This is a genomic window from Oliverpabstia intestinalis, from assembly GCF_009696065.1.
GTDB lineage: Bacteria > Bacillota > Clostridia > Lachnospirales > Lachnospiraceae > Oliverpabstia > Oliverpabstia intestinalis.
In genome coordinates this window covers 1-57,368 of record NZ_VUMS01000008.1, presented here as the reverse complement: position 1 = coordinate 57,368, position 57,368 = coordinate 1, and the positions used below count along the sequence as shown (strand labels likewise).

General features: G+C 45.1%; 63 protein-coding genes and 1 riboswitch (1 of these 64 running past the window's edge). Of the genes, 57 read left to right on the top strand and 6 right to left on the bottom strand.

The features are described 5' to 3' along the window. The 7 genes from FYJ57_RS05605 to FYJ57_RS05575 form a co-directional block, all read left to right on the top strand. Positions 1-858 carry the 3' portion of a 6-phosphofructokinase gene (locus tag FYJ57_RS05605; protein WP_154431929.1) on the top strand. It extends 366 nt beyond the left edge of the window, so only the last 858 of its 1,224 coding nucleotides appear in the window; its start codon lies beyond the left edge, outside the window; the stop codon is at positions 856-858. Positions 859-976: 118 nt separating this feature from the next. Continuing rightward, positions 977-2,413 carry an acyl-CoA carboxylase subunit beta gene (locus tag FYJ57_RS05600; RefSeq protein ID WP_117523453.1) on the top strand — a complete coding sequence of 479 codons (1,437 nt, stop codon included), beginning with the start codon at positions 977-979 and terminating at the stop codon, positions 2,411-2,413. Between the two features lie 14 nt (positions 2,414-2,427). Next, entirely contained in the window at positions 2,428-3,189 is a 762-nt protein-coding gene (locus FYJ57_RS05595; protein WP_154431927.1) for an OadG family protein, read from the top strand. An 18-nt stretch (positions 3,190-3,207) separates the two neighbouring features. Next, positions 3,208-3,576, top strand: a complete 369-nt coding sequence (locus FYJ57_RS05590) for a biotin/lipoyl-containing protein (protein WP_106492287.1) — start codon at positions 3,208-3,210, stop codon at positions 3,574-3,576. A gap of 73 nt (positions 3,577-3,649) precedes the next feature. Next, positions 3,650-4,804 carry a sodium ion-translocating decarboxylase subunit beta gene (locus tag FYJ57_RS05585; protein WP_117523449.1) on the top strand — a complete coding sequence of 385 codons (1,155 nt, stop codon included), beginning with the start codon at positions 3,650-3,652 and terminating at the stop codon, positions 4,802-4,804. Between the two features lie 80 nt (positions 4,805-4,884). Continuing rightward, positions 4,885-6,297, top strand: coding sequence for an oxaloacetate decarboxylase subunit alpha (locus FYJ57_RS05580; protein ID WP_154431925.1), 1,413 nt, complete (start codon positions 4,885-4,887; stop codon positions 6,295-6,297). 395 nt (positions 6,298-6,692) lie between these two features. Continuing rightward, positions 6,693-8,507 (top strand): ABC-F family ATP-binding cassette domain-containing protein, encoded by a 1,815-nt coding sequence (locus tag FYJ57_RS05575; RefSeq protein ID WP_154431923.1) that lies wholly within the window; start codon positions 6,693-6,695, stop codon positions 8,505-8,507. 66 nt (positions 8,508-8,573) lie between these two features. Here FYJ57_RS05575 and FYJ57_RS05570 read toward each other — a convergent pair whose 3' ends face one another. Next, positions 8,574-9,566 (bottom strand): acyltransferase family protein, encoded by a 993-nt coding sequence (locus tag FYJ57_RS05570; RefSeq protein ID WP_118617778.1) that lies wholly within the window; start codon positions 9,564-9,566, stop codon positions 8,574-8,576. A gap of 215 nt (positions 9,567-9,781) precedes the next feature. Here FYJ57_RS05570 and FYJ57_RS05565 point away from each other — a divergent pair, with 215 nt between their 5' ends. The 29 genes from FYJ57_RS05565 to FYJ57_RS05425 all read left to right on the top strand — a co-directional run bounded on the left by FYJ57_RS05565 (position 9,782) and on the right by FYJ57_RS05425 (position 34,753). Next, on the top strand, positions 9,782-10,483 hold the full coding sequence (locus FYJ57_RS05565; RefSeq protein WP_154431922.1) for a GDSL-type esterase/lipase family protein: 702 nt from the start codon (positions 9,782-9,784) through the stop codon (positions 10,481-10,483). 76 nt (positions 10,484-10,559) lie between these two features. Beyond that, positions 10,560-10,871, top strand: a complete 312-nt coding sequence (locus FYJ57_RS05560) for a spore coat associated protein CotJA (protein WP_227750400.1) — start codon at positions 10,560-10,562, stop codon at positions 10,869-10,871. Continuing rightward, on the top strand, positions 10,868-11,170 hold the full coding sequence (locus FYJ57_RS05555) for a spore coat protein CotJB (RefSeq protein ID WP_022172169.1): 303 nt from the start codon (positions 10,868-10,870) through the stop codon (positions 11,168-11,170). Before FYJ57_RS05560 ends, FYJ57_RS05555 begins: the two co-directional genes overlap by 4 nt. Positions 11,171-11,173: 3 nt before the next feature. Then, the gene (locus FYJ57_RS05550; RefSeq protein ID WP_154431920.1) at positions 11,174-11,818 is read left to right on the top strand and encodes a manganese catalase family protein; all 645 of its coding nucleotides are present in this window, start codon (positions 11,174-11,176) and stop codon (positions 11,816-11,818) included. Between the two features lie 315 nt (positions 11,819-12,133). Beyond that, the gene (locus FYJ57_RS05545) at positions 12,134-13,882 is read left to right on the top strand and encodes an ammonium transporter (protein WP_154431918.1); all 1,749 of its coding nucleotides are present in this window, start codon (positions 12,134-12,136) and stop codon (positions 13,880-13,882) included. A 218-nt stretch (positions 13,883-14,100) separates the two neighbouring features. Next, positions 14,101-15,291: an FtsW/RodA/SpoVE family cell cycle protein gene (locus FYJ57_RS05540; protein ID WP_022173065.1), complete on the top strand. Its 1,191-nt coding sequence runs from the start codon at positions 14,101-14,103 to the stop codon at positions 15,289-15,291. Between the two features lie 167 nt (positions 15,292-15,458). After that, positions 15,459-15,692 (top strand): acyl carrier protein, encoded by a 234-nt coding sequence (acpP, locus tag FYJ57_RS05535; RefSeq protein WP_022173064.1) that lies wholly within the window; start codon positions 15,459-15,461, stop codon positions 15,690-15,692. 96 nt (positions 15,693-15,788) lie between these two features. After that, on the top strand, positions 15,789-17,237 hold the full coding sequence (gene gltX / locus FYJ57_RS05530) for a glutamate--tRNA ligase (protein WP_154431916.1): 1,449 nt from the start codon (positions 15,789-15,791) through the stop codon (positions 17,235-17,237). Positions 17,238-17,346: 109 nt separating this feature from the next. Beyond that, on the top strand, positions 17,347-19,209 hold the full coding sequence (locus FYJ57_RS05525) for an ATP-dependent helicase (RefSeq protein ID WP_154431914.1): 1,863 nt from the start codon (positions 17,347-17,349) through the stop codon (positions 19,207-19,209). After that, on the top strand, positions 19,199-19,771 hold the full coding sequence (locus tag FYJ57_RS05520) for a 4'-phosphopantetheinyl transferase family protein (protein ID WP_205839921.1): 573 nt from the start codon (positions 19,199-19,201) through the stop codon (positions 19,769-19,771). Before FYJ57_RS05525 ends, FYJ57_RS05520 begins: the two co-directional genes overlap by 11 nt. 48 nt (positions 19,772-19,819) lie before the next feature. Next, positions 19,820-20,788 carry a stage III sporulation protein AA gene (spoIIIAA, locus tag FYJ57_RS05515; RefSeq protein ID WP_154431910.1) on the top strand — a complete coding sequence of 323 codons (969 nt, stop codon included), beginning with the start codon at positions 19,820-19,822 and terminating at the stop codon, positions 20,786-20,788. Continuing rightward, complete coding sequence (locus FYJ57_RS05510; protein ID WP_154431908.1) at positions 20,782-21,300, top strand: stage III sporulation protein AB; 519 nt, start codon at positions 20,782-20,784, stop codon at positions 21,298-21,300. Before spoIIIAA ends, FYJ57_RS05510 begins: the two co-directional genes overlap by 7 nt. A 14-nt stretch (positions 21,301-21,314) precedes the next feature. Continuing rightward, positions 21,315-21,509, top strand: coding sequence for a stage III sporulation protein AC (spoIIIAC, locus tag FYJ57_RS05505; protein ID WP_022173058.1), 195 nt, complete (start codon positions 21,315-21,317; stop codon positions 21,507-21,509). Positions 21,510-21,530: 21 nt separating this feature from the next. Next, complete coding sequence (locus tag FYJ57_RS05500) at positions 21,531-21,917, top strand: SpoIIIAC/SpoIIIAD family protein (RefSeq protein ID WP_106492274.1); 387 nt, start codon at positions 21,531-21,533, stop codon at positions 21,915-21,917. A gap of 25 nt (positions 21,918-21,942) precedes the next feature. Further along, entirely contained in the window at positions 21,943-23,064 is a 1,122-nt protein-coding gene (locus tag FYJ57_RS05495) for a stage III sporulation protein AE (RefSeq protein ID WP_205839920.1), read from the top strand. A gap of 36 nt (positions 23,065-23,100) precedes the next feature. Beyond that, positions 23,101-23,622, top strand: a complete 522-nt coding sequence (locus tag FYJ57_RS05490) for a stage III sporulation protein AF (RefSeq protein WP_022173055.1) — start codon at positions 23,101-23,103, stop codon at positions 23,620-23,622. Between the two features lie 3 nt (positions 23,623-23,625). Next, positions 23,626-24,192, top strand: coding sequence for a SpoIIIAG-related protein (locus FYJ57_RS05485; protein WP_022173054.1), 567 nt, complete (start codon positions 23,626-23,628; stop codon positions 24,190-24,192). 33 nt (positions 24,193-24,225) lie between these two features. Further along, a complete protein-coding gene (locus tag FYJ57_RS05480; protein ID WP_118574242.1) occupies positions 24,226-24,933 on the top strand; it encodes a SpoIIIAH-like family protein in 708 nt (235 codons plus the stop codon). A gap of 73 nt (positions 24,934-25,006) precedes the next feature. Beyond that, positions 25,007-26,317: a vWA domain-containing protein gene (locus tag FYJ57_RS05475; protein ID WP_235904438.1), complete on the top strand. Its 1,311-nt coding sequence runs from the start codon at positions 25,007-25,009 to the stop codon at positions 26,315-26,317. Positions 26,318-26,338: 21 nt separating this feature from the next. Further along, complete coding sequence (locus FYJ57_RS05470; RefSeq protein WP_154431904.1) at positions 26,339-27,865, top strand: ATP-binding protein; 1,527 nt, start codon at positions 26,339-26,341, stop codon at positions 27,863-27,865. 167 nt (positions 27,866-28,032) lie between these two features. Further along, complete coding sequence (locus FYJ57_RS05465) at positions 28,033-28,851, top strand: alpha/beta hydrolase (RefSeq protein WP_154431902.1); 819 nt, start codon at positions 28,033-28,035, stop codon at positions 28,849-28,851. Between the two features lie 20 nt (positions 28,852-28,871). Further along, positions 28,872-29,243 carry a VOC family protein gene (locus FYJ57_RS05460; RefSeq protein ID WP_287891322.1) on the top strand — a complete coding sequence of 124 codons (372 nt, stop codon included), beginning with the start codon at positions 28,872-28,874 and terminating at the stop codon, positions 29,241-29,243. A 227-nt stretch (positions 29,244-29,470) separates the two neighbouring features. Further along, the gene (locus FYJ57_RS05455; RefSeq protein WP_235904433.1) at positions 29,471-29,686 is read left to right on the top strand and encodes a hypothetical protein; all 216 of its coding nucleotides are present in this window, start codon (positions 29,471-29,473) and stop codon (positions 29,684-29,686) included. Positions 29,687-29,900: 214 nt separating this feature from the next. Then, positions 29,901-30,584: a pyridoxamine 5'-phosphate oxidase family protein gene (locus tag FYJ57_RS05450; RefSeq protein WP_268878800.1), complete on the top strand. Its 684-nt coding sequence runs from the start codon at positions 29,901-29,903 to the stop codon at positions 30,582-30,584. A 45-nt stretch (positions 30,585-30,629) separates the two neighbouring features. Next, positions 30,630-31,100 (top strand): GNAT family N-acetyltransferase, encoded by a 471-nt coding sequence (locus FYJ57_RS05445; protein WP_154431900.1) that lies wholly within the window; start codon positions 30,630-30,632, stop codon positions 31,098-31,100. A 187-nt stretch (positions 31,101-31,287) separates the two neighbouring features. Then, on the top strand, positions 31,288-31,557 hold the full coding sequence (locus FYJ57_RS05440; RefSeq protein WP_154431898.1) for a hypothetical protein: 270 nt from the start codon (positions 31,288-31,290) through the stop codon (positions 31,555-31,557). A gap of 216 nt (positions 31,558-31,773) precedes the next feature. After that, the gene (locus tag FYJ57_RS05435) at positions 31,774-32,475 is read left to right on the top strand and encodes a YjjG family noncanonical pyrimidine nucleotidase (protein WP_154431897.1); all 702 of its coding nucleotides are present in this window, start codon (positions 31,774-31,776) and stop codon (positions 32,473-32,475) included. Between the two features lie 259 nt (positions 32,476-32,734). After that, a complete protein-coding gene (locus tag FYJ57_RS05430) occupies positions 32,735-33,373 on the top strand; it encodes a sugar O-acetyltransferase (RefSeq protein ID WP_154431895.1) in 639 nt (212 codons plus the stop codon). 141 nt (positions 33,374-33,514) lie between these two features. Next, a complete protein-coding gene (locus FYJ57_RS05425; protein WP_154431893.1) occupies positions 33,515-34,753 on the top strand; it encodes an MYG1 family protein in 1,239 nt (412 codons plus the stop codon). 10 nt (positions 34,754-34,763) lie between these two features. On the opposite strand, the gene FYJ57_RS05420 is transcribed toward FYJ57_RS05425, so the two are convergent. Next, positions 34,764-35,066: a hypothetical protein gene (locus FYJ57_RS05420; RefSeq protein ID WP_154431891.1), complete on the bottom strand. Its 303-nt coding sequence runs from the start codon at positions 35,064-35,066 to the stop codon at positions 34,764-34,766. Positions 35,067-35,167: 101 nt separating this feature from the next. Here FYJ57_RS05420 and FYJ57_RS05415 point away from each other — a divergent pair, with 101 nt between their 5' ends. Next, positions 35,168-35,467 carry an HI0074 family nucleotidyltransferase substrate-binding subunit gene (locus FYJ57_RS05415; protein WP_328597438.1) on the top strand — a complete coding sequence of 100 codons (300 nt, stop codon included), beginning with the start codon at positions 35,168-35,170 and terminating at the stop codon, positions 35,465-35,467. Positions 35,468-35,485: 18 nt separating this feature from the next. Here FYJ57_RS05415 and FYJ57_RS05410 read toward each other — a convergent pair whose 3' ends face one another. Further along, positions 35,486-36,034, bottom strand: a complete 549-nt coding sequence (locus FYJ57_RS05410) for an NUDIX hydrolase (RefSeq protein WP_154431887.1) — start codon at positions 36,032-36,034, stop codon at positions 35,486-35,488. Positions 36,035-36,337: 303 nt separating this feature from the next. Between FYJ57_RS05410 and FYJ57_RS05405 the strand changes: the two genes are divergently transcribed. Next, positions 36,338-37,570 (top strand): aminopeptidase, encoded by a 1,233-nt coding sequence (locus FYJ57_RS05405; protein WP_154431886.1) that lies wholly within the window; start codon positions 36,338-36,340, stop codon positions 37,568-37,570. 543 nt (positions 37,571-38,113) lie between these two features. Here FYJ57_RS05405 and FYJ57_RS05400 read toward each other — a convergent pair. Then, positions 38,114-39,259: a glycerate kinase family protein gene (locus tag FYJ57_RS05400; RefSeq protein ID WP_154431884.1), complete on the bottom strand. Its 1,146-nt coding sequence runs from the start codon at positions 39,257-39,259 to the stop codon at positions 38,114-38,116. Positions 39,260-39,275: 16 nt separating this feature from the next. Then, positions 39,276-39,359, bottom strand: coding sequence for an HAD hydrolase family protein (locus tag FYJ57_RS16515; protein WP_117523398.1), 84 nt, complete (start codon positions 39,357-39,359; stop codon positions 39,276-39,278). A 187-nt stretch (positions 39,360-39,546) separates the two neighbouring features. Between FYJ57_RS16515 and FYJ57_RS05390 the strand changes: the two genes are divergently transcribed. From FYJ57_RS05390 to FYJ57_RS15330, 6 genes are all read left to right on the top strand, one after another. Beyond that, positions 39,547-40,020 carry a GNAT family N-acetyltransferase gene (locus FYJ57_RS05390; protein WP_328597437.1) on the top strand — a complete coding sequence of 158 codons (474 nt, stop codon included), beginning with the start codon at positions 39,547-39,549 and terminating at the stop codon, positions 40,018-40,020. A gap of 238 nt (positions 40,021-40,258) precedes the next feature. Then, positions 40,259-41,383, top strand: coding sequence for a DUF362 domain-containing protein (locus tag FYJ57_RS05385; protein WP_118574220.1), 1,125 nt, complete (start codon positions 40,259-40,261; stop codon positions 41,381-41,383). 235 nt (positions 41,384-41,618) lie between these two features. Next, positions 41,619-41,694, top strand: a riboswitch (cyclic di-GMP riboswitch). Between the two features lie 225 nt (positions 41,695-41,919). Further along, positions 41,920-42,780: a substrate-binding periplasmic protein gene (locus tag FYJ57_RS15345; protein WP_235904444.1), complete on the top strand. Its 861-nt coding sequence runs from the start codon at positions 41,920-41,922 to the stop codon at positions 42,778-42,780. 32 nt (positions 42,781-42,812) lie between these two features. Continuing rightward, the gene (locus FYJ57_RS15340) at positions 42,813-43,037 is read left to right on the top strand and encodes a type 2 periplasmic-binding domain-containing protein (RefSeq protein WP_235904430.1); all 225 of its coding nucleotides are present in this window, start codon (positions 42,813-42,815) and stop codon (positions 43,035-43,037) included. Beyond that, a complete protein-coding gene (locus FYJ57_RS15335) occupies positions 43,037-43,342 on the top strand; it encodes a type 2 periplasmic-binding domain-containing protein (protein WP_235904429.1) in 306 nt (101 codons plus the stop codon). Before FYJ57_RS15340 ends, FYJ57_RS15335 begins: the two co-directional genes overlap by 1 nt. After that, positions 43,339-44,778 (top strand): ATP-binding response regulator, encoded by a 1,440-nt coding sequence (locus tag FYJ57_RS15330; RefSeq protein ID WP_235904427.1) that lies wholly within the window; start codon positions 43,339-43,341, stop codon positions 44,776-44,778. The genes FYJ57_RS15335 and FYJ57_RS15330 overlap by 4 nt, the downstream gene beginning before the upstream one ends. A gap of 307 nt (positions 44,779-45,085) precedes the next feature. On the opposite strand, the gene FYJ57_RS05375 is transcribed toward FYJ57_RS15330, so the two are convergent. Further along, complete coding sequence (locus tag FYJ57_RS05375) at positions 45,086-45,754, bottom strand: reverse transcriptase domain-containing protein (protein WP_331466633.1); 669 nt, start codon at positions 45,752-45,754, stop codon at positions 45,086-45,088. 92 nt (positions 45,755-45,846) lie between these two features. Between FYJ57_RS05375 and FYJ57_RS16035 the strand changes: the two genes are divergently transcribed. The 13 genes from FYJ57_RS16035 to recN all read left to right on the top strand — a co-directional run bounded on the left by FYJ57_RS16035 (position 45,847) and on the right by recN (position 57,231). Next, a complete protein-coding gene (locus tag FYJ57_RS16035) occupies positions 45,847-46,038 on the top strand; it encodes a hypothetical protein (protein WP_331466634.1) in 192 nt (63 codons plus the stop codon). Then, complete coding sequence (locus tag FYJ57_RS16030; RefSeq protein ID WP_331466632.1) at positions 46,035-46,166, top strand: response regulator; 132 nt, start codon at positions 46,035-46,037, stop codon at positions 46,164-46,166. The genes FYJ57_RS16035 and FYJ57_RS16030 overlap by 4 nt, the downstream gene beginning before the upstream one ends. A gap of 171 nt (positions 46,167-46,337) precedes the next feature. After that, the gene (locus tag FYJ57_RS05365) at positions 46,338-47,930 is read left to right on the top strand and encodes a peptide chain release factor 3 (RefSeq protein ID WP_022173039.1); all 1,593 of its coding nucleotides are present in this window, start codon (positions 46,338-46,340) and stop codon (positions 47,928-47,930) included. 115 nt (positions 47,931-48,045) lie between these two features. Then, the gene (locus tag FYJ57_RS05360; RefSeq protein WP_022173038.1) at positions 48,046-48,438 is read left to right on the top strand and encodes an Asp23/Gls24 family envelope stress response protein; all 393 of its coding nucleotides are present in this window, start codon (positions 48,046-48,048) and stop codon (positions 48,436-48,438) included. 79 nt (positions 48,439-48,517) lie between these two features. Next, positions 48,518-48,928 (top strand): transcription antitermination factor NusB, encoded by a 411-nt coding sequence (gene nusB, locus FYJ57_RS05355; protein ID WP_154431880.1) that lies wholly within the window; start codon positions 48,518-48,520, stop codon positions 48,926-48,928. Beyond that, positions 48,921-50,165 carry an exodeoxyribonuclease VII large subunit gene (gene xseA, locus FYJ57_RS05350; protein ID WP_118567682.1) on the top strand — a complete coding sequence of 415 codons (1,245 nt, stop codon included), beginning with the start codon at positions 48,921-48,923 and terminating at the stop codon, positions 50,163-50,165. Before nusB ends, xseA begins: the two co-directional genes overlap by 8 nt. A gap of 42 nt (positions 50,166-50,207) precedes the next feature. Next, positions 50,208-50,396: an exodeoxyribonuclease VII small subunit gene (gene xseB / locus FYJ57_RS05345; protein WP_022173035.1), complete on the top strand. Its 189-nt coding sequence runs from the start codon at positions 50,208-50,210 to the stop codon at positions 50,394-50,396. 29 nt (positions 50,397-50,425) lie between these two features. After that, positions 50,426-51,313, top strand: a complete 888-nt coding sequence (locus tag FYJ57_RS05340) for a polyprenyl synthetase family protein (RefSeq protein ID WP_321070328.1) — start codon at positions 50,426-50,428, stop codon at positions 51,311-51,313. A 15-nt stretch (positions 51,314-51,328) separates the two neighbouring features. Beyond that, the gene (gene dxs / locus FYJ57_RS05335) at positions 51,329-53,218 is read left to right on the top strand and encodes a 1-deoxy-D-xylulose-5-phosphate synthase (RefSeq protein WP_154431878.1); all 1,890 of its coding nucleotides are present in this window, start codon (positions 51,329-51,331) and stop codon (positions 53,216-53,218) included. Positions 53,219-53,251: 33 nt separating this feature from the next. Then, the gene (locus FYJ57_RS05330) at positions 53,252-54,088 is read left to right on the top strand and encodes a TlyA family RNA methyltransferase (RefSeq protein WP_154431876.1); all 837 of its coding nucleotides are present in this window, start codon (positions 53,252-53,254) and stop codon (positions 54,086-54,088) included. Positions 54,089-54,126: 38 nt separating this feature from the next. Continuing rightward, a complete protein-coding gene (locus tag FYJ57_RS05325) occupies positions 54,127-54,999 on the top strand; it encodes an NAD(+)/NADH kinase (protein ID WP_154431874.1) in 873 nt (290 codons plus the stop codon). A 12-nt stretch (positions 55,000-55,011) separates the two neighbouring features. Beyond that, positions 55,012-55,461, top strand: a complete 450-nt coding sequence (gene argR, locus FYJ57_RS05320; RefSeq protein WP_154431872.1) for an arginine repressor — start codon at positions 55,012-55,014, stop codon at positions 55,459-55,461. Positions 55,462-55,551: 90 nt separating this feature from the next. Continuing rightward, entirely contained in the window at positions 55,552-57,231 is a 1,680-nt protein-coding gene (gene recN / locus FYJ57_RS05315) for a DNA repair protein RecN (protein WP_154431871.1), read from the top strand. Positions 57,232-57,368: the final 137 nt, after the last annotated feature.

The window sequence follows — 57,368 nt, the reverse complement described above, 5'->3', positions numbered from 1 at the left end:
GCGGCATACTGTAAAGAATACAAAATTGAAGATATTCATGTTATGGGAGCACCGAAGACCATCGATAACGATCTGGTGGGAACGGATCACTGCCCGGGATTTGGTTCTGCAGCAAAATATATAGCAACTACATTTTCAGAACTTGAAAGAGACTGTCATGTATACGATACCAAGGCTGTTACCATCGTGGAAGTAATGGGAAGAAATGCAGGATGGCTGACAGCAGCATCTGCACTGGCAAGAAATAACGGTGCAGCGGGTCCGAGCCTGATTTATCTTTGTGAGCCGGCTTTTTCAGTGGAAAGTTTTCTTGACGATGTGAAGAAAAAACTGGAACAGCAGGACAGCGTACTGGTAGCGATCAGTGAAGGAATCAAGGATAAAAATGGTGTTTATATCTCCGAGCAGGTACAAAGCGGGGCCGTGGATAATTTTGGACACAGTTATATCGCAGGAAGTGCCCGGGTATTGGAAGACATTGTGAGAAGAGAGATTGGCTGCAAAGTAAGATCCATCGAACTGAATCTGATGCAGCGATGCGCCTCCCATATTGCGAGTAAAACAGATATCCAGGAGTCGAAGATGCTAGGTATGACAGCCTGCCGCTGTGCGTTGCAGGGAAAAAGCGGACTGATGGCTTCGGTGGAGAGACTCGGCAGTCATCCATATCAGGTACGCTATACTGCAGTTCCGGTCTGTGAAGTGTCTAACCAGGAGAAAAAAGTTCCGGACGATTATATTAATGAGGCAGGAAATGATGTGACAGAAAAGATGATGGAATATTTAAAACCGTTGATCCATGGTGAGACAGAAATAATCTACGAAAACGGAATTCCGAAACATTTGTACCTTTATTAAGTTTTTCTGAAAGCTTTTGTCAAAAAGTTATTGAAAAAAAAAACAAAAAATAGTAAAATTATAATCGGCTGAAATTTTGTTTTCACTTAAATTTTTTATAAAAATGGAGGGCTGAAGTATGAGCAATACAGCACAAAGCGCAGCAAGCACAAGGATAGCCTCTTTGCTTGATGCAAACAGTTTTGTTGAAATCGGTGGACAGATTACTGCAAGAAGTACAGATTTCAACTTATCTGCAAAAGAAACCCCGTCAGATGGTGTTATCACCGGATATGGTGTGATCGACGGCAGTCTGGTGTATGTATACAGCCAGGATGCTACCGTACTGAACGGAACTGTTGGTGAGATGCATGCAAAGAAAATTGCAAGACTGTATGATTTCGCAATGAAGACAGGTGCACCTGTGATCGGTCTGATCGATTGCGCAGGTATGCGTCTGCAGGAAGCAACCGATGCACTGAACGGTTTCGGTGAGATCTACATGCAGCAGACAAAAGCAAGCGGTGTGATTCCACAGATCACAGGTATCTTCGGAACCTGTGGAGGCGGAATGGCTATGATTCCGGCACTGACCGACTTTACTCTGATGGAAGAGAAAAAAGCAAAATTATTTGTCAATTCTCCAAACGCCATCGAAGGAAATGAAATCTCCAAATGTGACACTTCCACAGCTGCATATCAGGCAAAAGAAGCAGGTCTGGTAGATTTCAAAGGAAGCGAAGAAGATGTCCTGGCACAGATCCGTGCGCTGGTAACTATGCTTCCTGCAAACAACGAAGATGATATGTCTTATGAAGAATGCACAGATGATCTGAACAGAGTATGCAAAGATCTGGCAAATTGTGCAGGAGATACGTCTATCGCACTGTCCCAGATCAGCGATAACAACGTATTCTTTGAAGTAAAAGCAGACTATGCAAAAGATATGGTTTGTGGATTTATCAAGCTGAACGGTTCCACTGTAGGTGCTGTTGCAAACAGAACAGAGATCTATGATGAAGAAGGTAACCTGACAGAGTCCATGGATGCAGTATTATCTGCAAGAGGAGCGAGAAAAGCAGCAGATTTTGTAAAATTCTGTGATGCTTTCAACATTCCTGTTCTGACACTGACAAACGTTACCGGATTCAAAGCAACAAAATGCTCTGAGGCAAACATGGCAAAAGCAGTTGCAGAACTGACTTATACATTCGCAGATGCTACTGTACCGAAAGTAAACGTGATCGTAGGAAAAGCTTACGGAAGCGCTTACCTGGCTATGAACAGCAAATCTATCGGAGCAGATATGGTTTATGCATGGCCAAACGCTGAGATCGGAATGATGGATGCAAAACTGGCAGCAAAGATCATGTACGCAGATTCTGATGCAGCTACGATCAATGAGAAAGCTGCTGAATATGCAACCCTGCAGTCCAGCGTGGAATCCGCAGCAAGAAGAGGATATGTAGATACTATTATCGAAGCTGAGGATACAAGAAAATATGTGATCGGTGCTTTCGAGATGCTTTATACAAAGAGAGAGGATCGTCCAAGCAAAAAACACGGAACAGTATAATGAGGTGAGCATAAATGAAGCAGAGATGGAAAAAAATTGCCAGTCTGATGCTGGTTACAATCTGTGCATTTTCTCTGACTGCCTGCGGTAAAAAAGAAGAAACAGCTGCTTATCAGCAGATTACCGATGATATGGTAACAAACTGTGCAGAGGTATCTCAGAGTGCAGTAGAATCTCTTGCAGGTTTCGATGATGAAACTCTGAATCAGATGACTGCAAACAGAGACACATTTACCAGACTTGCAGTATCAGCATGGATGAACCAGGAAAACGAACTTGGTAAATATGAGGAAATGGGAACCCCGACAACAGATATTGACCGTGAAGAAGGACAGGTAACTGTTGATATTCCGGCAAAATTTGACAAAGGTGATGCAGAAATCAAAGTTGTATTCAACTACAGCAGTGATTATGACCAGATGGTTCCTGCTTATATGACTATTTCCGAAGTTGAAACTACCGGAATGAAATTAAGCGGTGCCGCTGTCAATACCATTATGGGTGTCGGCTGCGTATTCGTGGTTCTGATCTTCCTGATCTTTGTTATTTCCTTATTCAAATATATTGGAAAAATCGGACAGAAAGAAACAGCACCAAAAGCAGCACCTGCACCGGCAGCACCTGTTGCAGCACCTGTAGAGGAAGACCTGACAGATGATCTGGAACTGGTAGCAGTTATTTCCGCAGCAATCGCTGCATCTGAGAACACATCCACAGACAGCTTTGTGGTTCGTTCCATTAAAAAAGTAAACAGAAGTAAATGGCAGAGAGCCTGAGCATAGGAGGAATATCACATGAAAAACTATACTATTACTGTTAATGGCAATGTATACAATGTAACTGTTGAAGAAGGACAGACAAGCGGTGCACCTGCAGCAGCTCCTGTTGCAGCTCCGAAGGCAGCACCTGCAGCAGCTCCGAAGGCAGCAGCACCTGCAGCTTCCGCTGGTTCTGTAAAAGTCACAGCCGGAGCAGCCGGAAAAGTATTTAAAGTAGAAGCAAGCGTTGGACAGGCTGTAAAAGCCGGTGATCCAGTGATCATCCTGGAAGCAATGAAGATGGAAATCCCGGTTGTTGCTCCGCAGGACGGAACCGTTGCAAGCATTGACGTTGCTGTTGGTGATGCAGTTGAAGCTGGTGCTACTCTGGCATCCTTAAACTAAGACTGAATTTGCAGACAATGTAAATTCCCAAACAGCGACGACTTGCTGAATTCAACAACGGGAGGTTAAAAACATGAGTATAATGAATACATTGTCAAACTTATGGGAACAGACTGCGTTCATGAACCTGGATTGGGGCAACTATGTTATGATCCTGGTTGCGCTGGTATTCCTGTATCTGGCAATCAAACACGGATTTGAGCCACTGCTGCTGGTGCCGATCGCATTCGGTATGCTGCTGGTTAACATCTATCCGGATATTATGGCAGATCCTTACGTAGATGCTATGGGTATCGAACATGCTGGTGGTCTTCTGCATTACTTCTTCATCCTGGATGAGTGGAGTATCCTACCGTCCCTGATCTTCATGGGCGTTGGTGCGATGACAGACTTTGGTCCGCTGATCGCCAACCCGAAGAGTTTTATTCTTGGTGCTGCAGCACAGCTGGGTATCTACAGCGCGTACTTCCTGGCTATTTTCCTGGGATTCAACGGAAAAGCAGCAGCTGCAATCTCTATCATTGGTGGAGCTGATGGTCCGACCTCTATCTTCCTGGCAGGTAAACTGGGCCAGACAGAACTGATGGGACCGATCGCCGTGGCAGCATATTCTTATATGTCCCTGGTTCCGATCATTCAGCCGCCAATCATGAAACTTCTGACAACTGAAAAAGAAAGAAAGATCAAGATGGAACAGCTTCGTCCGGTATCCAAACTGGAGAAGATCTTATTCCCGATCGTTATCACAATCGTAGTTTGTATGATCCTTCCTACAACTGCTCCTCTGGTAGGTATGCTGATGCTTGGTAACCTGTTCAAAGAGAGTGGTGTTGTAAAACAGCTGACAGAGACAGCTTCCAACGCGCTGATGTACATCGTAGTTATCCTGCTGGGTACTTCCGTAGGTGCATCTACAAGCGCAGAAGCATTCCTGAACGTAGATACTCTGAAGATTGTTCTTCTGGGTCTGGTTGCATTCTGTGTTGGTACAGCCGGTGGTGTTCTCTTTGGTAAGATCATGTGCAAATTGTCCGGTGGAAAGATCAATCCTCTGATCGGATCTGCCGGTGTATCTGCCGTTCCTATGGCAGCCCGTGTATCCCAGAAAGTCGGTGCGGAAGCAGATCCGACCAATTTCCTTCTGATGCATGCTATGGGACCTAACGTAGCAGGTGTTATCGGTACCGCAGTAGCGGCCGGAACTTTCATGGCTGTATTCGGAGTATAATACGGTAATACAAAAGCCACAGATCCCGATGCGGGCTGCCATGTCCGCAGCCGGGTATAATAGAAAGAAAGGATAAGACTATGACAGATATTGCTAAAAAACCAATTAAAATTACTGAAACAATTCTGCGTGATGCACATCAGTCTCTGATTGCAACAAGAATGACAACAGAGCAGATGCTGCCGATCGTAGATACTATGGATAAAGTAGGTTATCATTCTGTAGAGTGCTGGGGCGGTGCAACATTTGATGCTTCCCTGCGTTTCCTGAAGGAAGATCCATGGGAAAGACTTCGTAAATTCCGTGACGGATTCAAAAACACAAAACTGCAGATGCTGTTCCGTGGACAGAACATCCTGGGATATCGTCCATATGCAGATGATGTAGTAGAATATTTTGTACAGAAATCTATCGCAAACGGTATTGATATCATCCGTATCTTTGACTGTCTGAATGATATGAGAAACCTGCAGACAGCAGTAAAAGCAGCAAACAAAGAAAAAGGTCATGCACAGGTTGCACTGTCTTACACACTGGGTGATGCTTATACTCTGGAATACTGGACAAGCATTGCAAAAGAGATCGAAGAGATGGGTGCGGATTCTATCTGTATCAAAGATATGGCTGGTCTGCTGCTTCCTTATAAAGCAACAGAACTGGTAAAAGCTTTGAAAGAGACTGTTAAGATCCCGATTCAGCTGCATACACATTATACTTCCGGTGTGGCTTCCATGACTTATATGAAAGCTGTTGAGGCTGGTGTTGATGTGATCGATACTGCAATCTCTCCATTTGCGCTGGGTACTTCTCAGCCGGCTACAGAGGTTATGGTAGAAACCTTCAAGGGTACTCCATATGATTCAGGTCTGGATCAGAAACTTCTGGCTGAAATCGCTGACTACTTCCGCCCGATCCGTGACGAGGCTCTGGACAGCGGTCTGCTGAATCCGAAGAACCTGGGTGTTAATATCAAAACTCTGCTGTATCAGGTACCGGGTGGTATGCTGTCTAACCTGACATCTCAGCTGAAAGAACAGAATGCAGAAGATAAGTTCTACGATGTTCTGGAAGAAGTTCCGAGAGTAAGAAAAGACCTGGGTGAGCCGCCTCTGGTTACTCCGTCTTCTCAGATTGTTGGTACACAGGCTGTATTTAACGTGCTGATGGGCGAAAGATACAAAATGGTTACAAAAGAGACTAAGGCTGTTCTTTCCGGTGAATATGGAAAGACTGTTAAACCGTTCAATAAAGAGGTTCAGAAGAAATGTATCGGCGATAAAGAACCGATTACCTGCCGTCCTGCAGATCTGATTCCGGACGAACTGGATACTCTGCGTGGCGAGATGGCTCAGTGGTCTGAGCAGGACGAGGACGTTCTGTCTTACGCTCTGTTCCCACAGGTTGCTACTGACTTCTTTAAATATAGAGAGGCTCAGCAGACTAAGGTTGATGCTACTGTAGCGGATAGTAAGAATGGGGCTTATCCGGTTTAAGATTGGGTAGGATTCCTTTTTAGAAAAATAGAAGAAAGTCTCACAAGATTTTTGAGTTTATCAGAGATCTTGTGGGGCTTCTTTTTTTGTATTGGCAAAGGGGACGCCAGGACACGGGACTCCAAGGTCGGCAAACGTGGGCAGGGCAACTTTAAGCTAGCCGCTAACTTCGGCTATCGTTCACGAGGGCCGGCTGACCCTCGCGAAAGCCTGCGTAAGCGTTGGATCTTAAAGCTTGCCCTAAACGCCCACAAAGTGTTTGCCGACCTTGGAGTCCCGTGTCCTAGCTGTGTTTTGGCAGACACTAGAAAAGAAGAGCCGGGACTCTTGAAAAAGTGGGAGAAAAGATGGTAAGATAGTGCTGTTATGATTTTAGGATTGATGAGGAGTTTTGAATGAATATTATTAATATTGAGCATATCAGTAAGATTTTTGGTGAGAAGGTTATTTTTGAGGATGCTTCGTTTGGGATTCAGCAGGGGGATAAGATTGGTATTGTGGGGATTAATGGTACCGGCAAGTCTACAGTGTTGCGGATGATCGCAGGGGAGGAGGAACCGGATCAGGGACAGATTATTCGGCAGAATGGATTGAAGATTGCTTATCTGCCACAGAGTCCGCATTTTCCGAAGGGGGCTACGGTGGCTTCGTATGTGCTAAGCGGGAATGGAGATAAGGACTGGTTGGTGCAGAGTAATATGACGAAGCTTGGAATCGAAGTGTCGGAGCAGGAGGTGGAGAATCTCTCGGGAGGACAGCGGAGAAAGCTTGCGCTGGCGAAGGTGCTGGCGGGGGATTTTGATGTGTTACTGTTGGACGAGCCTACAAACCACCTGGATGAAGGGATGATCAACTGGCTGGAAGAATATCTGAAAGGATATAAAGGAGTGCTGGTGATGGTTACGCATGACCGGTATTTTCTGGATAAAGTGTCTAATCGGATTCTGGAGATCAGCCGAGGGAATATGTATGGGTATGATTCCAATTACTCTCGGTTCCTGGAGTTAAAGGCGGAGAGAGAAGAGATGGAACTTGCCAGTGAGCGGAAGCGTCAGAGCATCCTTCGGATGGAACTGGAATGGGCGAAACGCGGATGCCGTGCCAGAAGCACGAAACAGAGAGCAAGACTGGATCGACTGGAAGCCTTAAAACAGGGAAAAACACCAATCAGTGATGCGGTTGTGGAGATGGATTCTGTAGAAACCCGGATGGGTAAGAAGACAATTGAGTTGTATAATGTGACCAAACGATATGGTGATCAGTTGCTTTTGAAGGATTTTACATATACTGTTCTTCGAAATCAGCGTCTCGGAATCGTCGGTCCGAATGGTTGTGGAAAATCTACCCTGTTAAAGATTATGGCAGGACTTGAACAGCCGGATGAAGGTCATGTGGAAGTAGGAGAGACGATCAAGATCGGATACCTGGCACAGGAAGAACTGCCAATCAAAGACAGTAATCAACGAGTGATCGATTATGTGAAAGAGATAGGAGAGTATGTGCAGACAAGAGACGGCAGAATCAGTGCGTCGCAGATGCTGGAGCGGTTCCTGTTCACGCCTGATATGCAGTACACTCCGATTTCCAAACTCTCCGGTGGAGAAAAGCGGCGGCTGTATCTGCTGTCCGTGCTGGTCAGCGGGGCAAATGTACTGATTCTTGATGAGCCGTCGAATGATGTGGATATCCCGACGGTTACGATTCTGGAAGATTATCTGAATGCATTTTCCGGTATTGTAATCACGGTTTCTCATGACAGGTATTTTCTGGATAATATAGTGGATCGCATCTTTGAATTTGACGGAAACGGAACACTGCGTCAGTACGAGGGCGGTTATACGGACTATCGGGAAGCGAAAGAGCGAAGATTCGGAGAGACGGGAGCAATATCCAGTGTGCCGGGTGGAGAAAAAGAGAAGAAAGAAAGATCTACCGGAAAGGACTGGAAGCAGAACCGACCGACCAAATTGAAGTTTACTTATAAAGAACAGAGAGAGTATGAGACCATAGACGATGATATAGCAGTGTTAGAGGAGAAAATCGAAAAGCTGAACGACGATATGGTAAAAAATGCGACGAATTCCGGAAAACTGGCAGAAATTATGCGGGAAAAAGAAGCTGCGGAAGCACAACTGGAAGAAAAAATGGATCGCTGGGTGTATCTCAACGATCTGGCGGAACAGATTGAAGCGCAGAAAAGTGGAAACTAATTTTCTGTAAAGTAACAAAGAATATGCCTTGACACGCTTTAGCGTAAATTAAAATAAGATCGCGCATCAGAAAAGATGGGCGATCTTATTTGTAAATAATACAAAAGGTTTTCTTGATAAAAACCACACCAGGAAGAAGCAGAATGTCAGCAGATACAGACATTCCAGATTGCTCTCAACCGAAGTCAGAATAGAAGAACCGTATTTGAGGCAGCTGTAGACGAAACCGTGAAAGATATAGATTGCCATGGTACGCTCTCCCAGATAAGAGTAGGATTTCTTTTCGGTCGGAAGTACCAGCATGAACAGGTAGATCAGAAGAAAAGAGATCAGATAACAGCCGATGCGGACAAGTACGCCTTCGACGGAACTCATATCCATATCTGCGTAAGAGTATCGTCCATAGAAAATCTTCTGATTCAGACGGTGATGGTACTTGTCAGTAAATAAAAAGACGGCAAAACTTCCCAGGATGGTCAGAGCACACAGATATCCCTTCCGGTTCCGAAAACGTGCGAGGGAAGAAGAATCAAATTTTTTCCCGGCAAGAAAGAACGGGAAGAAAAACAGAATACGCGGAATGGAAAGAAAATTTCCAAAATCAGTGAATCCAATAAGAAGTCCGGCAATGACTGACAAAACCATGCAGCCTGGAATTTTCTCAATCAGAGGAGACAACAGTCTCCAGGCGAACAGTGCCATCAGATACCAGAGGGAAAATTTCGGCCTTGTAAAATAAAAGCCGGTCTCTTTGTCCAGTATAAAGGTGTATAAAAGATAATAAAGAATCTCGTATACAAAATAGGGAATGACCAGTCCACAAAGCATTTTTTTTAAGGATGGGATCCGTTTGGAAAAATATCCGGAAATAAAGATAAAAGCGGGCATGTGGAACGCCACGATTCCCCATTTTAATTCGTAGAGGAACGGATTCTGATCATTGCTCGGTTCAATAAAGTGACCGATGACTACCAGAAGAATCAATAATACTTTATAATTGTCAAACAGATATTCACGCTGATGACCTGATACGGCAGTTGCCTTTACAGTAGTGTCCATGAGGAATCCTTTCTATATAAAAGTGAAATGATTACAAATCAGTAACCATACGTATTCTAAGAGTCATGGAGAAAAAATGCAAGAAACAATATGGAGAAAATTGATGGAGAAAAGTAAAATCTGTTGTAAAAAATGACAGTATTTTTTAATGAAATTGACAGAAAGAAAAAGATATCACAAAATAGAAAAAGACAGTAGCAGAAAGGAGCAGAAAAATGGAACAACAGAAGAAGAAAAAGCGGGCTGTTGCCTTTGGACTGGTAGCAGTTGTATTGATTTTCTGGAATCTGATGCAAAATACAGCGGATCAGCAAAAATTAAAAGTGGCATGTATAGGGGATGAATTAACTTTTGGAACTGCTGTGGAAGAGCGGGAAGATAACTGTTACCCGGTACAGTTACAGAAATACATGGAACAGGCAGAAAAAAAATATCGGATCGGTAATTTCGGTGTGGAAGGCGCTGCGGTTCAGAAAAAGAGTAAAAAGCCGTATACAAAGGAAGAACGCTATGAGAGCAGTACGGAATATAAAGCCAATCTTGTTGTTATGATGCTTGGAACAAACGATACTACAGAGGAAAACTGGACGGATATCGATACGTTTCAGAGAGATTATCAATCCCTGATCAAAGGTTATCAGGATTTAAAGAGCAGTCCGGAAATCTGGCTGGTCACGCCGCCGATGATACAGTCTGATGGAAGCACAGAGATGGAAGAGAGGGCAAAAAGAGTAGAAGAAATTAAAAATGTGATCGAAACCATTGGTGAAAAGAATAAGCTGACGGTTCTGGATCTATACAGCTACAGTCAGAAACATCCGGAATGGTATCAGGAAGACGGTGTTCGTCTGAACAAAGACGGAGCACTGGCAGTAGCGGATATGGTAGGCGACTGTATCATAAATAAGACGAAGTAGAACAGGACGGAAACACGAAAATTTGCACACATTCATATGATAAAGAGAAACAAAACTCAGAAGTAAGGAGAAGAGAATGGATTCCTATCGTATGAATTGCCGGAATGTTTCCGGTAATTGCAGAAACCGGACCTGTGGCAATATGACAGGAAACAGAGAATCGATGATTCCGATGGATTCTACCAGTAAAACCTGCACAAATATATGTGATCGTATGCAGGAAACATCCGTACAGGAACATTTGCAGAAGCTTCCGCTGGCAATGGCATATGTGCCAATGCAGAAATTTGGAAAGGTATATGAACCTGCCCGTGGATTTCAGCTCGGAACAATTTTCCCGGAACTTTGTAAACCATTTTGTGGAAAAGGAGGCGGATGCAGGCGATGATGGGACGAAATAACTGTACCTGCCAGGGAGAACGAAGTAAAGCACAGCTGATGGAAACCATCGGGCAGTCGGCATTTGCAGCTTATGATACCCTGCTTTATATGGACACTCACCCACAGGATCAGGAGGCCATGGCATACTACCATAAACAGGCAGGGATACGCCGGGAAGCGATGGAAGAATATGCCAGACGTTTCGGACCGTTGACAATGGATCTGATCGATGAGACCGACTGTCATTCATGGGAATGGATGATGCAGCCATGGCCATGGGAAAGATCCGGGAAAGGCAGGTGTTAGTGTATGTGGATATATGAAAAACGATTGCAATATCCGGTAAATATCACGAAAACGGATGCACGGATCGCGAAGATTATTGCAACACAATACGGTGGCCCGGACGGCGAGATCGGTGCCTCGATGCGCTATCTCTCCCAGCGTTTCACCGCTCCGAACCGTGTCTGCATGGCGGTTCTTACCGATGTAGCGACAGAAGAACTCGGACATCTCGAAATGGTATCCACGATCGTTCATCAGCTGACTGCAAACCTCACTGTGGAAGAAATTGAAAACCAGGGATTTGCGGATTATTATGTGGATCATGCTGTAGGGATCTGGCCGCAGTCGGCGGGAGGGATTCCGTTTAACTCCTGTGAGTTCCAGTCCAAGGGCGATCCGGTCACGGATATGTTTGAGAGCATGGCTGCGGAACAGAAAGCACGGAGCACCTATGACAATATCCTGCGGGTTGTGCGGGATATTCCGGAGATTGCGGACCCGATCCGATTCCTGCGGGCGAGAGAAGTGGTACACTTCCAACGGTTCGGTGAAGCCCTCCAGTCTCTCCAGGATCAGCTGAACAGTAAGAACTTCTACCAGATGAATCCGAGCTTTGATATCGGGCTGACACGGGAACCATGCGATTGTCAGGGAGAATGTGTACAGTAAAAATGTAGAAAATTAAAATAATAATTTATGGAAAATAGACAGAAGTGACAAATATAAAAAAACTATAAAATTTTTATTGACAGGATAGAAACTAAGGTGTAAGATACACCCATACAAAGCAAAGGCGCTATGGAAAAACATCCGTAGTGCCTTTTGTCGTATTAAAGAAAATCGCACACTCTGTTTTCGATGATACGGCAGGGCTTGAAAAAAGCGAAACAACGGCGTTTTGCAGCTTCTTATCTTATATTATATATAGAAGCAAAGCGTCGTTGTTTCGCTTTTTTCATTACAAAGAAAGAGGAGGACAAAAGTATGACAGAAGAAATTATGGAAGTTCTGAACGGTCAGGTATTTGGCGTATGGTTCCTGATCGGTGCTGCACTGGTATTCTGGATGCAGGCAGGATTCGCGATGGTAGAGGCAGGTTTCACCAGAGCGAAAAACACTGGTAACATTATCATGAAAAACCTGATGGATTTTTGTATTGGTACCTGTACCTTTATCCTGATAGGTTTCAGCCTGTTACTGGGAGAAGATATGGTAGGGCTGATCGGAAAGCCGGGATTTGATATTTTTACAAGTTATGCAGATTTTGACTGGTCTAACTTCGTATTCAACCTGGTATTCTGTGCAACAACCGCAACTATTGTTTCCGGAGCTATGGCTGAAAGAACAAAATTCTTATCCTATTGTATTTACTCCGGTGTGATCTCCGCACTGATTTATCCGATCGAAGCACACTGGATCTGGGGCGGCGGCTGGCTTGCCCAGATGGGATTCCATGATTTTGCAGGATCCTGTGCGATTCATATGGTAGGTGGTATCTCCGCACTGATCGGTGCCAAGATTCTTGGGCCGCGTATCGGAAAATTCACGAAAGATAAATCCGGAAAAATCACAAAAGTCAATGCATTTCCGGGACACAACCTGGCAATCGGTGCACTTGGTGTATTTATCCTGTGGCTTGGCTGGTATGGATTTAACGGCGCAGCAGCAACATCTGTGGAACAGCTTGGTTCTATTTTCGTAACAACAACCATCGCTCCGGCGATCGCAACCGTAACCTGTATGATCTTTACCTGGGTTCGTTACGGAAAACCAGATGTATCTATGTGTCTGAACGCATCTCTGGCAGGTCTGGTAGCTATTACAGCTCCTTGTGATGTTACAGATGCTCTGGGAGCAATCATTATCGGTATCGTAGCAGGTCTGCTGGTAGTATTCGGTGTATGGTTCCTTGACTATGTATTACGTGTAGATGACCCGGTTGGTGCAGTAGCAGTTCATTGCTTAAATGGTATCTGGGGAACTATTTCCGTTGGTTTGTTCGCAACCACATCCGCACCTGGAAATGATGATCTGGTCGGTCTATTCTACGGCGGTGGATTTACTCTTCTTGGAAAACAGCTGATCGGTTTTGCAGCAGTAGCATCATGGACCGTAGTAACAATCACCATCACTTTCCTTGTGATCCGTGCTGTTGTAGGCTTGAGAGTTACCGAGGAAGAGGAAATCGTAGGTCTGGATGCAATGGAACATGGTCTGGCATCTGCTTACTCAGGATTCAGTATCATGGATGTTTCCAACACCATGATGATGGATGTCAATGAAAATACAAACCTTGGTACAGATGATTACAAAGCAGCATCTGATGCACAGAAAAATGCAGCAGTTAAAGTAGTAAAAGCTCCGGCAGCAGCAGATACCGGTATGTATAAAGTAGTTATCATCTCGAAACTGTCAAGATATGACAAACTGAGAAAAGCTATGAACGATCTGGGTGTCACCGGTATGACCGTTACACAGGTTATGGGCTGTGGCGTTCAGAAAGGTGCCGGCGAGAAATACCGTGGTGTTGAAATCGATGCAACCCTGCTTCCAAAAGTAAAAGTAGAAGTGGTAGTCAGCAGCATTCCGGTCGATCAGGTCATCGAAGCTGCAAAGAAAGTTCTGTATACCGGACATATCGGCGATGGCAAGATCTTTGTATACAATGTTGACAGAGTCGTAAAAGTCCGCACCGGTGAAGAAGATACGGATGCACTGCAGGATGTAGAATAAAAAGTAAACATTCTCCTTAGATAAAACAGAACCTCCGGACATCTCAGAAACATAAAAAAAGAGATGTCTGGGGGTTTTTTTCTCTTTTTAATAGTGATATACTTAACAAAGATATCCGGCTGAAACCTCCGGCAGGATACCGGAGCGTGGAAGAGGTATATAGGAAAATCATTTTCAGACACGCTCAAGGGGAGCATGGAAAGAAATGAGGGTATTACATGGAACAAAAAGAGAAAAAAAGAAGAAAAAAGAAAAGCAACCGGGGGGCATATTATGATTATAATCTTCTTGCGATTGTAATTCTGCTGATCTGCTTCGGGCTGATTATGTTATACAGTACCAGTGCGTATGAAGCACAGATGAAATTTCATGGAGATGATATGTATTATTTCCGCAGGCAGGCACTGATCAGTGTGGGAGCGATCGCTGTTGCCATCTTTATTTCAAAATGGGATTATCATCTGATGATTCCATTCGCAGGAACTTTGTACCTGATATCAGTTGTACTGATGGCGATGGTGCGGTTTACTCCATTTGGAGTGGAAGCCTATGGTTCCAGACGATGGTTAAAGCTGGGTATTCAGTTTCAGCCGGCAGAGATAGCCAAGATAGCGATTATTATTTATATGCCTATACTTGTTATCAAGATGGGAAAACAGGTAAAGCAATTGAGGGCAGTAATCTGGCTGCTGATCTTTGGTATGATACAGGCGGGTGCGGCTTTTGTTTTTACGGATAATCTGAGTACCGGTATGATTATCGGAGGAATCGCCGTCGTTATGATTTTTATTGCACATCCGAAAACAAAGCCTTTTGTTGTACTGGCTCTCGGTACCAGCGTGGTGGCAGGAAGTGTCATTGCTTACATGGGTATGACGATGACTACCAGTGATAACTTTCGTATCCGAAGAATCTTATCCTGGCTGCATCCGGAGGCCAATATGTCATCCGGCGGCTACCAGGTGCTGCAGGGACTGTATGCAATCGGAAGCGGCGGCTTTTTCGGAAAAGGACTTGGCAACAGTGCGCAGAAGCTGGGAACGATTCCTGAGGCGCAGAATGATATGATCTTTTCGATTGTATGTGAGGAACTGGGAGTTTTCGGTGCGGCATTATTACTGCTGATGTTTGGGTATCTGTTATACCGGCTGTTTTTTATCGCGCAGAATGCGCCGGACCTTTATGGAACGCTGGTTGTGACAGGAATCTTTGTACATATTGCATTGCAGGTAATCCTGAACCTTTGCGTAGTATTGAATCTGATGCCTACAACCGGTATCACGCTTCCATTTGTCAGTTACGGAGGTACGTCGATCCTGTTTTTGATGGCAGAGATGGGAATTGCCCTGAGTGTGTCGGGAAGGATCCAGACGACGGGAGAAGACATCACGGAGGCAGAAACAGCATAAATTCTGTGCACTGCGAAGCGTGTTACTGAGAATAGAGGGAACAGTAACAGAGAAATAAAGTTTTTTGCATATTTTCCTGAATGGGTTGACAAATGATTTTATAATAGATATACTTTCGTTAAACAAAGGCGTAAAGTCGAAAATGCTTTATGAAGGAGATAAAAGATATGCTTGAAAAAATGAGAGAGATTATTGCAGAGCAGTTGAACTGTGATGGTGAGACAATTGGTCTTGACACCTCATTTAAAGATGATCTGGGAGCAGATTCACTGGATTTATTTGAACTGGTTATGGCTCTGGAAGAAGAATACGGACTGGAGATTCCGGCAGAGGAATTGTCAGATGTGGAAACCGTCGGAGACATAATTGAATACTTAAAAAACAAAGGTGTGGAGGATTAATTCCACACCTTTTACCTTGAATAGGATAAGGATCGTGCGTGTGCAAAACACACAGCAATCCGGGACATTTACATTATAAAACAGGAGCGAAATATTATGAGCACAGTAAAAACAAGATTTGCACCAAGCCCTACCGGAAGAATGCACGTAGGAAACTTAAGAACGGCATTATATGCATATCTGATCGCAAAACATGAAGGCGGAAAGTTCATGCTGCGTATCGAGGATACCGACCAGGAACGTTTTATGGAAGGTGCACTTGATATCATCTACCGTACTCTGGCAAAGACGGGTCTGGTACATGATGAAGGTCCGGACAAAGATGGGGGTGTAGGCCCTTATGTGCAGAGTGAGAGACAGGCACAGGGTCTGTATCTGAAATATGCAAAAAAACTGATCGAGCAGGGAGACGCTTACTATTGCTTCTGCGATAAAGAACGTCTGGAAAGTTTGAAGACAGAAGTAGCAGGAAAAGAGATCACCGTATACGACAAACACTGTCTGCATCTGTCCAAAGAAGAAATCGAGGCAAACCTGGCAGCAGGAAAACCATACGTTATTCGTATCAATATGCCGACCGAAGGAACCACAACTTTCCATGATGAGCTGTACGGAGATATTACAGTAGAAAATAACGAATTGGATGATATGATTCTGATCAAATCTGACGGATATCCGACCTACAACTTTGCAAATGTTATCGATGATCATCTGATGGGAATTACTCATGTAGTAAGAGGAAACGAATATCTGTCCTCTGCACCGAAGTACAACCGTCTGTATGAAGCATTTGGATGGGAGATCCCAAAATACATCCACTGCCCGCTGATCACAAACGAAGATCATCAGAAACTGTCCAAACGCTGCGGCCATTCTTCTTATGAAGATCTGCTGGATCAGGGATTCCTGACTGAAGCAATCGTAAACTTTGTGGCACTTCTTGGATGGAGTCCGTCTTCCGACAATGAGATCTTCTCTCTGGAAGAACTGGTAAAAGAATTCGATTACCACAGAATCAGCAAATCTCCTGCAGTTTTTGACATGGTAAAACTTCGCTGGATGAACGGCGAATACATGAAGAAGATGGAGGATGACAAATTCTATGAGATGGCTCTGCCGTATCTGAAAGAAGTGATCACAAGAGATCTGGACTTCCACAAGATCGCTGCTATGGTAAAAACAAGAATCGAAGTATTTCCGGATATCAAAGATCAGGTGGATTTCTTTGAAAAGGTACCGGAATATGAGACATCCATGTATGTGCATAAAAAGATGAAAACCAATGAAGAAACTTCTCTGCAGGTACTCAGGGAAGTACAGCCGTTACTGGAGGCACAGGAAGATTTCAGCAACGATGCACTGTTTGAGATGCTTTCCGCTTACGCAAAAGAGCATGGTTACAAAGTTGGTTATGTGATGTGGCCGATCCGTACCGCTCTTTCCGGAAAACAGATGACACCGGCAGGCGCCACAGAGATTCTGGAAGTACTCGGAAAAGAAGAGAGTCTTGTAAGAATCCAGGCGGCCATTGACAAACTGAACTAACTATGCAGCAGGTAGTATTCCGCGAGGTGTTTTGGCATGGTTCTGCCAGAATCCCTCACGGTTACAAGCTGACGAAAGCAGCAGAATAATTCCCATATGGAGGGAAAGAATGGAGTTTAACAGGGAACAGCAGCAGGCAATGGAACATAAAGATGGTCCGATGCTTGTACTTGCCGGACCGGGATCCGGCAAAACGGAAGTTATTATCCGCCGTACCCGTAAACTGATTCAGAATTATCAGGTCGCTCCTTCATCTATCCTGGTGGTCACCTTTACCAAGGCGGCAGCAGGACAGATGAGGGAGCGATTTTTACACCTGTGCGGAGTGGAAAAAAGTCAGGTGACTTTTGGTACATTCCATGGAATCTTTTACGGTATTCTCCGGCAGGCGTACGGTATCACATCGGCAAATATCGCCGGTGAAGAAATAAAATATCAGATTTTACGACAGATTTTACAGAATTCTTCCCTGCAGATGGAAGACGAAAATGACCTGCTGGAATCGCTGGCAAGAGAGATCAGCACGGTAAAAAACGGTCGGATCCCGTTGAGCCACTATTATTCGGCAAGCTGTCCGGATGAGCAGTTTCGGAAAATCTATGAGACATACGAAAAACGGCTGCACGGGAAACGATTGCTGGACTTTGATGATCTGCTGGTGTACTGCTACCAATTATTTCAGAAACATCCGGATATTTTGCAGGCATGGCAGAAAAAGTTCCGGTATATCCTGATTGATGAGTTTCAGGATGTCAACCAGCTGCAATATGATATTGTCCGGCTTCTGGCACTTCCGGAGAATAATCTGTTTCTGGTAGGTGACGATGACCAGTCGATCTATCGGTTCCGTGGAGCCAGACCGGAGATCATGCTGCAGATTCCGAAGGATTTTCCACAATTGAAGCAGGTGATCCTGAAACAGAATTATCGCTGTACCGGAGAAATAGTAGAAAAATCCCAGAATGTGATCCGTTGGAATGATGCGAGATATGAAAAACAGTTGTTTACGGAAAATGATAAGGGAAAACCGCTCGAGATACGGACATTTGAAAATGAGAGCGAGGAGACGACTTGGTTGTTAAAGCAGATTCAGAAGGATCTGGCGGAAGGGTGTCCGCACAAAGAGATTGCGATTCTATTCCGTACCAATCATAATTGCAGAATGACAGTGGAACGGCTGATGGAGTACAACATTCCGTTTACCATGAGGGATGTCCTGCCGAATCTGTACGAACACTGGCTGGCAAAAAATATGGTTGCTTATATGCGTCTGGCAATGGGCGGTCGGGAGAGAAAGGATTTTCTTGCCGTCATGAACCGTCCGAACCGATATCTGTCCAGGGAAGCATTTTATGAGAAAGAAGTGCCATTTGAGATTCTGTATCAGTTTTACGAGGGAAAAGAATGGATGTGTGACCGGATCGAGAAGTTCGAGCATGATCTGAAAATGATGAAAAATATGGCACCGTTTGCAGCTATTAATTATATCCGGTATGGGATCGGCTATGACCAGTTCCTGAAAGAATATGCACAGTATAGGAAGATCAAAGTGGAAGAACTGTATGATCTTCTGCGGGAGATCCAGGAGAGCGCAAAAGGGTATAAAACATTTCAGGAATGGTTTGATTCCATGGATGCGTACAAAGAAAAACTCAAAGAACAGTCGGAGAAAGTGCGCCGGCAGGAGGGAATCGTTGTATCGACCCTGCACAGTGCCAAGGGACTGGAATTTGAGAGGGTGTATATTCTGGATGTCAACGAGGGCTGTATGCCATATCAGAAAGCGATTCTGGATCCGGAGATCGAAGAAGAACGAAGAATGTTCTATGTCGGCATGACAAGAGCAAAGAAAGAACTGCATCTGTATGCAGTGGAGGAGAGGTTCGGAAAGAAGATGGAACCTTCCCGTTTTCTGGTGGAACTGGAAGAAGCACCGAAGCGTGGCAACGGAGGGCAGAAAAATGGAAAATAATGCAAATGAAGCACATGTTTTTTGGAAGTCCCCGGATCAGCAGACAGAAGTCTGGATGAAACAGGTCAGTGGAAAAACACCGGAAGAGAAGAAAGAACAGTCCCGGTCGGGATATCGTCTGTTAGCAGAAATGATAAAAACAAGATATGCGTATGATCTGGAGAAAGAGACCGATTCGGTAATGCGAACAGAGACGGGAAAACCATATCTGCGTCTGCATCCGGAACTTTTTTTCAATATCAGCCATTCGGGAGAATGGATCGCCTGTGTGCTGGGAAATGTCCCTGTGGGGATTGATATCCAGTATCACAGAGAAATAAAATTGGAACAGACAGCCAGAAAAATCTGTACACCGGATGAGTGGAAAACTTTTATGCAGGCGGGTACGGAGAAAGGAAAAAAGGATTTTCTGTTTCAGATCTGGACAAAAAAAGAAAGCTATCTGAAGTTTACCGGGGATGGGATCCGCAGGGAGTTGTGCGAGATTTCTTACGAGGAATGCATCTTTTACCAGTTGACGATGCCGGATGAGTATTCCGGTATGATTTGCGTGGGGAAATAGTTCTATTTACAGTCTGTCCACATATAGTAAAGGTAAGAGGTGATGTACATGAAACGGGAGGAAGTTATCCGTCTGTTTCCGGAGCGTATCCGAAAAATCTTACAGCAGGCGTACTGGAATCCACAGGGGTTACAGGAGATTCGTCTTCGGGCAGGGAAACCGTTGATCTTATGGCAGGACGGACAGGAATATTTTGTGGCAGAGCAGGGATTTCTGACGAGACATAGGGAACAGGCATGTATCGTATCACAGGAAGACATCCGAAGAACCATGGAGACGGTAGGAACATATTCCCTCTATGCTTATGAAGAGGAATTAAAACAGGGATTTTTGACGATACAGGGTGGGCATCGGGTTGGTGTGGCTGGAAAAGCGATCATGGAAGAGCAGAAGGTAAAAGGACTTTCCCAGATTTCCTGCATCAATATCCGGTTTGCACACCAGATTACCGGTTGTGCGGATATGGTGATTCCGTATGTGACGGAAGATGGAAAACTGTGTCATACACTCATTATTTCCCCACCGGGCTGTGGGAAAACAACATTGCTGCGGGATCTGGTACGACAGATTTCTGATGGCTGGGAGACCTTCCCGGGCAATACGGTAGGCGTGGTGGATGAACGGTCAGAGATTGGTGGCAGTTATCAGGGAATTCCGCAAAACGATGTGGGAATCCGTACCGATGTGCTGGACTGTTGCAGCAAGGCGGAAGGGATGGTCATGCTGCTTCGCTCAATGGCTCCGCAGGTGATCGCCGTGGATGAGATCGGCAATTATGAAGATATCCGTGCCATCGAGATGACACTAAACAGCGGATGCAAACTTCTGGCAACGGTTCACGGAAGTTCGATCGATGAGATCCAGAAAAAACCGCTGCTGGAACGACTGATAAAAGAACATGTTTTTGAACGCTATATCATCCTGCAAAAAGAAACGGCAGGAAAGATTGGAAAAGTCCGGGAAATCTATGATGAACGGGGAACCTGCCTGTACCAGAGGCAGAGATCTGTGTGTTAAAGGTCAGCGGTGCTCTGCTGGTATTTTTCGCCGGCTGGGGCATGGGAAACTGGAGGAGCAGACAGTATCAGCAGCGGATCAAAGACTTGCAGATATTACAGTTGATCATCAGCTGCCTGATCGGTGAAATTTCCTATGCGAGAAATACACTGCCGGAAGCATTTTCCAGGATCAGCGAGAAAGTGGCGTCCCCCTTTCGGGAATATCTGCAATCTGTTGCGAAACGGCTGAAAGAGCAGACCGGCGAAACCTTTGTACGGATCCTGAAAGAGCAGGAGCAGACGGTGCGGGAAAAAACCAGTCTCCGGGAAGAAGACTGGGACCTGTTTTTACAGACCCTCGGGCATCTTGGATATCTGGATGCAAAGATGCAGATACAGCTTCTTGAGAGCGGAAGGACAGAACTTGCAATGCGGGAAGAAAAACTGCGGCATCAGCTGCCGGAACAGAAAAGAGTGTGGCAAAGCCTCGGGATCCTGGGGGGAGCCTTTCTGGTGGTGATCCTTATCTGAGACGGGAGGCGGTTGTGGAAGTCGGGATTATATTTAAAATCGGTGCAGTGGGGATTCTGGTATCCGTCCTGAGCCTTGTGTTAAAACACAGCGGGCGGGAAGATCAGGCGTTTTTAACCAGTCTTGCCGGGCTTGTGCTGGTATTGTTTTGGGTACTCCCTTATATTTATGATCTTTTTGAAACCGTAAAAAAATTATTTGCCCTGTAGGCAGGCGGGGAGGATGGCGATATGGAAATTATCCGGATCGGTGCGGCGGGTATCGCCTGTGTACTGGCTGCGATCTTTATGAAAACAGCAAAGCCGGAATACTCGGTTTATCTGACAATGGCGGCCGGACTCTTTATTCTGGCATTTGCGGTGGGAAAGTTCAGTTATCTGTATGAATCCCTGAAAAAAATACAACAATATGTACCTGTAGATACTACATATATGAATATCCTTATGAAAATGATCGGTATCACCTATATCGGTCAGTTCTCGGCAGGAATCTGTAAGGATGCGGGCTATTCCGCAGTAGCGGGACAGATCGAGATCTACGAACGCCTGGCAGTACTGGCGATCAGTATGCCGATTCTTACCGCACTGCTGGAGACGATCCATGGGTTTCTGGGATAGGAAAAAGAGTGGGAAAATACTGAAAATGGCAGTCTTCAGTCTGTTCCTGCTCTTTTTTTGTACCCGGACCTGTGTGTATGCTGCAGAAAATCAGGACTTTTCACGAGAGGAAGAAGCACTGGGAGAACTGGATCTGAAAGAGGTGGAGATGGCGGTGGATCAGCTCCTGGAAGAAAAGCAGAGTATGCGAGGGATGATCCGGGACATCCTGAAAAGCGGACAGGCATTTTCCGCCGAGCAATGGAAAGCAGTGATCCAACGGGGCGTGTGGGATGCCATGGGAATCCAAAAAGAAACCTGTGTGCACATTCTGGTGCTGGTGCTTCTGTCAGCAGTGTTCTGTCATCTGTCAGGTGTTTTTCAGAACAATCAGATCGGAGATATTTCTTTTTATATGATCTATCTGTTGTTATTTTTACTGCTTCTGCAGGCATTTGATGAGATGACCGGTCAGATGGAAAGACTGCTTGAGGGTGTGGCGGTATTTATGAAAGCACTGCTTCCGGCGTATTATATTGCGCTGACCGGGGCATGCGGTGTGGCAACTGCGACAGCATTTTACCAGATGATTCTGATTCTGATTTTTCTCACAGAGAAGATCCTGTTACTTTTTCTTCTTCCGGCGATCCGGATGTATCTGGTGCTGGAACTGATCAATTTCCTTACAAAAGAAGAATTCTTATCAAAAATGACCGAACTTTTAAAGAACGGAATCCTCTGGGCATTGAAATCCATGATCGGCGTGATCGTGGGAATCCAGCTGATCCAGCGTATGATCTCACCGGCTGTTGATACCTTGAAGCGATCAGTGATCGGCAGGACAGCCGGAGCGATTCCCGGAGTGGGTAACCTGTTTTCCGGGGTTACGGAAGTAGTACTCGGATCGGCAGTGCTGATTAAAAACGGTCTTGGTGCAGCGGCGATCGTGATCCTTCTGCTGGCGGGTGCAGCGCCTCTTTGCCGAATGGGAATCAGCGCACTTGCCTATCAGCTTCTGGCTGCTGTGGTGCAGCCGGTGACGGACAAGCGGATGGTAGGGTGCATCCACACGATGGGAGAGAGTCTTGGGCTGCTGGTGAGGCTTCTGCTGACCATGGAGATTCTGTTTTTGCTGACCATAGCGATTCTGGCAGGTTCCCTGCAATAAAAAGGGAATTACAAAAAGACGGGGGGAGGAAGAACATTGGAATGGCTTGCCCGTTGGGTGCGCAATCTGGCGTTTTATTTTATTTTCCTTTCAGTACTGATGAACGTGATCCCACAGGGAGAAGAACGAAAATATATCCGCTTTTTTATGGGACTTTTGCTGATATTGGTATTGATCCAACCGTTATTGACCGTCGGACAACTGGAACAGATACTCTCCTGGGAGACACTTTCGGAAGGAATCCGGCAGGAATATGAGGACTTTTCAATGGAGAAAAAATACCTGGAACAGGAAGGAAAGGATTATGTACAGAAAAACTGCCAGAAAGAGATGGAAAGACAGATAAAAACACTGCTGGAGCAGCTGTCTTACGAGAGCACTGAAGTAAGGGTGGACTTTTTTAACGGGGAGGAACTGGATGTGAAAGAGATCCGTTGTGTGATCCGGCGTGCGGACGGGAATCCCCCCGGAGAAGGTGAGCCTGACCAGGTAAAAAGAAAACTTGCACAAGTCTATAATCTTCCGGAAGGGAATATAAATATAAAGATACAGGAGTAGACTATGAAGGAGAGAGTGTTTGCAGCAGTCAGGGAGATGAAACGGGAGCAGTGGCTGATCTGTGGGCTGGCAGGTCTTTTACTTCTTGTGATTGCCGCTCCTGTAAAACAAAAGGAGCAAAAAAAGACACAGGAAAAGACAACAGTTTCGCAGACACAGGAGCAGACCGACGATCAGATCCGGCAGTCTTATGAAAAACAGCTGGAGAGCGTACTGTCGCAGGTAGAAGGTGTGGGTGCAGTACAGGTGGCGGTGGCGATGGAATCTACCGGGAAGAAACAGGTGGAAAAAGACAGTCCGGAGGATACCAGTACTTCCAGTGAAAAAGGAGATTCCGGGACGCAGCGGAGCAGTCAGACGGTAACCACGGGGGAAACTACAGTATACGAGGATACCGGAGACGGGGGACAGACACCCTATATATCCTCAAGTACCTATCCGGAGATCCGCGGCGTGATTGTCGTGGCACAGGGAGGCGGAAACCCGGTGATCGTACAACAGATCCAGGAGGCGGTGATAGCATTGTTTCACGTCGAAGCCCACGAAATCAAAGTGTTAAAAATGAAATGAGACCCGTCAAAATGAATAAAAAGGAGAGCAGCAGTGAAAAAAATATTTAAAAAGAATCAGATCATTATCACGGCTCTGGCAGTAATGATTGCTGCAGCAGGCTATATCAGCTATTCCGATGCACAATTAAAAGGGAAAAAAGATAAGACTGCAAAGACCGAGACCTCCAGTGAGACGGAAACTTCGGTCAATATGGATCAGGTTCTGCAGGATATGGAAAATCTGGATCTAGATGTTACGGATGAGACCGGTGCGGCGACTGCCGGCGATGGTACAGATGCCACGGCTTCCGGTGAAGAATCATCCGGCACAGAATCACAGCCCCAGGAGACACCGGGGGAGGCTGTTCTGACAGGTGCTTCTACATATATGGCCCAGGCGCGTATCGAACGGGAACAGATTCGCTCCCAGAATAAAGAATCTCTGTTATCGATCATCAACAACGAAGCCCTTTCCGAGACAGAAAAAGAAAGTGCAATCGCCAGTATGGTAAATATGACTGATCTTGTGGAGAAAGAAGCTGCGGCAGAACTGCTTCTCGAAGCGAAAGGATTTCCTGATGTGGTTGTGAATCTGACCGGAGAGACAGCAGACATTGTAGTACCGGATACCAAGGTGGACGATGCCAGCAGAGCGCAGATCGAGGATATCGTAAAACGGAAAACCGGTATTGCGGCAGAAAATATTGTGATCACGCCGATGAGCAGCCAGACGGAAGACGGAACACAGGAAAATCAGTAAAAGGATCTGCTTGTAAATTAAAATAAAGGGTGCTACGATGGATAGAGAATACAAAAAACGGTGATGTATACAAATGAATGAACAACAACATCTGGAAGAAGTAATCGGACGTTTTCTGCAAAATACCCGGGAAAACGAAGAAATATCAAAAGAGGAAGCAATCTATCTGAAACGCAGGATCCGTCCCGCCATGGAATATCTGATCGTACAGGAAAATATCGATGGAATGAAAAAAATGGCAGACAGGGGATGGTTTGGAGAGCAGGAACTGAACGGTTTTCTGAGCAGGGCGGGAGAACTGAAAAAATGGGATGCCTTCCGTGTATTGCTGGCGTGGAAGAACCATATTTCAACAAAAGAAAAATCTCCGAATACAGCGACGAAACAGGAGCTGATCACCGGCCTGATGAAACACTGCAAAAATGAGTTATGCTGGCGGTATCCGGAGCTTGGCAGGGCGCTGCTGGAGCTCCGGGTGCAGCCGGATGAGCAGGTAACCGCTATGAGGACAGACGGGGAGAGCCTGTATGTGAATCCTGAGTATCTGATTCACCGTTTCGGAGAGAATCCGGAGAACGTATATGAAGAATATCTCCGGTTGATTCGTCAGTGCATCGAGATGCCGGAAAGTTTCGGAAAAGAGACAGAGAAACAGAAAGCAATCTGTAAAAAATGGAAAGAGATCGCAAAAGAACTTGCGATTACCTATGGCGCAGGAGGAAAACGAAGAGGCGAGAACCGTGGTGGTCAGAAAGAAGAACTTTCCGAAATTGAGAAAGGAAAATATGACTACCGACGGTTTTTACGCCGTTTTACTGTTACAAGAGAGGAGATGAAACTGGATCAGGATGCCTTTGACCCGGTTGCTTATTATTATGGGATGGAACGGTATGGAAATCTTCCCATGATAGAGCCTCTCGAAACCCGGGAGGGGAACCGGCTGGAGGAACTGGTAATTGCCATAGATACCTCCGGATCCTGTAAAAAAGAAATGGTAGCCCGTTTCCTTGGAGAAACCAGAAGGATTCTGGAAGAAAAGGAAAATTTTTTTGAGAACTGGAAAGTATGCCTGATCCAGTGTGACAGTTTTATTCAGGAAAAAGTGATGATCCATTCCGCAAAAGAATGGGAAGCGTACCGGGAACAGCTGGTGATCCACGGAAGAGGAGGAACCGATTTTCGCCCGGTGTTCGAGGAAGTAGAACGGATGCGGGAGAAAAGAGAATTCAGCGACCTGAAAGCACTGATTTACTTCACCGACGGTGACGGGATCTATCCGGAGAAGAAGCCGGATTATGAGACGGCATTTGTATTTGTAAAAAAGAGTGAGAAGATGGACCGGGTACCGGGATGGGCAAAAAAACTGCTGGTGACAGAACAATAATACAGGGGAAAGAGAAAACGGATGAATATCAAAGAAGCAAAAGAAACGATACAATATACGCTGCAGGCGTATTTTCAGAAAGATGAAAGCGGGTATCCACTGGTTCCGTTGCGTCAGCAAAGGCCGATTCTGCTGATCGGACCTCCGGGAATCGGAAAGACAGCAATCATGGAACAGATCGCCGGAGAATGTGGGGCAGGGCTGGTAGCATATACGATGACCCATCATACAAGACAGAGCGCCATGGGACTTCCGAAGATCGTGGAGCGTACATTTGGTGATGCACAGGTCAGCGTGACGGAATATACGATGAGTGAGATCATCGCTTCTATTTATGCCTGCATGGAGAAAACCGGGAAAAAGAGAGGAATTTTATTTCTGGATGAGATCAACTGTGTCTCAGAGACACTTGCTCCGGTGATGCTGCAGCTTCTCCAGGACAAAACGTTTGGAAACCAGAAGCTTCCACCGGACTGGCTCATCGTAGCAGCGGGCAACCCGCCGGAATACAACAAATCTGTGCGCGAATTTGACATCGCGACGCTGGACCGTGTCCGAAAGATCGTGCTGGAGCCGGATCTCGATGTCTGGATGGAATATGCATTGTTCCATCAGGTACACGGCAGTATCCGGTCGTATCTGGAAGCACACAGAGATCGTTTCTATCGGATCCGTCAGGAGGACGGAAAAAAACAGTTTGTGACGGCACGGGGATGGGAAGATCTGTCTGCAGTGCTGAGAAGTTATGAAAAAATGGGATTTCCGGTAGAAAAAATGCTGGTGGAGCAGTATCTTCAGGAAGAAAAGACAGCAGCCGAATTTTTTTCGTATTATCAGATTTATCGGAAGTACGGACAGGATTACCGGATCAGACAGGTTCTGGACGGAAGCCTTTCGGATGCGGAACGGGAGACGATCACCCGGATGGCACAGGAGGGAACACCACAGGAGCGCAGTATGGTACTGGCCTTTCTGCTGGCTGTGCTGGATCATAACATCGAACAGTATTTCAGGGAAAGGCAGATACAGAAAGTGCTGACAGAAAGTTGCAGACAGCTCGGTATTTTCCGGGAGAATGATGCAGAAAAGACATTCGGAGACTGGATCGAGAGCAGAGAAAAAAGTTTGCAGATCCGCACAGAACGGGAACTGATCCGAAGAGAAGAGAGGCAGACCGAAGAGGCGGTGTTGAAGATACTGTGGAAGATTGACCAGCAGGCAAAAGCAGACCATGAGAGCGGGCAGGAAGCACTGAACCGACGGCTCGAACAGGTTTGTGAGGAAGAGACGAAACGGTGTGACGAACGGCAGGAGGGCATCTCGCAGAAGTTGGAGCGGGGATTTGCATTTCTGGAAGAAAGCTATGGTACAGGGGCAGAGCTGGCATTATTTGCAGCGAATCTCGCAAGGAATGACCGGATCCGGAAGTTCCTCGGAACCTATGGCTGCCCGGCTTATACCAGATATGAACAACAGCTGCTCGGCGGAGAAAAATTGCTGAAAAACAGATGCAGGGATATGGAAGAAAGGTCAAAGAACGGGAATTGACAGAAAGATTGCAGGACGTATAATGAGTAATAGAGCGTGTAACTGTTCCATAGGTAGTCATTGTGAAGGTACTGAACGGTTACTAAAATTTTTAAATGCAGAATAAAGAATGTGCCTTGTCAGGTACAAGTAAGACAACAGAGAAAGAGTCAGGAGGACACAACACTATGATTTGCAAAAAGATTGATATCAGCGTAGCCAGTTATCAGGAAACCGCAGCATTATATACCTATTTTCTGGACAACTCTCCGGAGATGATTCCGGACAGAAAACGTCCGCTCGTTCTGATCTGCCCGGGCGGCGGCTATGAGATGACATCCGACCGGGAGGCAGAACCGGTGGCGATTCAGTATATCGCAAAGGGATATCAGGCGGCGATCCTTCGTTACAGCGTGAAACCGGCAAAATATCCGCTGGCACTTTTGCAGCTGGCGAAAGCAGTGGCACATCTGAGAGAATATGCGGACGAATACCATATTGATACGGAAAAAATAGTGGTACAGGGATTTTCCGCCGGCGGTCATCTGGCATGCAGCCTTGGAGTTTTCTGGAAGAAACCGTTTCTTTCCGAAACACTTGGCGTGTCCGCAGAACAGATCCGGCCAAACGGAATGATTCTGTGCTATCCGGTTATCACTTCCGGGGAATATGCCCACAGAGGTTCTTTTGAAGCATTGCTTGGAGAAGATGCTTACGATCCGGAAAAACGGAAAGAACAGTCGTTGGAACTTCAGGTGACAAAGGATACCCCTCCGACTTTCTTATGGCATACAGAACCGGACGACTGTGTTCCGGTGGAAAATTCGCTGTTCTTCTTTGAAGCATTACATAAAAATAAGATACCGGTGGAAATGCATATCTACCCGGCAGGCGGTCATGGTCTGAGTCTCGCAAACGAAGAAACAAAACGCCAGGACGGCAGCGGCATCCAACCAGAGTGCCAGAGCTGGATGGAACTGGCTTGCGGATGGATGTCACGGTTGTAAAAAGCGGGAGTAATTGTACAGTGAAATTAAAGAATGTATTGATCGTTGTAAAAGATATAGAAAAAGCAAAAAAATTTTATCACGATCTGTTCGGTCTGGACGTAGTGCTGGATCAGGAAGGAAACGTGATTTTGACCGAGGGACTGGTGCTTCAGGATGAAGCAATATGGAAAAAATATCTTGGTAAAGAGGTTGTTCCGAAAAATAATTCCTGTGAGTTGTATTTTGAAGAAAAAGAGATAGAAGATTTTGCTGAGAAATTGGAAAAACAATATCCGGAAATCTGTTATGTCAATCGGTTGATAACACACAGCTGGGGACAGAAAGTGATCCGTTTTTATGACCTGGATGGCAACCTGATCGAGGTTGGAACACCGGTGTGTGTACTATAGTATGGAATCTGCAAGAAAAAGAAGAGTAGAAAACTGGGCTGTTACAGAAAATAAAGAATTCTGTGACAGCCCAGTTTTTCTGTTGATATAGATATCAATACCTGTTATAATATATAAAACACATTATAGTATTTTATATACACATCTGATATACATATTCTGAAAATATTCCACAACCTAAAAATTAGAAAAAAGCATTTGTATAAAATTAGTAAAGGGAGCGATATATGGATAAAAAAGAAAAACATAGAAGAAATGCAAAATATGGATGGTATCGCTATGATTCAAGATTTGCACTTCCGGTATATGATAGGAGTGGAGAAATTGAAAGACATAATATATTTCATGCATCATTGTTAATCAGACGTGCATCAGATGGGAGAATGTATCTGTATGATATAATTGACATAAAAAAAGAAACGAGCAACTCCTTCAGTTTATAAACACTTACCGGACAAAAAACCTATTTCTTATGTATTAATAGTAAAAGTATTTTGAAGGTTCGTCAAGTCCTTTTGAAAATAAATTTATAGATATTTTATGTAAAAGGTAAGAGTTCATAATAATAACTGAATGAAAAAGCGCTGTACAGTATAAATGTTTTCGCTTACAATAAAAATATCGGACGAAGGACGGAGAAGAAAGGATGAAGCGATTATGAAAATAAAAATTGTGAAAAAGACAGATGAATATTCCAGTGAATATCAGATCGGTGATATTTTTGAGGTTGAGGGCACCTGGTACGGAGGAGTGCACATTACAGGGAAAACAGGAATTCCGGTTTCTCTGGATAGAGAGGAATATGAAGAAATCACAGATATGACTCCGGAAGAATATCAGGCAGCAGCCGTTTACTGGGTGGAAAAAGATAAAGAAAGCAAACACATGGAACCGGAACAGCTGAAACAGGAGGCAGACGCCTTTTTACGTGCACACAATACCTGTGCCCTGGCAACCGGTGGGGACGGAGTGATCCGGTGTACACCATTGGAATACAGCTGGCACGACGGTGCTGTCTGGATCTTCTCAGAGGGCGGAAAGAAATTTGCGGGACTTGAGAAAAATAAGAAAGTAAGTCTTGCTGTCTATGAAACATATAGCGGATTTGGCAGTCTGAACAGCATCCAGATTACGGGTACAGCTGCGATTGTGCCTCCATTTTCAGAAGAATATCTACAGGCGGCTGAATTCCGCAAAATCCCTGTAGAAGCACTGAAAAAACTGGAGCATCCGATGCACCTGATCAAAATCGTTCCGGAGGAGATGGAACTTCTGAATTCTGATTTCAAGAAACAGGGATATGGAAGCCGACAGAAGTTAAGGTTTACGAAGACAGTATAAAAAATCTGGAAAATTCGATAAGAAAGGTCAGAATAAAAGGTAAAAATGAAGATTAGAAAAGCGAAAGAGGAAGATTTGTCAAGAATCGCAGAAATATTTATCTGCAATAACAGAATCAACTATTTTCCGATATTCAAAGATGAGAGCTACTCATTCGGTGAGTTGCAGGTTGTTTCTTTTATAGATAATTACCTGAAAAAAGACGAGGTCTTCAAAAATCTCTATATATATGATGACGGACTGATCCGTGGCTTTATCCAGATGAACGGAACAGAAATCTGTAAGCTGTATGTGGATTCATGGTTTCAGGGCAGAAAAATCGGTCATGAACTGATAACATTTGCGGTGGAACAGTTTGGTGCAGATCATCTGTGGGCACTTGAGAAAAATGAGCGGGCACTTGCATTTTACCGGCGTCACGGCTTTGCGCCGACAGGAAAGAGAGAATTCGAAGAAGGGACAACGAAGTATATTGTGGAACTCAAAAAGAAGGAACTGACGGTGATCAGCCCATGATTGAAAACTGTATTCAGCGGCTTTTCTTGTGCAGGCGGCTTCCGATTTCTTCGATCGGTTTGTCGATCATACGTTTTTTTATCCAGCCGGGAGTGACAGAAAACACGCGGATTCATTTTTAACTACATGACAACTACATATAATAATGTTATAATGTGGTTGGAAAAGAGAAATGAGGTGAAAGCATATGATGTATCCATATATGATATTGGCAGATGAAACGGAGATTGTTCATTCTCAGATTATTGAAAAAGATGGGATGAAAAAAATCATAGTGAATTTTGAACGTCCGACAGAAAATGGATTTGATTCTTCAAGATGCGAGTTACCTGATTATAAATGGACGGAAAGAACGGGATATTCTGCTGAGAAAATAGGAATGTTCGAGGAACTTTTACACAGTAATGCACATTTGGTGTACAAATATGCTGCGAATGGGGGAATACAGATTGCCTAAATTGTTTATGGTAAGTGGTTATACCGTTTATTTCTGGTCGAATGAAAACGGTGAACCAATTTGTGCAAAATGGAAACAGGCATTTGTAACAGACAAGATAAAATTTTATTGTTAAAGGATACAGCGATAGTGTACAGAGAAAACATATCTGTGCCCTGTCGCTGTTTTGTGTTATGATAAAAATACATGAAAGATAAACGAACAGAGGAGAAAAGCATGATTACGACAATTTTATGGGATGTAGATGCCACGCTGCTGGATTTCCTTGCGGCAGAGAAGGCAGCGATAAAGAAACTGTTTCAGGAGTTTGATCTGGGAGAGTGTACGGATGAGATGATCAGGCGGTATTCGAAGATCAACAGGTCGTACTGGGAACAGCTGGAATGCGGCGAACTTACCAAACCGGAGGTACTGGTAGGAAGATTCCGGGAGTTTTTTGAGACGGAAGGGATCTGCAGTGATGTGGCGGAAGCGTTCAACGAACGCTATCAGCTGTGTCTGGGAGATACCATTGTGTTTCGGGATGACAGTTATGAAATCGTGAAGTCCCTGCGGGGAAAAGTGAAACAATATGTGGTTTCAAACGGAACAGTCGTTGCTCAGGAGAAAAAACTGCGTCTTTCCGGTCTGGGAGAATTGATGGACGGCATCTTTTTGTCCGAGGCCCTAGGCGTGGAAAAACCAAACGTGGAGTTTTTTGAAAGGATGTTTGAAACCATCGGTCCTGTAGAAAAAGACCAGGTACTGATCTTGGGAGATTCTCTCACCAGCGATATCCGCGGTGGCAACAACGCCGGAATCCAGACCTGCTGGTACAATCCGGATCATAAAGAGCGGTATACGGATGTAAAGATTGATTATGAGATCGCAGATCTGCATGAGATTTATGATATTATAGGGACAGGTGAGTGGGGGTAAACGCAGTTTGTTCATAAGGAACAGTAGGCGTTTATGATAGTTTTTGCAGTTTATAATAATAAATTACTGGTTTTTATTATAATAGATCCGGTATAAGATGTCAGGTGTATTTTTAGACAAAAACAGAATCTGTTTCAAGAATTCAGTGTTTTGAAAAGCAAAAAAGAAAAGTGCAAATATATATTGACCAGATGCGAAAGAATCAGTATCATACAAATAACAGGGATGTGAAAACTATAAAATGAGAAGAGGGAAAAGTATGAACAATATTGAAAGAAGAGATGCAGGACTTCCTTACATATCAGATGCTGAGGTCCTTGAACAGCAGAAACGGGCGCGAAAGCTGACGCAGGAGTTAAATACGGCAGATCGTTCGGACTTTGATAAGATTGGAGCGATTGTAAAAGAACTGCTGGGAAAATCAGACGGTGCTTTTATCAATCCACCATTCTACTGTGACTATGGATTTAACATCGAAGTCGGTAAAAACTTTTATGCAAACTATAACTGTACGATTCTGGATGTGGGAAAAGTTACCATCGGCGATAATTGCCAGCTGGCTCCGAATGTAGCAATCTATACCGCAGGTCACCCGGTGCATCCGGATTCGAGAAACAGTGCGTATGAATATGGAATTCCGGTTTCTATCGGAGATAACTGCTGGATCGGTGGCAACAGTGTGATCTGTCCGGGCGTAAAGATCGGTAACAATGTGATCATCGGAGCCGGAAGTGTCGTAACCAAAGACATCCCGGACTGGACGATCGCAGCCGGTAATCCGTGCAAAGCAATCCGCAGGATCACAGATGAAGACAGAAAATACTACTATAAGAAAAATGAGTTCGATGAAGAAGCATGGAACGATCTGGCAGCCAGAGGATTTGCTGGTACAGAATAATAAAAACCAGGACGGAAGCATCGGTTATCTGTCAGAGCCGATGCTTCCTTTTTGCATTTTGCTTTTCAGCAGGATGCGATGTCGGCGAACGACGAATGGAGATCATGATAGAATCTGAATGAGATACGAGGAGAATATATAATGAAAACAAATACATTATTAAAACAGATCAGACAGGAACATGCGTCTGCCTTTACCCACAGCGGAAAGTTTCATGCAGATGATGTGTTTTCTGCAGCTCTGCTGTTATATCTGAACCCGGAGATTACGATCACAAGGGGGAATAAAGTGCCGGAAGACTTCGAGGGGATTGTTTTTGATATCGGAAGAGGGCAGTACGATCATCACCAGAAAGACAGTCGGATCCGGGAGAACGGAGTTGCGTATGCGGCGCTTGGGCTTTTGTGGGAAGCACTGGGGGCAGAGATCCTGGGAGAGGAACTGGCACAGAAATTTGATGAAGCGTTTGTACAGCCATTAGATAACAACGATAATACCGGTGAGAAGAATGAACTGGCGGCGCTGATCGGAAACTTTAATCCGACCTGGGATGCCAGCGGGAGCAACGACGAAGCATTTTTCCAGGCGGTCAGTGTGGCAGGGATGATTCTGGAGAATAAATTCGAGCGGTATCTGGGAAATGAACGGGCGGACAGACGGGTGGAAGAGATTCTCGAAGCGCATGAGAGAGCGTTACAGTCCGGCGAAAAGAAAGAAAACGAGGCGAAGATTCTGATTCTTCCGGAATTTGTACCGTGTCAGAAAAGACTGTCCGAGACGGAGATAGCCTTTGTGATCTTTCCGTCCAACCGGGGCGGATACTGTATCCAGCCACAGAAGAAAGAATATTCACTGAATTACAAATGCAGTTTCCCATCTGAATGGCTGGGTCTGGAAAATGAAGAATTACAGAAAGAAACAGGGCTGGTAAGTGCGGGATTCTGTCATAAAGGAGGCTTTCTGCTGACCACAGGGACGTTGGAAGATGCGGTGAAAGCATGCGAGATCAGCCTTGCAGAGTACAGGGAAGAACCGGTACTTGTGAACTTTGGTGGAGGTGCAGTGGCAGATAAACTGCTTGGAAAACTGCCGGGTCTGCAGACTGCGCGGATCATTCATATGGATTATGCGGAACTTCCGGAGCTGGAACTTCAGGGAATCTACGGGGAAGTTGTGATGGAAAAGCAGGAATGGAAAGCGTTTGTGAAAACACAGGTAAAGCAGATCCTGAAATATAAACCGGAGGCGGTTTATGTGGCAGATCATATGTTTGCAGGATATCCGGTCGTTCATGCACTGAGAAAGAAACATATTCCGGTGCTGACGATGGTGGAAAAGGACGGACAGAAACTTCTGGTGAGAATCCCATCGGGATCATAAAAAAGGCAGCTTAAGCTGCCTTTTGGGTTCCGAGTGGTAATGGTGCATTTATAGAGGATTCTTTGTGAGGCGAAGTTTTTTGATACAGATAGAAGATACCTCCAAAGAATCCGAAAATCAGACCTGTGTAACCCGCAGAACAAAAGAGGACAACTGTTTTGGTAGAAAGGGAAATGGCGCTGATCAGGCAGACAACAGAACCGGTAAGCAGTCCGATCAGTGTCCATCCCGCCAGCAGCGCTGCGAGAAACATTGCTGAAACATGTGAGCTTTTTACATGATGGTTCATAAAATTCCATACGGTTTTATACATAACGATCCCTCATTTCTGTGTTTGATTTTATTCATATTGTTTTCTTTTACTGTCATGATTATAAAAAAACTGTGTAAAATACGCATGCGCAGTAATGAAAAATTTATGTAAAACTTGCATGGAAAGCGTTGCAGGAAATTATGAGAATGCACAGTGTGGAGGGAGCTTCTACAGGATCTCCCCGTGAAATTCTGCAGCTTGGTTATAAAGTTGGATTTATTAACGATGCAGAAGTATGGCTGCTTATGTTAAAAAGGCGTAATACATCTGTCCATATATGGAATGAAGATGAAGTGAATGAAATGATCATACTGATACGTGACAGCTTTATTCCGGCTTTCAAGATTCTTAACGAGACATTATTGGAGAAACTGGACGAAGCAGAAAGTGACTGGAGGTAGGATAAGCATGTGTGTATTTCAACCGTACAGGTATTGCCGTACAACTTCGAGTCCCGGGACAGGGGCACAAAACTGCGTGTTACGGTTTCGACAGTTCTGGTATGTTTCTTCCAGATCAAACCACCGCACCGATTCCACCTCCTCTTTTTGCAGGACGAGTGTCTCGATATCGACAGGCTGCTGATAGATATAGACAAAGGCAATTTCGTTGTCCCGGAAGATTTTTCCATGAAATTCTTCTGCAAAATTTCCGTGGATGCATCCGGCAAATTCCAGATCCTCCGGTTTGGCGTGGATGCCCAGCTCTTCCGCAAGTTCCCGCAGGCCGGATGCAAGTGGTTCATCGCCTGCCTGAATATGACCGGCGGAAGACGTATCGTATTTTCCGGGAAAAGAATCTTTGCTCATTGCGCGTTTTTGCATCAGAACCTGAAAATGTTCGTTTTTCCTGCGAACGATCCAGATATGAGCTGTTCGATGGCGGATTCCTTTCGTGTGTGCAAGGGTGCGGGAAACGATTTCCCCGGTCGGTTGTCCTTGTTCATCTACGATATCCAGATATTCCATGTGCGTCCTCCTGTGCGAAATTGTGTCTTCGGTATTCAAGGATTGCGGGAATTGCGTAGCAATGAAGCAATCCGATCACATCGTATTATAGTATATGGGGCAGGAAGTTACAAGAAGCAATTGATTACCGCGTGTGTTACCGTTCGCTGGTAATATCCGTGAGGCGTTTTTCGTGTGACTGCACAGGAGAAAGACCGTGCTTGCATCCCGTACAAAAAGCGGGTATACTCATAAGTAACTGTGGGTGTCGCAGATGAGTGACAGCCGATGACAGAATATGAGAAAATGACTGGAGAAGGTAGTATGAACGAGAACAAATTAAGAGAATATGCGAAACTGATCGTAAAGATCGGAGCCAATGTACAGAAAGGACAGCGCGTCCGTCTGCAGGCAGGTGTGGATCAGATTCCGCTGGTAAAGATGGTGACTGAAGAGTGTTACAAAGCAGGTGCAAGTTATGTAGAGATGTTTTGGGAGTGCGGAGAAATCAACAAACTGCATTATCAGTATGCGGCAGCTGATGTACTCGGTGAAGTACCGGTATGGGAAGAGGAGCGGGCGAAACAGATGACCGTGGATCTGCCGGTTCGTATCTTTATTGATTCTTCTGACCCGGATGAACTGGCAGGAATCTCCCCGGATCTGATCTCTACCGTCAGCCAGATGCGTCAGAAAGTCATGAAAAAATACCGTGATCAGATCGATGGTAAACATCAGTGGCTGATCGTGGCAGCAGCTTCTGAAAAATGGGCGAAAAAAGTATTTCCGGATGATACAGAGGATGTGGCAGTGGAAAAACTGTGGGATGCGATCTTTGACTGCGTATATTTGAAAGATGGTGAGGATGGGGAAAAGATCTGGCAGGCACATAATGAACGGATGACGCAGAAAGCAAATTGGTTAAATGAACAGAATTTTAAAACACTGCATTATACAAGCAGCAACGGTACGGATTTTCGTGTGGATCTGATTCCGGGAGCAAAATGGGGCAGTGCAGGAGATATCAATCATCTGAATCGGGCTTTCTTTGTTCCGAACATGCCGACGGAGGAAGTTTTCACAAGCCCGATGAAGGGAAAAGGTGAAGGACGTCTGGTTTCTACCAAACCATTAAGCCGTTCCGGACAGGTCATCAATCATTTTACGGTTGATTTTAAAGACGGAAGAGTGGTTGACTGCCACGCTGATCAGGGGGAAGAAGTCCTGAAGAAAATGTTTGCGATGGATGAGGGTGCTTCCATGCTTGGTGAAGTGGCACTGGTTCCGAAGGAGTCTCCGATCAATCAGTCCGGTCTGATGTTCTACAACACTTTGTTTGATGAAAATGCATGCTGTCATGTGGCTGCCGGACGTGGATTTTCTGAGGTTATTGAAGGATTTATGGATATGACGGATGAGGAGATCTATGCGAAAGGGATTAATGATTCTATGATCCATATGGACTTTATGGTTGGATCAGATGATCTGCATATTGTGGGGATCCGGGAAGATGGCAGTGAAGTGGATATTTTTGTGGATGGGACCTGGGCTGAGTAAGCTGGGGGAACATGCCATATAGAAAAGGTGTTTAAGACGGACGCCCGAAAACAGACCGCGCTGTCTGCGGCAACGTGGGCAGGGGAACCTTGAACTAATCCCTAACTTCGACTAAGACTCTCGCGAGAGCGCTCGAGCCTAAGTCTACGTAAGGGCTGGATTTCAAAGCTTCCCCTAAACGCCCACAAAGTGTTGCTGCAGACAGCGCGGTCTGTTTTCGGGCTGGATGATGGCTGAGAACTTGAAAGATGAACGAGAGGATTTTGAAGTAGGAGGTTCTGAAAGGAGAACTGCTGAAAACTGCATTATATTATGCTATGAGGATTGTGAAAGTACGAAGTACGGAACAATACGGTATCAAAGGGGGCAGAATACCTTTTGAACCAAACATCATATCATATAAATGGAACATAGTATTATTATATAGATAAAACCGAGGGGAGAAGAGGGATCTCAGCCTCGGTTTTGCTGTATTGTATATTCATAATTGATCCAGTGGATTAAGTCAATTATGGATATGGCTGGAATGTGCAGGAGAGTAATTTAGTGTATCTGTACTGCCTGGATCAGGCGGAAGACCTGTTCGGTGGTGTCGGTCAGGTTTTGGCGGGTGGTTTCCGGGGTCATGGCTTCTTCCAGGGTGGTTATGGTGTGGAGGATGGGGAAGAAGGCGTCAATGCCGTGCTGGTTGCAGAGGCTGGCTTCAGGGGTGGTGCAGCCGGAGAAAGCAAGGACTGTTTTGTTGTATTTTTTTGCGATGGCGGCGACACCGATGGGGGCTTTTCCCATGATGGTCTGGCCATCGAGGCGGCCTTCACCGGTGATCACGATGTCAGCATCTTTGATCCAGGATTCCAGTCTGGTTTCTTCCAGGATGATCTGGATGCCGGACTGGAGGATGGCATTTGTGTAGGAAAGGAAAGCGAAACCGAGTCCACCGGCGGCTCCGGTGCCAGGGTGGTCAGGGTCGGCATTCGGGTATTTTTCACGGGTGATGTTGGCGTAGGTGGTAAGCCATTGATCCATCTGGCGGATCATGTCCGGAGTGGCTCCTTTTTGCGGCCCGAAGATGGCGCTGCAGCCCTGGGGACCACAAAGAGGGTTGGTTACATCGCAGGCGATTTTAAAGTGACAATCTTTGAGGTCCGGGAGAACATGTGTGTCGTGGATTGTTGCAATCTTTGACAGACCGTTGGCTCCGAAGGGAACTGGCTGTCCGTTGTTATCCCGAAATTCATATCCGAGAGCCTGAAGCATACCGATGCCGCCGTCGTTTGTGGCACTTCCTCCGATACCAACGATGAAGTTCCGGCATCCGTTGATGATAGCGTCGCGGATCAGTTCACCTACGCCGTAGGTGGTTGTATATAACGGATTTCGATTCGGTTCGTCTACCAGAGTGATTCCCGCAGCGGCGGACATTTCGATGATGGCGGTCTTTGAATCATCAAGGATTCCATAAACTGCCTCTACAGGTGTACCCAGCGGACCGGTGACGGTTACTGTACGGATCCGGCCGTGCATACCGATTGCGAGAGCTTCCACCGTACCTTCTCCGCCGTCAGCCAGAGGGCGGACAAAAACTTCTGCATCCGGGAATACCCGGTGGATCCCTTCACGGATGGCAGCTCCGGCATCCGGAGAACTGATGCTTCCTTTAAATGAATCGATGGCGATTACTACTTTCATACCTGATAATCCTCCTTTAATGCATGGCGATTCCGTCCTCACTATTTGTGAATGTGACGGTATCTGCCACTTCTTTTACCGTATCTTCTGCATTTTCCATTACGTTCTTTGCCTTTTAGTATACCAGAAGAAAGAATCCATGTGTGAGGATTTTTCGGAGAGATTATTATATATATGTTAGTTGCCGGAATTGCAGATCATATGTTATGATGAAAATCAGAGTATAGAAGTAGAAGATTTCTATACAAAACAGTGATGTCATAGAGGAGGTGAGGAAAATGAAGAATATTTCATATCGGATAAGAAAATTACGTCAGGAAGAAATACATATATTAGACGAGTTTCTGTATGAAGCAATTTTTATCCCCGAAGGAACCAAAGCACCGCCGAAAGAGATCATCAAAGAACCTGAGTTGCAGGTGTATGTTGCAGATTTTGGGGAAAAGAAAGATGATATCTGCTATGTGGCGGAAATATCTGGGAAAATAGCAGGGGCGGTCTGGTGCCGGATCATGGATGATTATGGGCATGTGAATGAGGATACGCCTTCGCTTGCAATTTCGGTTCTTGAGGAGTTCAGACGATGTGGAATCGGAACAGCGCTGATGCAGCAGATGCTTACCGCATTAAAACAACAGGGCTATCCGCAGGTATCTCTGTCGGTGCAGAAAGCAAACTACGCCGCACGGATGTATGAAAAACTCGGATTTGAAATTGTGGAGGATAAAGAGGAAGAATATATTATGGTGCACAGATTGTAAAGGAATATTTTAGTCTGTCCTGTACTTTTTCGGAGCGTTCCGGTGCTTTCAGTGTGTCAGCAATACTGCTGTGCAGAGAAAAATATGGAAATGCAAGCAGAAAGCATCAGAAAGAAGAAAGAATCCCTCTGATGAATGAGAGATAAGTTTCACGAAAAACCTGAGAATTACTTGACATCAAGTATACTTGAGATGTTATTATTTATGAAAAAGAACTTATACAGGAGGTAAATGAACTATGGAGAAATCTACTGTTTATTTTACAGATTTTCGATGTCCGGTAGGAACCAGCCAGCTGGTCAAGCTGAAAAAACTCTGTGTCGCAGCAGGTATCAAAGATATCGATATGGATGGAAAATTTGTAGCAATCAAGATGCATTTTGGAGAACTGGGGAACCTGGCTTTTCTTCGCCCGAACTATGCGAAAGTTATTGCTGATCTGTGTAAAGAACAGGGAGGAATGCCGTTTTTGACAGACTGCAATACTCTGTATCCGGGAAGCAGAAAGAACGCACTGGAGCATCTGGACTGTGCAAATCTCAACGGATTCAACACGACTACAACCGGATGTCAGATTATCATCGGTGACGGACTGCGTGGAACAGATGAAGTGGAAGTTCCTGTTGTGAATGGAGAGTACTGTAAGACTGCATTGATCGGACATGCGATCATGGATGCAGATATCTTCATCAGTCTGAGTCATTTTAAAGGACATGAAGCGACCGGATTCGGCGGAGCTATCAAAAACATTGGTATGGGCTGTGGAAGCCGTGCGGGAAAGATGCAGCAGCATGCAAGCGGAAAACCGGCGATCAATGAGGAAATCTGTCGTGGCTGCCACCGCTGTGCAAAGGAATGCGGCAGTGATGCGATTACATATGTCAATAAAAAAGCAGTGATTGATTACGATAAGTGTAAAGGCTGCGGACGATGTATCGGAGCCTGCAGTTTTGACGCGGTATATAATCCAAACAGCAGTGCAAACGAACTTCTTGACCGTAAAATGGCTGAGTACGCACAGGCAGTCTGTCATGGACGTCCGCATTTCCATATCGCACTGGTACAGGATATCAGCCCGAACTGTGACTGTCATGGAGAAAACGATGCGCCGATTCTTCCGGATATCGGAATGTTTGCAAGTTTTGACCCGGTAGCACTGGATCAGGCGTGTGCAGATGCCTGTCTGAAAGCTACACCGATTGCAAACAGCCAGCTGGGAGAACATCTGGCAGAGGAAGGATGGCACTGCCATCACGATCATTTCAAAGATTCCAATCCGAATATCGAGTGGAAAGCAACACTGGATCAGGCAGAAAAAATTGGTCTTGGAACAAGAGAGTATGAACTGAAGATAATTAAATAAGTATGGTATAGTTATTTATGAAACACTGTACTATTCAGTAGTCATCGTAACCGTGAAAATGACGATACTGTGCAGAGAAAGCAGACTGTACAGTATCGTCATTTTTCTTTTGCCTCCTTTTGACCGGGACAAAAATATCTGTAAAAATAAGCGTGTCCCGTTACTGAAAATAATAAAACGATATATAATAACAATATGTGCAGAGAAAATAAAGACAGAGAAGATTTACAATAGAAAGATTCGTCGGCAAATCAGTTGAAAGACTGAGACGCGAAGCTATAGGGTCTGTAAAATGACAGCCAGTTGCAACGTTTAAGGGGCATTGTCTGAACAGGCAGTGCTTTTTCTTTTGGAGAGGTAAGAAACATAATGTCTATATAATAATCCGGCACATCGTTTCATAAAGAAGTGTATCCCGCGTGAATGAGACAGTTCTTTCGAAAACGATGTACCGGTAAGCTGTGGAGAAAAGAACAATGTACAAAAGTGGGAAAAAATTAGCCGTATTATGTATAGGGATACTCGTGTTTTTGGAAATGTGGATGATACTGCCGGTACATTGCAGGGCTTCTGAAACGGATAATGATAAAAAACAGACACAAACAGTGAAGCAGGATGATTCCACACAACAGAAAACAGAAAAATCAGACACACAGACAAACGAGCAGAAGATCATCCGTGTCGGGTCGTTTGAGGATACCTTCGATTATGTGGATACAAACGGCGTCAGACGAGGATATGGCTATGAGCTCATGCAGGCTCTGGCAGGCTATACAGGGTGGAAATTCGAACATGTGCCATGTGACTGGTCCAATTGTTTTGATAAACTTGAAAATGGTGAGATTGATGTCATAGGTGATATCTCATACACCGATGAACGTGCACAGAAGATGCTTTTTTCAGATGAGCCAATGGGTGAGGAAAAGTATATTCTTTATGCTGATTTGTCAAATATGGATGTTGGAACCGCTGATTTCAAGTCACTGGATGGGAAACGTGTGGGCGTACTCCTTGGTGCAGAGCCGGAAATCATGCTGACAGAGTGGGAGAATAAGAATGATATACATACAGAGCATGTAAATGTGTACAATAATGACGATGTCGAAGAAAAATTAGCGAATCATGAGATTGAATGTTTTGTATCTTTGGAGGAATCCATCTGGTCTGAACAGGGAATATCATCTGTTACCACTATTGGCAAATCCGGCATATATTTTGCAATAAATAAAGAACGAAACGATATCAAGACAGAACTGGACCGGGCAATGCGCCAGTTGGTTCAGGACAGTCCCTTTTTTAAGGTGGATTTGTATAAGAAGTATTTTACCCTTGATTATAATCAGATCCTTACGGGCAAGAAAAACTCTGGCTGGAAGAACATGGAACCGTCCGGATAGGATTTTTGAACAATGATCCGGCGATCTTTTCCATGGATGAAGAGACTGGAAAACTTACAGGTATGCTGTCAGAATATGTCTCCTATGCGAAAGACTGTCTTGGAAATCAAACGCTGGAATTCGATATACAGGATTATGATGACTATGAAGAAATGATTCAGGCTCTGCTGAATCGTGAGATTGACATGATTTTTTATGTCGGCAGGAATCCGTTTTTTGCAGAAGAAAACGGATATGCACTTACAAACACAGCCTGATGGCAGTAACTGATGAGAAAAAATTTGATGAGAATAAGGCGTATACTGTAGCTGTGCCAAAGGAAAAATACGCCTTAAAACAGCATCTTGCATTCAGTTATCCCGAATGGAAGTTAGTAGATTGTGATTCGCTTGACGATGCAGCAGATATGGTCATTCATGAAAAAGCAGACTGTTTCCTCATGGGAGCAAGTCAGGCACTGCTATATGATGGCAATCGAGATTTCAAGAGCATTCCACTTACAGGAACCATGGAGGCATGCTTTGCGGTAAGAGGCGGAGAAGGAGCCTTTTATCGATATTGAATAAAACATTGAAGGCCATGCCTTCTGACATGCTTACAAGTGCACTTGCTATCTATGACAGTACGGCAGATAAGGTGACCTTCTGTGATTTTGTAAAAGACAATCTGCTTGTAGTCTTTGTCACTGTAGGTTTTACTGCCCTTGGTATAATCGGTATTATTCTCGTACTTTTAAGGAGGGCAAGAAAAGCTGAAGCTGTCGCAAAGCTTGAGGCAAGTAATACACAAAAGCTCAATGACAAACTGGAGACCGCTTTGGAAAAAGCAGAGGATGCCAGTCTGGCAAAGACCCGTTTCCTTAACAATATGTCACATGACATCCGTACTCCTATGAATGCGATTCTGGGTTACGCACAGCTTATGGGGGATGAACTGAAAGGAAAGGATCTGCCTGAAGCCTCAAAATACTTACAAAAACTGCAACAGTCCGGAAATCTTCTTCTGGCAATCATAAATAATGTGCTGGATATGGCTCGGATTGAGAGTGGAAGGATGGAAATTGATGAGAACTATGGCCGGATTGAAGATGTCCGGCAGACCCTATTCGAGATATTTGACGATGAAGCAAAGAAAAAGAATATTGCACTTCATTCTGAGATACATGTAGAGCATAAGCATATACTGACAGATGATACCAAGGTTAAAGAAATATTTGTCAACATCCTTAGCAATGCCATAAAATATACTCCATCCGGTGGTTCTGTTATGATTAACGTAGACGAATTAGCATGTGATGAGCCCGGGTACATGATGGTAAGTACCAGGATAAGCGATACCGGAATCGGTATGAGCCAGGATTATCTGACGAAGATTTTCGATGCATTTACCCGTGAACAGAACACCACAAAGAGTAAAATCGCAGGAACCGGACTGGGAATGTCGATCGTAAAGAAATATGTGGATCTGCTTGGCGGGACAATACATGTGGAGAGTGAGCTTGGAAAGGGTACTACCTTTACTGTAACACTGAAACACAGGATAGCGGATGAAAGCTATTATGTAGAAAAACATGCTGAGACACCCGTAACAGGCAGTACGATCCCTGAAGGAAGGAATATCCTTCTGGCAGAGGACAATGACCTGAATTCAGAGATTGCAGCGGCGATACTTGAGCGTGCCGACTTTCATACAGAACGTGTAGAGGATGGCATCCAGTGCGTAAACAGGATAGAGAAGATGCCGGCGAGAACATATGATATGATCCTTATGGATATCCAGATGCCCAAAATGGACGGTTATAAAGCAACGCAGGCAATCAGACGCCTGCCGGACAGAGATAAGGCATGTATACCGATCATTGCAATGACGGCAAATGCATTTGAAGAAGATAAACGAGAGGCTCTTGCAGCCGGCATGAATGGCCATATAGCAAAGCCGATCCAGGTTGATAAGCTGCTGTCAACATTATCAGAAGTAATAAGGCAGCAAGAAAAGTAGTAAGTGGACAGGCAGGTGATACTACTGCTTTTATAGCTTCGGTAACAGTAACCATCTGATGGGTAACCTTACGAAAAAATGGAAGAAAAAACAATCGAGTAGGAGGCTAACCATTAGTTGATTAGCCGACCTCTCACACCACCGTGCGTACGGTTCCGTACACGGCGGTTCCTTAGTTTTCACAAACTACTAGATAATAGTCAAGCATGGACGTATATTCCAGCTTGGCTATTATTCTGTTTGAAAGGATTTGGGTTAAGACTTTCGCCATTCTCCAATATCCTTTTCTGCTTTTGCAAAAAATCATTCAATCATCTGCATGGCGGACAAATCTATGTCCTCTGCGTTCTAGTTCCTTGTCCAACTCATTTAGTATGATGTTGCTAAGCAACGGACTTAGTGGACCACCTTGGGGCATTCCTATTTCTGTGCGCTCAAACATCCCATTTGCTATAACTCCCGCATTTAAATATTTGTGTATCAGCGAAATTACTCTGCCATCCTTGATAGTTCGTGACAACACCTCAATGAGTTTACTTTGGCATACTGTGTCAAAGAACTTTTCCAAGTCCATATCCACCACATATGCGTAGCCATCATTTACATTCTTTTGGCATTGTCTGAGGGCATCGTGTACTCCTCTTTTCGGTCTGAAACCAAAACTATTCTCCGAGAATTGCTTCTCAAAGATTGCTGTGAGTTCCTGTGCTATTGCCTGCTGGATAACTCTGTCTACAACAGTTGGAACTCCAAGTTTTCGAAACTCGCCTTTTGTTTCCTTAGGTATTTCTACCCTTCGAACCGGGTTAGGTTTATATTTTCCTTCCCTTATCTCTTGGATTAAGGATTCTTGTTTTTCTCTAAGGAAGGGCAGAAGTTCATCCACCTGCATACCATCGATTCCACCTTTTCCTTTGTTTTTCTTGACTTGCTTGTAGGCTTCATTAAGATTGTCCTTTCGCAAAATCAAATCCAAAAGATTGTTCGTCCAATAGTCTGTGATGACACCGCTCTTTTAAGGTACTGGTTGTAGATGATGACTTCAATACCTGTGACAGTGTGACAAAAATGCTTGTGAGGGTCGGAATGCGTTCGGAATGGACACTTTCCGGCAAGGAAGCTGTTCTTCGTGCACGACAGTACATGGAAATGGGAGATGCGTTCCAGGCTTATATCATCGACTGGCGTCTGCCGGATATGAATGGCATTGAAGTTAGCCGACAGATCCGGCACTGGCAGGAATCACCATTCTTGCCATGACTGCCAATGCTTTTGATGAGGACAGAAAGAAAGCACTGGAAAGCGGTATGGACGGATTCTTATCCAGACCAATTGTCATAGATGAATTGCTTTCTACATTACAGAAAAATCTGCACGAATGTCTGTGACGGGATATCGCGAAGTGTGTTACCGGGTACGGAGTGAACAGTAACAACAGATATAGAAGATGAAAGAAAACGGGAATCACCCCTTGACATCCACAAATCTCATATACTAAAATATTCACCGTATGAGCAAAAATATGATGCCAATTCAAACCGAAAAATGGAGGATCCCCTGTGACAGATTATACAAATGAAATTCAAAAACGACGAACCTTCGCCATTATATCTCACCCTGATGCCGGAAAAACCACTCTGACGGAAAAATTCCTTCTCTACGGCGGAGCCATCAATCTCGCCGGAAGCGTAAAAGGAAAAGCTACTGCCCGTCATGCGGTATCCGACTGGATGGAAATCGAGAAAGAACGAGGAATCTCAGTAACCTCCTCCGTACTCCAGTTCAATTACGACGGCTACTGCATCAATATCCTGGATACCCCGGGACATCAGGACTTCTCTGAAGATACGTATCGAACCCTGATGGCAGCCGATTCTGCTGTGATGGTCATCGATGCGTCCAAAGGAGTGGAGGCGCAGACCAGAAAACTTTTCAAAGTCTGTGCTATGCGCCACATCCCGATCTTCACTTTCATCAATAAGATGGACCGCGATGCCAATGATACCTTTGAACTTTTAGATGATATTGAAAAAGAACTCGGTATTCCTACCTGTCCGGTCAATTGGCCGATTGGATCAGGAAAAAAATTCCGTGGTGTCTACGACAGAGATACCAGAAAAGTTCTGACCTTCTCCGATACCATGAAAGGAACCAAAGAAGGACATATCGAAGAACTTGATGTTGACGATGCAAAAATCGATGAGGTCATGGATCCGGATCAGAAAGAACAGCTGATGGATGAAATCGAACTTTTAGATGGCGCAAGTGCGGAATTTGATATGGAAGCTGTAAGTTGCGGAAAACTTTCCCCGGTATTCTTCGGATCAGCCCTGACAAACTTCGGTGTGGAAACTTTCCTGCAGCATTTCCTGACTATGACCACTTCACCGCTGCCAAGAACGGCAGACTGTGGCGTGATCGATCCGATGACGGAAGATTTCTCTGCATTTGTCTTCAAGATTCAGGCCAATATGAACAAAGCCCACAGAGACCGAATCGCATTCATGCGTATCTGCTCCGGTAAATTTGATGCCGGAATGGAGGTTTATCATGTGCAGGGCGATAAAAAAATGCGTCTGTCCCAGCCACAGCAGATGATGGCACAGGATCGGCACATTGTGGAAGAAGCATACGCGGGAGATATCATCGGTGTCTTTGACCCGGGTATCTTCTCTATCGGAGATACTGTATGTACACCGGGCAATAAATTTGCCTATGAAGGTATTCCGACTTTTGCACCGGAACATTTTGCAAGAGTCCGTCTGTTAGACAGCATGAAGCGAAAACAGTTCGTCAAAGGTGTCAACCAGATTGCCCAGGAAGGAGCTATCCAGATCTTCCAGGAATACATGGGAGGAATGGAAGAGATCATTGTCGGAGTTGTCGGTGTGCTGCAGTTCGACGTGTTAAAATACCGCCTGGAAAACGAATACAACGTAGATATCCGTCTGGAAAATCTGCCATATGAACATATTCGCTGGATCGCAAACAAAGAAGAAATCGATGTGGAAAAACTGACCGGAACCTCAGATATGAAGAAAGTAAAAGATATGAAAGGCAATCCACTGCTCCTGTTTGTAAACTCCTGGAGTGTGGGAATGACACTTGATCGAAACGAGAATCTGCAACTGGAAGAATTCAGTAAAAACTAAGGCAATCCCCCTTTCATTTTATGTAAATTTTTGATATAATAGATATAAATAATGGTTCCTGACTGAAAAATCAGAAAACAGCCGGGGAAACTCTTGATTATAAGGAGGGTTTGAAATGACAGATAATAAAAAAGATATGCGCGATACGTATACCATATATGACGATCAGACTATTGGAAAAGTACAGATTGCAGACGAGGTTGTGGCAATTATCGCAGGCCTGGCAGCTACCGAAGTAGAAGGTGTAGCTTCTATGGCAGGAAATATTACCAACGAACTGGTTGGAAAACTGGGTATGAAAAACCTGTCCAAAGGTGTGAAAGTAGATGTTCTGGAGAACGTGGTATGCGTGAATCTGAACCTGAATCTGGAATATGGATACAGTATTCCGGAGACCTGTAAAAAAGTACAGGAAAAGGTAAAAACAGCCATTGAAAATATGACTGGTCTGGAAGTTTCCGATGTAAACATCAGCATTGCCGGTGTGGCACTGGAAGAGGAAAAATAAAATAGAACGCAGGACGGAAGGAAAGGGGGTCTGGATGAAGGCTCCCTTTTTTACTACTGGCGAATACGAGGAGAAAACCATGGGAAGAAGAGAATTAAGAGAAAGCATTTTTCAGCTGCTGTTTATGACAGAATTTAACGACAATCAGGAGATGGCAGAACAGAAACAACTGTATCTGGAAACAATCGAAGATATTCAGGAAAAAGATCGGAGTTATATTCAGGAAAAATATGAAAAGATCCGTGAAAAACTGCCGGAGATCGATGCAGCACTGAACGAGGCAAGTAAAGGATGGAAAACCAGCCGCATGGGTAAAGTAGAACTTTCTATCCTGCGTCTGGCAGTCTATGAACTGCGTTATGATGACGATGTACCCGGAAAAGTGGCAATCAACGAAGCGGTAGAACTGGCGAAAAAGTTCGGCGGCAGCGAAGCTCCGGCATTTATCAACGGTGTACTCGGAAAACTGGCAAAAGAAGCGGATGAGTAACGTATATTCGGTAGAGCAGGTCAACAGATATATTAAAAATATGTTCACCCAGGACTTTATGCTGAGCCGGATCTCGGTAGGCGGTGAGGTGAGCAATTGCAAATATCACAGTTCCGGACATATCTATTTTTCCCTGAAGGATGGCAGTGGTTCTCTGGCCTGTGTGATGTTTGCGGGACAGAGAAAAGGACTGGCATTTGCCATGAAAAATGGCGACCGGGTGGTTGTAACAGGCAGCGTGGATGTATACGAGCGGGATGGCAAATACCAGATGTATGCGAGGAAGATCACACTGGAGGGTGCCGGGATTCTTTATGAACGGTTTCTTGCATTAAAAGAAGAACTGGAAGATATGGGAATGTTCGCACCGGAGTACAAACAGCCGATCCCTTCATTTATCAAAACGCTGGGTGTAGTGACGGCACCAACCGGTGCGGTTATTCAGGATATCCGAAATGTAACAGCCCGGAGGAATCCATATGTGCAGATTATTCTCTATCCTGCCAGGGTGCAGGGAGAGGATGCGGCAGAAAGCATCGTGGAAGGAATCGAAGCGCTGGATCAACTTGGTGTGGATGTGATCATTGTCGGCCGTGGAGGAGGATCCATGGAGGATCTTTGGGCATTTAACGAAGAAATCGTGGCAAGGGCGATTTTTAACTGTTCCACACCGATCATTTCTGCGGTAGGTCATGAGACGGATGTGACGATCGCTGATTATGTAGCGGATCTTCGAGCACCGACACCGTCGGCGGCAGCGGAACTTGCTGTCTTTGATTATCGCGGCTGGCAGGAAGTGCTTGCAGGTTATGTGCGGAGACTGGAGCTGTCTATGGACAGCAAACTGGAGATGACCAGACAGAGACTGACTGAGAAGGCAGCACGTCTGGCGTATCTTAGTCCTGAAAACCAGATTCGGGAGAAACGGATGTATCTGCTGCGGGCGGAAGAGAAACTTACCGAGCGGATGGAAAAGAAGCTGCAGATGGAGAAAACAAGACTGTATCTGTATGCGGAACGGTTGCGCGGCGTATCTCCACTCGAAAAACTGCAGCAGGGACTCGGCTATATGGAACATGAGGACGGAACCCGGATCTCTTCGGTAAATCAGGTTACGGTGGGAGAACGGATGAAAACTTATGTGAAAGATGGTGTGATCTGGTCGAATGTAGAAAAAACAGAGCATTCGGAGGAGTGGAATGCCAGTAGAGACAAAGAACCGGATAACTGTGAATAGCTGTCACTGACAGGTATTAGAAATAGAAAAGAGACAGAGTATATGCCAAGAAAAACAGTAAGCATGGAAGAGGCGTTTCAGGAACTTGATGCGATCCTGGAAAAGCTGGAAGGAAAAGATATTTCGCTGGAAGATTCTTTTGCCTTATATCAGAAAGGTATGGAACTGGTGAAAACGTGTAACAGTAAGATTGACACGGTAGAGAAAAAAATGATAACCATTACAAAATGATGAAAAATCCCGTAAGGTTGGTGAACAGAGTGAATTTTGAAAAAGAATTGCAGGAAAAGAAACTGGAATGCGAAGACATGATTCGAAAGTATCTTCCGAAAGAAGAAGGCTTTGCCGCACAGCTGGCAGAAGCTATGAATTACAGCATGGAAGCCGGTGGAAAACGGCTGCGTCCGATCCTGATGGGAGAGACATATCGGATGTTTGGAGGAACATCGGCTATCATTGAACCATTTCAGGCGGCGATGGAGATGATCCACACATCTTCTCTGATTCACGATGATCTCCCGGCAATTGATAACGATTTGTACCGACGGGGAAAAAAGACTACCCATGCGGTATATGGGGAAGCACTGGGAATCTTAAGCGGAGATGCATTATTGAATTATGCATATGAGACAGCCAGTACGGCATTTTCCATGGAACCGGCGAATCCGGCGATTGGAAAAGCCATGGCATTACTTACGAGAAAGACCGGCATGTATGGGATGCTCGGGGGACAGAGCGTGGATGTGACCAACGAAGGAAAACCCATGGGGCGTCAGATGCTGGATTATATATATGAAAACAAAACCTCGGCTCTGATTGAGGCTTCTCTGATGGTGGGAGCGATTCTGGCAGGAGCAACAGAGGAAGAGAACGCGCAGATGGAACAGATCGGCAGTAAGGTAGGGCTGGCGTTCCAGATCAGGGACGATATCCTGGATGTGACAAGCACGGAAGAAGAACTGGGAAAACCGATTCACAGCGATGAAAAGAATCAGAAACAGACCTATGTGACACTTCGCGGACTTGAGGGTGCGGCGAAGGACGTGGAGAGAATTTCAGAGGAAGCACTGGAACTTCTGGATACATTTCCTCAGAAAAATGAATTTCTCCGGGAATTGATAGGATATCTGGTGAACAGGAGAAATTAAAAAGGATGAATGCGTATGATACTGGAAAAGATCAAAGAGGCGAATGATGTAAAACAATTATCTCTTTTGGAATGTGAGCAGCTGGCACAGGAAATCCGTGATTTTTTGATCCGGTCGCTCAGTGAGACCGGCGGACACCTTGCATCGAATCTGGGTGTGGTGGAGCTGACCATTGCTTTGCACCGATTTTTACATTTTCCGGAAGATAAGCTGGTCTGGGATGTAGGTCATCAGGCTTATACACATAAGATTCTGACAGGAAGAAAAGAACAGTTTGCCACCCTTCGAAAGACGGGTGGCTTAAGTGGATTTCCGAAGAGAAAAGAAAGCGACTGTGATGCGTTTGATACCGGGCACAGTTCTACTTCGATATCTGCAGGACTGGGGCTGGTGCAGGCGAGAGACCTGAAAGGGGAGAACTATCAGGTTGTTTCTGTGATCGGTGATGGAGCGCTGACCGGCGGCATGGCGTATGAAGCGTTGAATAATGCGGCGGAATTAAAGAAGAATTTTATTATTATTCTGAATGATAATGAGATGTCCATTACCCGGAATGTGGGTGGAATGTCTTCCTATCTGGATCATATCCGGATGGCGGCACCTTATACTGAGTTGAAAATGGGCGTAACCAACGCTCTGAAAAAGATTCCCAAAGTGGGAGATGGCATGGTGGATGCACTTCATAAGACAAAAAGTAGCATCAAACAGCTGGTGATTCCTGGAATGCTTTTTGAAAATATGGGACTGACCTATCTTGGTCCGGTGGATGGACACGATATGCGGCAATTGGGAAAAGTGTTGCAGGAAGCAAAACGGAAGCAGGGTCCGGTACTGATCCATGTGCTGACAGAAAAAGGCCGTGGATATGAACCGGCGATGCGCCATCCGGCCAGATTTCACGGGGCAGCACCTTATGAGATAGAAACCGGACTTCCAAAATCGAATGGAAATCCATCCTATACAGATATTTTTTCGACTGTTATGAGAAAATTTGGTGATCGGGAACCGGATGTGGTAGCCGTATCCGCAGCTATGGTACCGGGAACCGGTTTGAAACGGTTTGGTAATATGTTCCCGGAACGATTATTCGATGTGGGAATAGCAGAAGAGCATGCGGTGACTTTTGCGGCAGGACTGGCACTTGGTGGTCTTCGTCCGGTGGTGGCTATTTATTCTTCTTTCCTGCAGCGTGCGGTTGATCAGATCCTTCATGATGTATGTATGCAGAATCTGCCGGTTGTATTTGCCGTGGATCGTGCCGGTCTGGTGGGAAGCGATGGAGAGACCCATCACGGCTGCTTTGATCTGAGTTATCTGTCCATGATGCCGAATATGACGGTCATGGCACCGAAAAACAAATGGGAACTGTCTGATATGCTGAAATTTGCCATCCGTCAGAAGAGTCCGGTTGCCATCCGTTATCCGAGAGGAGAAGCCTATACAGGTCTGGAAGATTACCGTGCCCCGATCGAGATGGGAAAAGCGGAAATTCTGGAAAAAGGAAAAGAAATTGCTATTCTGGCAGTGGGAAATATGGTACGGACAGCCGTACAGGTAACAGAAAATCTTCGAAACTGCGGATATGAACCTACTCTGGTAAACATGCGGTTTGTGAAACCGCTGGATATGGATCTGCTGGAGATACTGAGGGAGGATCACAGCCTGATCGTGACTATGGAGGAAAATGTAAAGTCCGGTGGTTTCGGGGAACAGGTAATGACATATTATGGAAGCAGACTGCACAGCCCGGCAGTTCGGATCGTAGCGATCGAAGACAAATTTGTTCCGCATGGAAGTGTGGAAGATCTGATGCATCAGCAGCAGATGGACAGTGCATCTGTGACAGAGAGAATTCTTCGATGGAAAGAAGAACAACAGAAAAGTACTGAGCAATTACCGGAATAGTTACAATGCAGAAATGAGACAGGAGATACAAGAATGAAAGAACGATTGGATGTACTGGTAGTCAGCCGTGGACTGGCACCGTCAAGAGAAAAAGCGAAAGCGATTATTATGGCGGGAAATGTGCTGGTTGATGGACAGAGAGAAGATAAGGCGGGCTCCATGTTTAAAGACACTGTGGAAATCACCGTAAAAGGCCATACGTTACCTTATGTCAGCAGAGGCGGACTGAAACTGGAGAAAGCGATGACACATTTTGGTGTTACCCTGAAAGACAAGGTATGTATGGATGTAGGTGCTTCTACCGGAGGATTTACAGATTGTATGCTGCAAAATGGTGCGGTAAAGGTATATTCTATTGATGTGGGGCACGGACAGCTGGACTGGAAACTGCGTAACGATGAACGTGTTGTCTGCATGGAACGGACAAATATCCGCTATGTCGTGCCGGAAGACATTCAGGAATTATCCCGGTTTACCTCGATTGATGTATCCTTTATCTCTCTGACCAAAGTGCTTCTTCCGGTAAGAAATCTTCTGACCGAAGACGGAGAAGTCGTATGTCTGATCAAACCGCAGTTCGAAGCAGGAAGAGAAAAAGTAGGGAAAAAGGGTGTGGTGAGAGATCCGGCAGTTCACCGGGAAGTGATTGAGATGGTAACCGCCTATGCGCAGAGCATCTCTTTTGCACCGTGTCATCTGGAATTTTCTCCGATCAAGGGACCGGAGGGAAATATCGAGTATCTGCTTCACCTGAAGAAACTTCCGGAAGGAGAACACTGCGAAGAAGTACCGTTTAAGATTGATGAAATAGTGGAGGCAGCACATAAAGAACTGTCCTCAACAACTCCGCATCCGGCACAGAAACGGTAGGAGACAGAAGAGGCAGCTGAAAACAGGAAGAGAATATCATGGATAAATTTACGATCATAGCAAACGGAGCGGAAAACAGAAGAGGGAAAAATCAGGCGGTTGCCAGGAAGATTGCGGATTATCTGGAAAAACATCGGAAGGTATGTGTGATTTTACCGGCAGGTGAGAAAAAAGAAGGACAGTCTTACTCCTATACAGACCCGGAGAGGATTCCCGGGGGGACAGAGTGCATCATCGTGCTTGGGGGAGACGGAACGCTTCTTCAGGCGGCTCGGGATGTGGTAGATCTGGAGATCCCGCTGTTTGGTATCAATATGGGTACTCTGGGTTATCTGGCAGAGATCGATCAATATTCCATCTATCCGGCACTGGATCGGCTGATGAGTGACCGTTTTACGATTGAAAAAAGAATGATGCTGTTCGGTACGCTGATTCATGAAGGACAGGCAGCGAACAGTGATATCGCCCTGAATGATATCGTCATCAGCAGAGAAGGCTCGTTGCGTGTGGTACGATTTAATAATTATGTCAATGATACCTATCTGAATACGTACAAGGCAGATGGTATCATTATTTCCACACCCACCGGATCTACCGGCTACAGTCTGTCTGCCGGCGGACCGATCATATCTCCGGCAGCATCCATGATTCTTATGACGCCGCTGGCGCCTCATACCCTGAATACCAGAAGTATAGTATTTGCACCGGAAGATGTGATCGAGGTAGAACTGGGAGAAGGAAAAGAAGGCGGCATCGAAAAGGGAATGGCGTATTTTGACGGGGCAGCTGCGATGCCAATGGTGACAGGCGACCGGATCAGAATTGAGAAGTCGACGAAAGCCACCCGGATCATCAAGATCAATAACATTAGTTTTCTGGAAACTCTTCGGAAGAAGATGCGAAATAATTAGGAGCGAACAATCATGAAGATAGAAAGACATTCCCAGATCATCCGTCTGATCAGTCAGTATGACATCGAGACCCAGGAAGAGCTGGCAGAGAAATTGAATGAAAGTGGATTTCAGGTTACTCAGGCTACAGTATCCAGAGATATCCGGGAGTTGAAACTGACGAAAATATCAAAACCGGGCGGAGGTTCCCGCTATGCGGTGCTGCAGAGCGTGGATCAGGAAATGAGCAGAAAATATACCAATGTGCTGCGTACTTCGTTCCAGTCCATGGATCTGGCACAGAATATTCTGGTGGTAAAGACCGTATCCGGTATGGCGATGGCTGCGGCAGCTGCACTGGATGAGATGCAGATTCCCGAGATCGTGGGCTGTATCGCAGGAGACAATACACTGATGTGCGTGGCACGAAGTGCGGATGAAGGTCTGGTACTGATGGAAAAGATTCGAAAAATGATTGTATAGATATAATTTTCAGTAACAGAATGTAACTATGCAGAGGGAAATAACCGGATAGTTACCGAAAATAGACAAAAGTTAGGGAAAAGGAGCAGAATGCTAACATATTTACATGTAAAAAACCTGGCTCTCATTGATGAAGCAGAAGTAGAATTCGGGCCGGGATTAAATATTCTTACCGGTGAAACAGGAGCCGGCAAATCCATCCTGATGGGTTCCGTAAACCTTGCGCTGGGACAGAAAATGTCCAGAGAGATGCTGCGCGATGAAGAAAAGCCTGCGCTGGTGGAACTGATTTTTCAGGTAGACAATCCAAGATGTGTGGAACGGTTGAAAGAGAAGGAAATCTCTGTGGAAGAAGGGCAGATTATTATATCCAGAAAACTAACCGGGAACCGGAGTATCAGCAGGTTAAACGGTGAAGTATGTACGGCTGCCCAGATCCGGGAGATATCTTCTCTTCTTTTGGATATACACGGACAGCATGAGCATCAGTCTCTGTTATATCAGGATCAGCAGTTAATAATTTTGGACGCCTACGGAAAAGAAGAGATCCGGGAGAAAAAACAGGAAGTCCGGGAGCGTTTTCAGATCTGGAGTCAGAAAAAGAAGGAACTGACTTCCTATCAGCTGGATGAGGAAACCAGAAAACGGGAGATTTCTTTCCTGGAATTTGAGCTTCAGGAGATAGAGGAAGCCGGGCTTCGTCCGGGCGAGGACGAAGAACTGGAAAAACAGTATAAAAAAATGTCATCGGGCAGAAATATTCTGGAAGCCATGGCAGCCGTCAAAGGGTATACGGGAAATGATAACGGTGCACAGGATCTGGTGGGACGGGCGGTACAGGAGACAAACCGGATGCTGGGAGTGGATGAATCTCTGCAACAGATTGCCAGTCTGTTACAGGATGTGGAAAGTCTGCTGTCAGATGTGAACCGGGAAGTCAGTGATTATGTGGAAAGTATGACATTTTCAGAAGAAGAATTCTATGAGACGGAGCAGAGACTGAATCTGCTTAACCGCATGAAGGCCAAATACGGTTCTACGGTAGAAGAGATTCTGGCATGTCAGGAAGAAAAACAAAAAGATCTGGACCGACTGTATCATTTTGAGCAGTATAAAGAAAAACTGGAAAAAGAGATGCAGAAGGCGGAGACAGAACTGGCATCTGTCTGTGAAGAACTGTCCGAACTGCGTAAAGTTTATGGGAAACAGCTGGAAGGCCGGATTATTCAGGGCTTGCAGGATCTGAATTTTCTGGATGTGAAATTTGAGATTGATTTTGAAACGACAGAGCATTACACGACAAACGGAAATGACAAAATCTGTTTTACTATTTCCACGAATCCCGGAGAACCGCTGCGACCGCTGGCGAAAGTGGTATCCGGCGGTGAACTTTCCCGTATTATGCTGGCGATCAAGACGATTCTTGCGGATAAGGATGAGACGGAGACATTGATCTTCGATGAGATCGATACCGGTATCAGCGGAAGAACGGCGCAGAAAGTGTCGGAGAAGATGGCAGTGATCGGAAGAAATCATCAGGTGATCTGTATTACCCATCTTCCGCAGATTGCAGCGATGGCAGATGAGCATTTTGAGATTGCGAAAAAGACAGACCATCAGATAACAAGAACACAGATCCGTCTGTTGAATGAGGAAGATTCAGCGCTAGAGATCGCAAGGATTCTTGGTGGTGCGCAGATTACGGAACACACGATGGAAAGTGCAAAAGAGATGAAAGAACTGGCACGAAAGAAAAAGGAAGAGATATAAGAAAAAGAAGGTAACTATTCAGTAGCCACTGTCCCGCGAGGTGTTTTGACATGAATATGTCAAAATCCCGAGACATACAAGCCAAAATGCCATCACCGAAGGTGATTTACGCGAGCAACGAGTCAAAGTCCGTGCTT

Coding starts and splice junctions, on each gene's coding strand:
- FYJ57_RS05600 (WP_117523453.1), top strand. CDS start 977: ATGAGCAATACAGCACAAAGCGCAGCAAGCACAAGGATAGCCTCTTTG.
- FYJ57_RS05595 (WP_154431927.1), top strand. CDS start 2,428: ATGAAGCAGAGATGGAAAAAAATTGCCAGTCTGATGCTGGTTACAATC.
- FYJ57_RS05590 (WP_106492287.1), top strand. CDS start 3,208: ATGAAAAACTATACTATTACTGTTAATGGCAATGTATACAATGTAACT.
- FYJ57_RS05585 (WP_117523449.1), top strand. CDS start 3,650: ATGAGTATAATGAATACATTGTCAAACTTATGGGAACAGACTGCGTTC.
- FYJ57_RS05580 (WP_154431925.1), top strand. CDS start 4,885: ATGACAGATATTGCTAAAAAACCAATTAAAATTACTGAAACAATTCTG.
- FYJ57_RS05575 (WP_154431923.1), top strand. CDS start 6,693: ATGAATATTATTAATATTGAGCATATCAGTAAGATTTTTGGTGAGAAG.
- FYJ57_RS05570 (WP_118617778.1), bottom strand. CDS start 9,566: ATGGACACTACTGTAAAGGCAACTGCCGTATCAGGTCATCAGCGTGAA.
- FYJ57_RS05565 (WP_154431922.1), top strand. CDS start 9,782: ATGGAACAACAGAAGAAGAAAAAGCGGGCTGTTGCCTTTGGACTGGTA.
- FYJ57_RS05560 (WP_227750400.1), top strand. CDS start 10,560: ATGGATTCCTATCGTATGAATTGCCGGAATGTTTCCGGTAATTGCAGA.
- FYJ57_RS05555 (WP_022172169.1), top strand. CDS start 10,868: ATGATGGGACGAAATAACTGTACCTGCCAGGGAGAACGAAGTAAAGCA.
- FYJ57_RS05550 (WP_154431920.1), top strand. CDS start 11,174: ATGTGGATATATGAAAAACGATTGCAATATCCGGTAAATATCACGAAA.
- FYJ57_RS05545 (WP_154431918.1), top strand. CDS start 12,134: ATGACAGAAGAAATTATGGAAGTTCTGAACGGTCAGGTATTTGGCGTA.
- FYJ57_RS05540 (WP_022173065.1), top strand. CDS start 14,101: ATGGAACAAAAAGAGAAAAAAAGAAGAAAAAAGAAAAGCAACCGGGGG.
- acpP (WP_022173064.1), top strand. CDS start 15,459: ATGCTTGAAAAAATGAGAGAGATTATTGCAGAGCAGTTGAACTGTGAT.
- gltX (WP_154431916.1), top strand. CDS start 15,789: ATGAGCACAGTAAAAACAAGATTTGCACCAAGCCCTACCGGAAGAATG.
- FYJ57_RS05525 (WP_154431914.1), top strand. CDS start 17,347: ATGGAGTTTAACAGGGAACAGCAGCAGGCAATGGAACATAAAGATGGT.
- FYJ57_RS05520 (WP_205839921.1), top strand. CDS start 19,199: ATGGAAAATAATGCAAATGAAGCACATGTTTTTTGGAAGTCCCCGGAT.
- spoIIIAA (WP_154431910.1), top strand. CDS start 19,820: ATGAAACGGGAGGAAGTTATCCGTCTGTTTCCGGAGCGTATCCGAAAA.
- FYJ57_RS05500 (WP_106492274.1), top strand. CDS start 21,531: ATGGAAATTATCCGGATCGGTGCGGCGGGTATCGCCTGTGTACTGGCT.
- FYJ57_RS05495 (WP_205839920.1), top strand. CDS start 21,943: ATGGCAGTCTTCAGTCTGTTCCTGCTCTTTTTTTGTACCCGGACCTGT.
- FYJ57_RS05485 (WP_022173054.1), top strand. CDS start 23,626: ATGAAGGAGAGAGTGTTTGCAGCAGTCAGGGAGATGAAACGGGAGCAG.
- FYJ57_RS05475 (WP_235904438.1), top strand. CDS start 25,007: ATGAATGAACAACAACATCTGGAAGAAGTAATCGGACGTTTTCTGCAA.
- FYJ57_RS05470 (WP_154431904.1), top strand. CDS start 26,339: ATGAATATCAAAGAAGCAAAAGAAACGATACAATATACGCTGCAGGCG.
- FYJ57_RS05465 (WP_154431902.1), top strand. CDS start 28,033: ATGATTTGCAAAAAGATTGATATCAGCGTAGCCAGTTATCAGGAAACC.
- FYJ57_RS05455 (WP_235904433.1), top strand. CDS start 29,471: ATGGATAAAAAAGAAAAACATAGAAGAAATGCAAAATATGGATGGTAT.
- FYJ57_RS05450 (WP_268878800.1), top strand. CDS start 29,901: ATGAAAATAAAAATTGTGAAAAAGACAGATGAATATTCCAGTGAATAT.
- FYJ57_RS05445 (WP_154431900.1), top strand. CDS start 30,630: ATGAAGATTAGAAAAGCGAAAGAGGAAGATTTGTCAAGAATCGCAGAA.
- FYJ57_RS05440 (WP_154431898.1), top strand. CDS start 31,288: ATGATGTATCCATATATGATATTGGCAGATGAAACGGAGATTGTTCAT.
- FYJ57_RS05435 (WP_154431897.1), top strand. CDS start 31,774: ATGATTACGACAATTTTATGGGATGTAGATGCCACGCTGCTGGATTTC.
- FYJ57_RS05430 (WP_154431895.1), top strand. CDS start 32,735: ATGAACAATATTGAAAGAAGAGATGCAGGACTTCCTTACATATCAGAT.
- FYJ57_RS05425 (WP_154431893.1), top strand. CDS start 33,515: ATGAAAACAAATACATTATTAAAACAGATCAGACAGGAACATGCGTCT.
- FYJ57_RS05420 (WP_154431891.1), bottom strand. CDS start 35,066: ATGTATAAAACCGTATGGAATTTTATGAACCATCATGTAAAAAGCTCA.
- FYJ57_RS05410 (WP_154431887.1), bottom strand. CDS start 36,034: ATGGAATATCTGGATATCGTAGATGAACAAGGACAACCGACCGGGGAA.
- FYJ57_RS05405 (WP_154431886.1), top strand. CDS start 36,338: ATGAACGAGAACAAATTAAGAGAATATGCGAAACTGATCGTAAAGATC.
- FYJ57_RS05400 (WP_154431884.1), bottom strand. CDS start 39,259: ATGAAAGTAGTAATCGCCATCGATTCATTTAAAGGAAGCATCAGTTCT.
- FYJ57_RS16515 (WP_117523398.1), bottom strand. CDS start 39,359: ATGGAAAATGCAGAAGATACGGTAAAAGAAGTGGCAGATACCGTCACA.
- FYJ57_RS05385 (WP_118574220.1), top strand. CDS start 40,259: ATGGAGAAATCTACTGTTTATTTTACAGATTTTCGATGTCCGGTAGGA.
- FYJ57_RS15345 (WP_235904444.1), top strand. CDS start 41,920: ATGTGGATGATACTGCCGGTACATTGCAGGGCTTCTGAAACGGATAAT.
- FYJ57_RS15340 (WP_235904430.1), top strand. CDS start 42,813: ATGGATGAAGAGACTGGAAAACTTACAGGTATGCTGTCAGAATATGTC.
- FYJ57_RS15335 (WP_235904429.1), top strand. CDS start 43,037: ATGGCAGTAACTGATGAGAAAAAATTTGATGAGAATAAGGCGTATACT.
- FYJ57_RS16035 (WP_331466634.1), top strand. CDS start 45,847: ATGCTTGTGAGGGTCGGAATGCGTTCGGAATGGACACTTTCCGGCAAG.
- FYJ57_RS16030 (WP_331466632.1), top strand. CDS start 46,035: ATGACTGCCAATGCTTTTGATGAGGACAGAAAGAAAGCACTGGAAAGC.
- FYJ57_RS05360 (WP_022173038.1), top strand. CDS start 48,046: ATGACAGATAATAAAAAAGATATGCGCGATACGTATACCATATATGAC.
- nusB (WP_154431880.1), top strand. CDS start 48,518: ATGGGAAGAAGAGAATTAAGAGAAAGCATTTTTCAGCTGCTGTTTATG.
- xseA (WP_118567682.1), top strand. CDS start 48,921: ATGAGTAACGTATATTCGGTAGAGCAGGTCAACAGATATATTAAAAAT.
- xseB (WP_022173035.1), top strand. CDS start 50,208: ATGCCAAGAAAAACAGTAAGCATGGAAGAGGCGTTTCAGGAACTTGAT.
- dxs (WP_154431878.1), top strand. CDS start 51,329: ATGATACTGGAAAAGATCAAAGAGGCGAATGATGTAAAACAATTATCT.
- FYJ57_RS05330 (WP_154431876.1), top strand. CDS start 53,252: ATGAAAGAACGATTGGATGTACTGGTAGTCAGCCGTGGACTGGCACCG.
- FYJ57_RS05325 (WP_154431874.1), top strand. CDS start 54,127: ATGGATAAATTTACGATCATAGCAAACGGAGCGGAAAACAGAAGAGGG.
- argR (WP_154431872.1), top strand. CDS start 55,012: ATGAAGATAGAAAGACATTCCCAGATCATCCGTCTGATCAGTCAGTAT.
- recN (WP_154431871.1), top strand. CDS start 55,552: ATGCTAACATATTTACATGTAAAAAACCTGGCTCTCATTGATGAAGCA.